Below are 57,671 nucleotides of genomic sequence, written 5' to 3' on the forward strand. Positions count from 1 at the left end.
CTGAGGAAGCATGTAATCCACCCAGCCATTTTTCATCCATAGCAAGACATCTGCATAAAGATCATCGTAGTTGGTTTGACCGGCGCGGGTAGGCGAGCCTTTCGGGTCTTTATCCTGATTTCTCCACACACCAAAAGGTGAGATTCCAAATTGCACCCAAGGCTTACTTTGCTTGATGGTCTGATTCAGTGCAAAGATCAATTGGTTCACATTATCCCTTCTCCAGTCGTCCTGAGATTGACCAGGTTTTTTGTATTTGTCGTAAGTGCTTTTGTCAGGAAATTCCTGCTTCGCGATCTTGTAAGGGTAGAAATAATCGTCAAAGTGAATGGCATCAATGTCGTAATTATCCACGATTTCTTTGATCACCGCCAAAAGATGGTCTTTAACTGCTGGCAAACCCGGATTGAAATAATATTGCGTACCGTACTTTAGCATCCAATCCCGGTGAATGTTGTAGGCATGATCAGGGCTTAAACCTTCGGTATTCAGGTTCATCGTCGCTCTGTAGGGATTTAGCCAAGCGTGAAACTCTAATCCTCGGGCATGGGATTCCTTGATCATCCAGGTGAGGGGATTTTCGTCGGTTTTTGGTGCTTGACCTTGTTTTCCCGTCAGGTATTTGGACCAGGGAGCCAAATTACTTGGGTAAAATGCGTCTCCAGCAGTTCTTACCTGAACGATTACTGCGTTGAAATTCAAGTTTTTATAGTAATCAAGAAGGTCGGTGAAATCACGCTTTTGTTTTTCGTAAGAATCATCCGGAGAAATAGGCCAGTCGATGTTGGCAACGGTAGCAATCCACACTCCACGGAATTCTCGCGGCATCTCTGGCATTTGAAAAGTCAGAGGCTTTAATGCCACGGGAGCCATGGTCAAGGGTTTGGTAGGAAGGCTAGCGCCTGGATTTGGAGTCCCCGCTGGAGAAGTGATTGGATCTGTAGGTCGGGTTCCTGGAGCTACGTTTTTTTGTGATTTACAGGCTGAAAGTAAGAGGCCGAAGGCCAGTATGATAAAGAGATACCTAGAAAGGGATTGCATAAAAGGATAATCAGAGCGTGGGTACTGGTTTTAATTTTAAATCGGACAAGTTTTCACGGAGCTTTTTCATAAAAGCATCACCTGGGTCAGTTTTAACGGTGCGATAGTCAGGATCAGCCTCTTTCCACAAGTCTGTATTCTGAAAGTTTTGATACTCATGGTGTCCGATCACGTATTCGATCGCGTATTTTTTTTCGAGGTATCGGATCAAATCTTCGTTGGCTTTTAGCTGTTTTTTGGTCAAAGGCATGTCATCACCTCCGATGTTTTCTATCCCAATGGCTAGGTAATTTAATCCTATGGTATGCCTGGCAAAAGTGGTGTCTGGCAGTAGTCTAAAAATCATGCCGTCCCGGTCTATTAGAAACTGACTGGAAACATTGAGATTGCTTGCTCCGGTCAAATCAGCTCTTCCTGCCAGGGTAGGAGAGTTGAACACATCAAAAGTAGCTTCAATAGTGTTGATTGCAGTCCAGTGTACTACCACCATTTTGGGTACTATTGAAGCAGTTTCTTGCTTCAGGCCATGCCGATCCTTTAAGTATAGCAGAGATAATTCGGCTCGCTCTTGATTCCAAGTGATGGGTTTTTCATGGATTCTAAAGGTGGATTTTGGACTACAGGAGCTTTGAGCAAGGGAGAAGAAAGCTAGTCCTATAGCGAGAAAAGTGGCATTTAAACGATTGAACTTCATGGTCATGGGAAAATTTGATCTTCAAATTCAGAGATAGAAAGGTTATTTCTCACAGCTAAACTACCCAGAATATGGCAGGATCGAGAGGGAATCCGAGCTATTTTTTGCAAGAAATTTCAAATCCATCGTTTTTTTGCAAGTTTTTGCTGTTTTCGTTAGTTTCCCACATTCCTAAAGAAAAGACCATGCTGAAAGAAGAGAGACAGAAGTATATTTTGGATCAGGTGCACCTACATCACCGTGTGTTGCTCAATGACCTATCTGAATCGTTAAACGTGTCAATTGATACTGTAAGACGGGATGTGAAAGAGCTTGATCAGGAAAAAAAGCTTAAAAAAGTTCACGGTGGAGCGACTTCTTTCGGGTTTATGACCTTTACTAAGGACGATGGGAATATCTATCTAAAGTCAAAAAAGATATCCATCGCTGAAAAAACTGTCTCTTTGCTTTCTGATGGACAGGTGATCTTGATGAGTGGAGGGACGACAAATATGGAAGTGGCAAAACTGATTCCCAAAAGGTTGGAATTGACGGTTTTTACACCAAGTCTTCACGTAGCGATGGCTTTGCTTGATCATGAAAATGTGGAGGTAATATTTCTTGGAGGCAAACTCCTGCACGATGCCAAATTCGCTGTGGGAGGAACTGTGGTGAATGCGTTGTCTCAATTGCGTGTGGATCTATGTATTCTGGGAACCGGCTACTTAGATGCACAGTTTGGATTGACTGAGTTTGATTGGGAAGTGATCCAAGTGAAGCAGGCGATGATCAGAGCAGCGAAGAAGACTGTGATTTTGACCGTTTCTGACAAGTTACATTCCGTACAAAAATACAAAACCTGCGATATGACAGCTGTGCATACGCTGGTGACGGAATTGGAACCTTCTGATCCGCTATTGGATGCGTTCAGACCTTTTGAGCTAGTATTGGTTTAGTACAAAGCTTTTTGCTCCACCGCTTGTACTAAAAAAGCTTCCCATTTCTGAGAAGCTTATCACTAGTTTATTTGTTATCAATCTTTTTTGGTGGATCGTCATCATGCGCTCCGTCCTTGCAGCATTCGTCCAATTTTGCGTATGCTTTTGGGTCACGCTTCAGGGAGTCTGCATTATAGCCTACCATGGTGATACGCTTTCTGAGTTTGTCCGGATCTGTTTTTGAATCCAAATAAGCGATGTTTAGCACTTTGGTTTCCAAGTCCAAATTCACAGATTTTACACCTTTTTCGAAGGTGAGGTCTTTTTCCAGCGTCTCCTTGCACATCTCGCAGATGGCAGAAGTTTTTATGCCGATGGTTTTCACTTGAGCTTGTGCAGCGAATGCAAAAGCGGCGATAAAGAAGGTTACAAATAGCTTTTTCATTATTTCGTTTGTTTATTTTTTATTTAAAGTCTGTATTTGCCTTTAACCAAGTAGGCAGGAAAAGCAACATAGGATAGGTTAATTTAAGAATTGAGGACGCTTCGGTCTCCGGTCATCATTCTTTCAGCCATAAGAGCTAAGAACTCAAGGAGGCGGATATACTTGAGGACAATCAAACTAGTTAATCTTATACCTGATCCCGGTGTAGATCACTCTCCCGGCAATCGGCCCCCAAGTCATGGAAGCATCGAAATTCGAGCCAAATGGGTTTTCCGGATCTACGATAGGATTTGATTGTTTGAAATTTAAGATATTTTCTCCTCCCAGGTAAATGCTCCCCCAGCGAAATCCTCTACTTATCTGGGCATTCAACATAAAGAAGTCAGGTGATTCACTAGGCTGCTGAAACTCAACAGGACTTTCGCTGGTGTTAGGAATTCGCATCGGGCCATTCCAGTTTAAGGTCATATCGGCTTTCCATTTATCGTATTGTGTGGCATAAGCGACATTCATAAAGAATCGATCCTGACTTTGTAGCGGCATCTGCTGCAAAATTCCGTTAGTAGTCATCATCATCTGGTAATGCTTGTATGCGGCCTTAGCCTCAAATCTATCAGCGATAGGATAACTCGCTTCTATTTGGAAACTATTCGCATAGGAGCCGCTCTGGAGGTTATTGATCACCAACAATTCAGAACTTACATCCCGATCATACACCAATTGATTGATAAAATCAGTGTAGAAATAATCTGCAACGAGCGATAGAGGTCGATCATCAATTGTAAGTGTTCCAGCTACGCTCAGGCCCATATTCCAAGTTTCCTCAGGCATCAACTCAGCATTGAAGACCAGTTGCCTCGCGGATATCCAAACAGAGCTGTTTTCCATCAGTGCATTTGGAGTTCTGAATCCTTTTCCTACTGAACCTCTGAGGGTCCATTTTGGAACAAATTCCCACCTTGCGTGAACTCTGGGAGTGAAATAGGTGCCAAATAGATTGTGAAAATCTGCTCTAGCTCCACCTACTAAAGTGATGCGCTCGTTTGGAATAAAATTGTATTCGAAGAATAGTCCGGGCACTTGCTCTGTTCTGTACATCGCAGTATCCAGCCCAGTAGGCGTGTTTGAATCAAAAGTCTCTTCAAAGTCGTCGTAAAGGAAACTTACCCCGGTTTTATATTGATGAAAACTTGAGCCCAAGATATTCTGATATATAAAATTCCCATAGGCCGTTTTTTCTACGCCACGATATATTCTTCTCCCTGCTCCGCCATTGAAGTCCTGATAAGAAAGGGAGTATTGAAGTCCCCAGCTTTGGGTAGGCTTTTCAGGATAGATCATGCCTAGCTTCCCAAATACCTCTGCTTTTCTGGTGTCCATCTCGTAGCCGTACATGCTGCTAGTAGCTAGATCGCTAGTGAAGCCGAATCCTTTCTGCCCACCGGCATTGTCTGACATAAATAGATTGATACCAATCTGCGCCATGAGCCGATCTCCCTCATACTTATATCTGTTGAGAAAATTCAGCTGTCGCGCTTTAGGAAGATCCATAAATTCATCGTCGTTTCCATCGATCTCGGTGCTTAGATTACTAGCATGGAAAAGCACGCCAGAGCTCCATTTCTCAGAAATGGGAATTTGATGGTTTGCGTTGATTTCAATTCTGCCAAAAGAATTGAGGTAGCCATTCAGATACCAAGTATCCATGGATTCCGGTTTGAACAGATCCACATTGATCTGTCCTGACATGGATTCGTAGCCGTTGATGACTGAGCCAGCACCTTTGCCCACATCGATAGACTGAATCCATGTTCCCGGGACAAACATCATCCCTTGGCGAGAATTTAGACCCCGAATATTAGGTATTCCTTCTCTGCTGATCAGTACGTAGCGACCATCCAGACCCATCATTTGGATCATTTTGGTTCCAGTGACTGCATCAGCATAGGAGACATCCACGGAGGCATTTGTCTCAAAGCTCTCCGAGAGATTACAGCAGGCGGCTTTTTGCAGCTCTTTTTCACTGATAAGGATAGAAAGAAAAGGTGCCTCGTCCACCACTGACTCAGACCTCGCGCGAATGGTGACGCCTTCTAGAGCTGCACCACTTTCTTGAAGAATGATCAGCATTTCGCGGTCGAAAATGGGAGCTACAGTATCTGGTTCGAAACCGATGTATGTGACAACTAAGCGGTCATTTTTTGACACATTATCCAGTTCAAAATGTCCATCAATAGAGGTGATAGCACCCTGAGGTTTGGCCAGTACTTTGATACTGGCTCCGATAAGTGGCTCGTTGGATTCGGATTGAACCTGGCCTTTTATGCTGCCTTGAGCAAAACTAAGAGCTGGCGCAATTACGCATCCTATAAATAGAAGTTTTCGTAACATGTTGACTTGCTTGTGATTGAATAAAATTCTTTTCGCTAGTAGCGAATAAAAAAACAAGCAACTCTTATATCAGGAAGGATTGGTGAAGTATGGTTAGATCAGGAGTGGGGCGATCTGGAAAAAGATATACTGATCGTGATGGCAACAGTTCGGCAGCTTCCTGGCCAGGAATCGTCATGACATAAGCCAAGACAAAGTCTGGTGAAAGGTGAATCTGAAAATCAGCTTTGCCAAAATAATCGTCAGATTCAGCAGAAGCATATTCATCTGAGCAACAACCTGGATCGTTAGCCAAGCTCAATTCAACACCACAACAATCAGTTTTCTCTGGTGCAATGGTAAACTCAGTGCTTTTCAGTTCATCACCACAATAATGTGCTGCCAGTGTCAGATTGATCTGACCTGTCAGAAAAAAGAGGAGCATTAATGTGGAGATGATAGATTTCATGTCTGGCACAAAGGTCGGGATTTCATTTGTAAAAGAAAAACCTACCTCCATTACGCGTAGTTAGGAGGTAGGTTTTGAAATAATGAAATTATGGTTATCCGCAATAATGCCAATCACCTTATATTCCTTGCTGATCTGGTTGGAAGACCGAAGACCGATGCGGCCTCAATTCTTAGGTTTAGCATATCCTTTTAGTAGCACATTAGAAAATACACCTAGAGAAGCACCAAAGTTATTTGGAACTGCCTGGAGGATTGAACTTGACCACTTGATTTGGGATTGCCTCAATTGTTCTTAAGTAAGAGTATATTGCCTTGAGATCAGATTCTTCCATGCCAGCGTACATGACCCAGGGCATGATGGTATTGAATTCTCCAGGCGGCACTTTAGGCAGGTGATACCCGGAGTCCAAGTATTGCTTAAATTTCCCCACAAACATACCTTCAGACCAACTTCCAATCCCCGAATTTAGGTCTTGGGTTAAATTGGCAGATTTAACAACCGAGCCGTCCGGGAAAGCAAATTCTCTTCCTCCGGAGTACTCAAAGCCAGCCAAAATAGTACCTTGAGCATCTACTGGACTATGGCATTCCATGCAGGCAGCAGCATTCGTTAGGTATTTTCCATAAGCTACTTGATCATTCTTAGTTGGTTTCAGCTGAGGATCAGCATCTTTGGGGATGGTTTTCAGGATGACGCTTACAGGGAAATCAGCCTCTGATTCAGGGATTTCATTTTCAATTGGAACCAAAGTTCGGATGTAAGTGATGATGTCATAAATGTCCTCGGGATCCATTTTGCTGTAGAACTGATAAGGCATTATTGGAAACATCGCTCTGCCCTCATTCGTCACCCCAGTGGTAATAAGGCGGTACAATTCTCCGTCTGTGTAGTCCGCAATCCCAAAAGGCGTAATATTTTTTGCGTAAAAGACGCCCGGAAAGCCCATGCTTTGATCAAACCTTTCTCCTCCGGCTCCTAGTGTTCCCGACTGAATGGGGCCGGAAAGCAAAGAGAAGTCTCTTACGGAATGGCAATCTACACAAACCGTGACGTGGTTTGCGAGGTAGGCTCCTCTAGCTACCTGTTCGGGACTGTGATCAATGGTGAGGTCTGGTGCTGGGCTTACTTTGGGGAAAGTGAAATTGACGAATGCAACGCCAGAAATAATCAGTAAAACAAGGGCTCCAAACGCAAAGGCAAGTACTTTAAAAATCTTTTTCATAATAAAAATGGTTTTGGTTTATGAAAATCTACTCAATAATATAATTGATTGATTATAAATGAGTTAAGTTTAATTTTGTTTCCGTGGTATTGTTCAAAATAATCTTGGAATATTTTTAAATCTTATGCTTTGTATTCCAGATTAGTACCTTTAGGATTGGAATGGATTAGTTAATCTCCAAACTGCTCATTCTTACCTATGGCACTCTCTATCTAGCCACTATCTCTTCTAAATGCATAGAATTTCACTCCTACTTCTTTTATTCCTTCTAGGTTCAATTTCCCAGCTAGTGTCTGGCCAAAGCGTCCAGACTTCCGGGTCTAAAGAAAATAGTACTAAAATCGGCTTGGTTCTCAGTGGGGGAGGTGCTAAAGGGATAGCGCATATCGGCGTCATCAAAGCCATGGAAAGAGCTGGAATCAAACCAGATTACATCGTCGGTACGAGTATGGGAGCTGTGGTAGGTGGTCTTTATTCCTTGGGTTATAGCGCGGATGAATTGGAGGTGATTATCGGTAGGATAGATTGGGATTTGTTGATTTCCAATCGGGTTAGTTTTAAAGAAATAGCTTTTGAGGAAAAGGAATATTATAACAGATACCTGCTAGAATTTCCGATAGTGAAAGGCAAAGTTGCTTTTCCCTCTGGCTTGATTCAAGGTCAGGTACTCTCAGATGTGCTTCATTATTACACTTGGCCGGCCAATTCCTATCAGAACTTTGATGATTTCCCGATTCCCTTCAGATGCGTGGCTACAGATATCCGTTCGGGCACCCCAATTGTTTTTGATCGGGGATATTTGCAGGATGCATTGCGATCAAGTATCGCCATCCCGACCGTTTTTTCGGCTTTTGAATTAGATAGCACTTCGGTAGTAGATGGGGGAGTGGTAAATAACTTTCCGGTGAATATTGTGCGGGAGATGGGTGCGGATGTTGTTATAGGTGTGAATGTGAGTAGTGAGGATTTTGCGGAGGTGGATGATTTGGGCGGGTTTGGCGGAATTCTAATGCAGATAGCTATGGCTCCCTCACTGAGTATCATCAAGGATAATATCGAAGCCACTGATATCTATATCAAACCGGATTTGGGAGACTATACCATGGGAAGCTTTAGTGCTTTTCGGGAAATTTTGGAGCTAGGTATAGAAACTGGAGATCAATACTTTGATCAATTCAAGAAGTTAGCGGATAGCTTGGGCAGGAAAGATGTGGTAGAGGGAATTACCTTCAGGACAGATTCTATACAGATAAATAAGATTGAAATCCTTGGAAATAATCTCTTTTCTACTGATTTGATTCTTTCCAAAATGGCGATAAATGAAGGTGACTTTGTCAGCAGGGAGCAGATGGAAGCCGCAGTTCACAGTATTTATGGTATGAATGGTTTTTACAAAGTGGATTATCGGCTACTTCAGACAGCTACCAAAAAGTATGATTTGCTGGTTCGCATCAAAGAGAAACCCAGCACCCTATTAAGCACAGCCATCCATTATGATAATCAGTTTTCCGCTGGAATTGTATTGAATTTTACTGCTAGAGAAGTAATTGGGCGCAATTCTCGAGCTGTTTTTCTATCAGACATTTCTGCTAACCCTAAATTCAGGTTTGACTACTACAAATACACTGGGGTTAGGAAGAAGTTTGCTTTCAATTTGAAATTCAATTACCTGCGTCAGGAGCTTCCTGAATACATTGATGGAAAGGAAAATGATGTGGAAATTGGGAGAAATACCCGTATCGAAGCGCAGATGATCTCTACTAGCTCTTTGAAGCAGGCTTTCTATATTGGAAGTGTCTTTGATGTGTCAAGATCTAACTATAAGTTTTTGTCAAACTCCCTCGATGAAATCAAAAATGCCACTCAGACTTTCTTTGGACCAAGGTTCAAATACTATAGGAACTCGCAGAATGACAGGAACTTTCCTACTCGGGGAGCGGAGGCATTGCTAGACGCTACGCTGCATGTAAAAGACTGGATAGGAGTCAATCTGCAAGCTGGCGTGGATTCCGTTGTTTTTGATTCAGCTGGAGAAAGTAGTGTTGTTTCTAAAGAGTACCTGGATTCTTATGTGGAGTCCTTAGTCCCTAACTCGTATATGTCGCTGTATGCGAAGTACTCCAAGTTTTTTGGGCTGGGGCCTAAAGTTCAATTTCATCCAGATTTTGCAGCAGGGCTGACACTTTCATCAGAAGATCCCACCAAGATTTTTACTGAGTTCTTTGTAGGTGGTTACCAGAATATTAGGTTTAACGATACTAGGTTTTGGGGGTTGAACTATGCAGAGGTTCAAACTCCGAATTTTATAAAGCTTGGTGCGGAGTTTCAGTATAACCCTGTAAACAAAATTTACCTAAGAGTTGGAGCGAATTTCCTGGGTTTGAGCGATCAGGTTCCCTTTAGTGATTTTGATTTTTTCAATGAAATCTACCAGAACACAAGCTATTTGGGCTATGGGGTAGATATTTCTTTTCAAACAATATTTGGCCCTATCAGTGCCGGAATAGGGGGGAACTCTAAGGACAATGCACTTCGAAGCTATCTGTCTATTGGTTTTTCTTTCAATTATTCTGATCGATAGGTTGTCAGATAGAATATGAAATCCAAGCGGGTAGTTTTTATCTAAGATCTAACCTCAATTTTATCCGGACCCTGAGTTCAGCATCGGCGTGGATAATAAGATTTAGCCAATGGGCAAGCGGAGATTTACCTGTAAAAAAAATGTCCTCGCCTCCCCGTAGAGAGACAAGGACAATCCATAGTTTATTGTGTGTCTAGCAAGGAGTCCACATACGCATCAATATCGCGCAGGTGATTTTGGACGATGCCAGCCGAGTATCTTGAGCTGGCCGAGCGAGCTGAAGTTTGGATAGTTTTCAATTCCGCACGAACCGAAGCACTTACATCGGAACGGTTTTTCTCATCCTGAGTCATCAAGGAAGCTAGTTGCTCCACATGCGCACGCTGTAGATTTCTACGGAATGCATCAATGTTTTTTGAGCTAGAAAGCTCAGACCAGATGCCTTTTCTCAAATCACCCAGCATTTGTGTCAAGGTATAGGCTTCCGCTCCGTTCAGGGCTTCATTGTCAATCAATCGCTTCAATCTGTCCATTCTGAGCACATTAGCCAAAATTCTAGACTGAAGACTGCTGACCGAAGAAACCGCGCCACTTGCTCCAATGTTACTTAAGATTTCCTCCTGAAGAAGCCAGTCTGGAGTGCTGAAGACCTCTTCATTGAGAAAATTCATGGCTTTTACCTGCTCTGATTTTACGATGGGCGTGTAAGTAACGCCTTCTTGATCGGTAGTTTTCAACTGCTCATAGACTCCGCCGATGTTGGTGACCACATGGTTTGCGAAGCGGCTCCAAACGCCGAAAAGCTCTCCGTACAATTCCTCCAAATCAGTATAATCCTCACCTGGAGTTGCAGTCCATTCGTCAAGGTTCTTAGCTACGATTTTCAGATTTGCCAAAGCATAAGTACTTGCTTTTACAGGATCGTCGCCCACAGATTCCGTTTGATCACTTGGGTCAAAGGAATTTCCTCTTCCAAATAAGTACTTGGGATCCCCCGCTTTTTCTCTGATCCACTCATTAAGAATAGGCTTCTCAGCTTCGGGAGAATTTGCATTTGGGATATATCTATAGCCCCAATTGATCGCGTAATTGTCGTAAGGACCGAGCATTCTCACCCAGCGAACGCCCGTGTCTCCTGGCTGTGCTACGTAATTATAGCGGGTGTAATCCATGATGGTTGTAGCCAATCCCCATTTCTGGGTGAAGGTAGCAGAACGAAGCGAATCAGTTGGATAGGCGGCTGAGGCTTTCATGTTATGAGGCAAACCTAGCGCGTGACCGATTTCATGAGAAATTACTCTACGCATCATTTCGCCGATTTCCTCATCAGGGGTATTCAGAGTTCTGGCAGATGGATTTGCTGCGCCGGTTTCCAGCAAATAACGATTTCTGTAGGAACGAAGGTGATTGTGAAACCATACGATGTCACTTTCAATGATTTCCCCCGAGCGTGGATCAGACACACTTGGACCCATCGCGTTTCTTGTCGTTGTGGCTACGTAGCGAACGGTGGAATACCGAGCATCCTCCGCACTCCAGTCCGGATCTTCTTCTTTGGAAGGGGCGTCCTTTGCGATGATTGCATTTTTGAAACCAGCTGCTTCGAAAGCTACCTGCCAATCCTCGATTCCCTGACGGAAATACGTTCTCCATTTCTCAGGAGTAGCAGGATCTAGGTAATAAACGATAGGCTTCACTGGCTCTACCAATTCGCCTCTAGCATAAGCTGCTGGGTCCTTTGGCTCTAATCTCCATCTTCTGATGTAGGTCTTCTGATCGGATTTCAAGGCCTCAGAGCCATAGTCAATCTGACGCACTGTGAACCATCCCACGCGAGGATCATACAGTCGAGGCTGCATAGGTTGCTCAGGTAGCAGGTACATAGACTGGCTCATTTCCATAGAGATTGTTCCCGATTGAGAATTGGAAGGAGGCGAAGTGGCATTATAAGTCATGTCGTGTCTCACTTCCACATTTTCTGGGTAGCTAGCCATGCGAGTGATGAAACTTCTATCTTTATCTAAATTCCTCACTTGATATTCTCTTCTCAAACCTGAAGAAAGTCCACTCAATGCTGGGATATCTGAGAGAAAAAGATCTGTAACCTCTATCAGTGCAGCAGTTGAATCTGGATTGAAGCTTTCGATTTTGAAAGATGCTAGGATAGGATTGTAGTTATTAGCATCGACAGATAGGCGGATTGGAAGCGAGTCTGCGGCCACATTATCGAAGGAAATGGATCGAAGCAGGATAGTGTTTTGAAGCCTTGTCCAATGAATAACCTGCTCGTTGGACTTGGAGCCAGCAGTAGTATATCCGCCGCCTAGTCCATCAGCTATTTTGGAAATCCGGCTGACTAATAGCATGTCTTTTCCCAATAGCTCAAAAGGAATCTCGTAGTAATTTTTGTCACCAACTCGATGAATAGTAAATAATCCATCGTCAGAAATGGCTTCGTTGGTTACGATTTCCCCGTACTTTTTGAAGGGGCTTTTTTTGGCGGGTTTTTCTGTCTGAACTGTCGGGGCAGGTTCTGCTTTCTCATTTTTCTTGCTCTTTTTCTGCGCAAAGCCTGCAACGCTTAGCATCAACAGTGTGGCGGTTAATAGAGTAGTGGTTTTTTTCATACGTTTTTACGGGTGTTTAAAGTCTGTGAATCAAGGGAAATTCCTTGATGTTGCTAGTTCCAGACAACTGATAGTTTATGTGTCTTGTTAGTAACAGCTCTCGATTTGGTAGATCGATTAGGAAAGCTTCTTTGCAAAATACTGTAAGGAGCCAATTTTTGAAAGGAGTCGTTTTTCGTGTAGGGTATTTCCTAGGATGAAGGGTTGGTACTTGGTTTTAGGTTTCTTTTGAAGGCTTTGCTGAGGTGTGTTTATTAGGATTTGGATGGAAGATTATGGTTTTTTTCTATGGGAAAAATGAAGGTGCTTAGACGGGATCTTGCCATTGGATGAGGGTTTGGTGCTAACAATTTTTTCTAAGCATTTTACTTTTAGAGGGGCAGATGAGGTGAAAAAATCACTGGAGAACATTACTAAATAGCTTTTATCATCCACATCGAAACGCTTATATTAGCCCACCAATAACCCAATCAAACCTATGAATAGAAGAAAATCCCTCAAAATCCTCGGCGGAACCGCTGTAGGAATCGCCGGGCTGGTACTTGCTGACTGGAAGTGGAATCTGATCGGCGGCGAGACTGCTTCAGGTTTTTTCACCGCTCAGGAGCAAAAACTCATATCCAGTATCGCAGACACCATCATTCCTGCCGGACTTCCACCTAAAACTCCAAATCCAGATGCTAAGCCGATCGGTGCATTAAGTACAGGGACTGATGTGTATTTGATGCAGGTTTTTGAGCACTGCTATGAAAAAGAAGACCAGGATAAGATCAAGCTTCAGCTTGCTGCTCTGAATGAAAAAGACTTTCAGAAAGCATCCAAGGAAGCGCGTGAAGGAATGCTGGCCGCTATGAATTCATCCGAAAGTAAAGAGGAAAGCGAATTTTTTGACCTGATGAAAAGTGAAACAATCAATGGGTTTACCACGGTGAAAGAAGTCATGGTGGACTATAGAAACTACAAAGTGGCGCCAGGCTATTACCATGGCTGCGCCGATTTACCTGCCCAAACCTAACCTATCATGTTACAAGATTCAAAAGAGAAAAGAACCTACGATGCCATCGTCATCGGATCAGGTGCGAGTGGCGGCTGGGCTGCCAAAGAACTTACAGAGAAAGGCCTGAAAACGCTCGTACTTGAGCGAGGTAGAATGGTTCGGCATATCGAGGATTACCCTACTGCATCGAAGGCGCCTTATGAGTTTGAGTTTCGTGGAGCTATTCCCGTGCAGCAGCGTGCAGGACTGGCCGATTGGAGTTGGAAGCGTGAAGAAACCGTCCAATGGGCTATGTCTGAGGACGAGCAACCTGTGATTTTCGAGAAACCCTTTAGGTGGTGGAGAAGCTATCACGTAGGAGGGAAGTCGCTACTTTGGGCTAGAGCTACGCAGCGCTGGTCTGATTTTGATTTTGAAGGACCAGCTCGGGATGACTTTGCAGTGGATTGGCCGATCCGATACAAGGACCTGGAACCTTGGTATGCGCACGTAGAGAAATTTGCTGGAATTGCTGGAAATAGAGATGGTCTGGCTGAGCTACCGGATTCTGATGTGATGCCTGGCTTTGAATTGAGCTGCATAGAAAACTATTACAAGGAACAGTTGGCTGCCAATTTTGATAATCGTCATTTGATCCAAGGCCGCTGTGCTCACCTGACGGATCCCCAGGAAATCCACAAGCAGCAGGGCAGAAATAAGTGTCAGCATCAAGCGATGTGTAATCGAGGGTGCGTCTATGGAGGCTATTTCTCTGCCAATGCCTCTACTTTACCTTGGGCTGAAAAGACCGGGAATCTGACGGTTCGCCCAGATGCAGTAGTGGAATCTATACTTTATGACGATGCCAAAGGCAAAGCCACTGGTGTGAGAATCATCGATAGAAACACGAAAGAAGCAATTGAATTTTACGCTAAAATTATCTTCGTCAATGCTTCTACTATCGCTTCAAATGCCATTTTGCTCAATTCTAAATCATCCACTTTTTCCGAAGGAATAGGAAATGAAAATGGACTGATGGGGAAATTCCTGGCTTGCCACAATTACAGAGGCAAAGGAAATGCAAGCTACGAGGGCTTTTTGGACAAATTCAACGATGGACGGAATCCCGGGCATGCGTATGTGCCGAGATTCAGAAACGTGTTCAAACAAGACACGGATTTTCTTCGGGGCTATTCCATCGGAATGTCAGGAGGAAGAGGATTAGGCTCAGATACGAGTATGATCGGCGATCAGCTTAGAGATAACCTGCTCAATCAAAAATACGGTGTCTGGCACATGGCTGCATGGATGCAGGGCGAGACTGTCCCGGTGGAAGACAACCACATCCGACTGAGTACCGACCAGGTAGATAAGTACGGAATTCCTCAAATCATCCTTTCTGTAGAGTGGAAGGAAAATGACGATAAGATGGTGGCGGACTTTGTGGAGCAGCAGACACTGATGTTTGAAAAGGCAGGATTTACCAATATCCGAGTAGAAGATCAACACTCAGATCCAGGTTCGGATATTCACGAAATGGGTGGCGTACGAATGGGGCATGACCCTAAAACCTCGCTATTGAACAGCTTTAATCAGCTGCATGCCTGCAAAAATGTCTTCGTGACGGACGGTGCTTGCATGACTAGTACGAGTACTCAAAACCCAACTTTGACATTTATGGCTCTGACGGCTCGGGCTGCAAATCACGCGGTGGAGGAATTGAATCGGCAGAATTTGGGGTGAGAGATAAAAGAGATTGGAGAAGTAGAGATATAAATAAAAGAGACCAAGAAAAACCTATGAAAAAAACCAAATTGATTGTATTGCTATTTCTATGTTTTGGAATGGCGGAGCTAAGTTTTGCTCAGAAAAAGGGAGATCCACTTCTACAGGTTCCGCTGGGAGTACAAGCATATACATTTAGAAATCACTGGGCAAACGGGGTGGAATCCACTCTTGATATCATTCAGGACTTAGGGTTCACCGAACTGGAAGGTGGTGCGCCAAAGGGCATGTCGGCGGAGGAGTTTGTGAAACTTTGCGAAGCTAGAGGAATAAGTATTCCATCGACGGGAACTAGCTTTGAAGCGCTAGAAGCCGATCCACAGCAGGTGGTAGATCAGGTAAAAGCCTTGGGTGCTGATTACGTCATGGTGGCGTGGATTCCGCACAATGGAGATTTCACTAAGGCGAATGCAGACCGAGCTATCAAGGCGTTCAACGAAGGAGGAAAAGTGTTGGCTGAAAATGGAATCACGTTTATGTATCACGTTCACGGCTATGAATTCCAGCCGTATGAGAGCGGGACTTTATTTGATTATATCGTAAAGAATACCAATCCTAAGCATGTTTCTTTCCAAATGGATGTGATGTGGACGCATTTTGGCGGTGCAGATCCGGTGGCTTTGCTGAAGAAATATGGTAAAAGATGGGTGTCTCTTCATCTGAAAGATTTGCGCAAAGGAGCTCCAAAAGACATGACTGGACTTACAGGACCGGAAAATGATGTGGTGCTAGGGACTGGGGAACTGGACATTCCTGGTATCCTGAAAGAGTCAAACAAGCTTGGAATCAAGCACATGTTTATTGAGGATGAAAGCGACGAGGAACTGGAGAATCTACCTAAGAGCATCGCTTATTTGAAGAGTTTGAGGTATTAATTATTGCTTACCTCTAGCGATTTGCTAGTAAGTTTTCGCAATCTATGATTACCTGTAATCTTTTCATTAGCTAATTTTTCACCTAATGACCCCGGCTTCGCTCGGCTTCCGGGTTAGGGGCTATTGATGGGAGGGGAGGGAAATGTGGCGCAGCCGCATTTTCCTCCCCTTTCCAATTTAATACACTAACGGTCCGCGGGAGAAGTCGAGTTGAACAGTAACTGAATTTGACTATGGATGAGCAGAAGGATTTCCCTATTCTCATTAATTCTCGATACAACCCAAAACTTGCATTTGATCTTCTATTCCACGCCCTAAACTTATAAATATCAGACGCTTTGCTGCATTTAGCTCCCACCAAAGCGGTGCTTTACCTCGTTCGCTAAGTGTTTTATTTATTTTAGATTTTGAATGCTCATTACGAAGTTCAATTCAAAATCAGGTTTAAAATTCCAAGTACCAACTGAAATGTTTCCTGAGTATTTCCTCTTTTTCGGACCTGATATAGTCGAGAAAAGCGAGACTCACAGGAGACATTTTTTTGCCCTTCAGCCAAATTAATCGCCATTCTGTTTTCATCGGCAAGTCTTCTTTAGGATGAATGAATAGTTGCTCGTCCAGAAGTTCATTCTGAATTCCTATCAACGGCATAATAGAATAACCCAATCCGGCTATCACGGCTTGTTTGACAGCTTCATTAGAAGTAAGCTCCATGCGCTTTCGCTGATTTCCCTGATGCGTTTCGAAGTATTTCTCCATCGCCAGACGAGTTGCCGAGCCTTCCTCTCTGTAGATTAGTGGTTTTTTTTCGTCTCGTAGTGCTTGGTTACCTATCAGGTAGAGTTTGTTGTCTATCAGGAGCTCTTCTTCGACCTGGATTTTTTCGGGTATGACCGACACCAGAGCGAAGTCTATCTCATTGTTTTTCAGACTTTCTACAACCCGACTTTTGTTGGTGACATCGAGAACCAGATCTATCCCAGCGTTTTTTTCCAAAAACCCGGTTAGAAAAAAAGGGATTACATACTTGCCCGTGGAGGCAGAGGATATACGAAGCTTGCCACTGAGAATTCCTTGAAAAGCTTGGGTTTTGTAATTGATATTTTCTAGTTCTTGTATCACCCGCTCCGCTAGAATGGCAATTTCATTTCCGAAATCTGTGACATACAATTGCCGACTCACCACCTCTGTCAATGGTATATCAAACTGATCCTGTAGATTTTTTAACTGAATAGATACTGCAGGTTGGGTCATAAAAAGCTCCTCTGCAGCTTTAGTAATGCTCTTTGTCTGAACTACTTTGAGGAATATCTGAAGCTGGTGTATGGTGTAATTCATAAAAATATTTTATGTGATATATAACAAATATAAATAAAAATTTATGAAAAGGCTTCCCAATATTTGCAGCACAAACTAAATCTAAAACAAATGGAAACAGCTCAGTTAACTCGAAAAAGTAGAGTAATTACTAATCATCAGGATCTTATCAAAGGTGAATTTACTCCAGAGGAAGCAAAGGAAATTATCAGCCATTTATTTTCCGAGAAAATCAATTTTCATGGAATGAAAAGCTTTAGTAATAAAGTAAGATTTGGTGAGGTAGATCATGCCTCTGAGGCTAGAATCGTAGAATTGAAGCAAAGCAATTCTGAGTTGAATCAATTTATCAAAACTGCCAGATTGAAAGGTAAGAAGTTGAGAATCACATCTACAGTATCTATTAAACTTGTCTAACTAGCTCAGAACTATGAATCAATCTTTATTTGCTTACCTGGTATTAATTTCTCCGCTAGTCTTTGTATTGACAGCTATTCTATCCTGGTTTCAAAAAGGGATTCACCCATCATTGGTAAAAAAAGCAGCCTCAGTCTCCTCCATTGCAAGCATATTAATAGCCGCAGTCAGCGGCTTTTTTGTGGTTTTATATGGTGATTTGGAGTCTCCTCTTCTGGGGGTAGATGAGCTTGGACTTAGTGTAAGGTTAGATTCCTTGAGCGTATTGATGTTGCTGATGATCGCGCTTATAGCTTTTATAGTGCTGCGTTTTAGCCAGAATTACCTGGATGGAGATGCGCGGCATGGGGTTTTTATGGGAAGACTTGCAGCCACGATTGCCTCTGTGCAACTGCTGGTTTTGTCGGGGAATCTCTCGTTACTGTTCATTTCTTGGGTGCTTACCTCCATGTCTCTTCATCGCTTGCTAGTCTTCTATCAGGATAGACCTGGAGCTGTGATCGCTGCGCGAAAAAAATTCATAGTAGCTAGATTGGGAGATTTATGTTTGCTGTTGGCCTTTTTACTTCTATATGCGGAGGTGGGCTCCGGGAATCTTGAAGTGATCTTTCAAACGATTCAGACAAAAATTTCTTCTGGTACCACGCTTGTATATATAGAAGGTGCGGCCTTGTTTCTGGTTCTCGCAGCTCTTCTCAAATCAGCCCAATTCCCAACTCACGGATGGTTGATTGAGGTGATGGAGACACCTACGCCAGTTTCGGCTTTGCTTCATGCAGGTTTGCTCAATGCAGGACCTTTCCTGATTGTCAGAATGGCCTATGTGATGGAAGCGAGTACGATTGCTCCTATGATTCTCCTAGCGGTAGGTGGATTTACAGCACTTTTTGCGTCGGTAGTTTTCCTGACTCAAACATCAGTCAAAACAGCCTTGGGCTATTCTAGCGTCGCTCACATGGGATTCAGCTTATTGACTTGCGGACTGGGGCTTTACCCAGCAGCCATGCTTCACCTAGTTTCACATTCTTTTTACAAAGCGCATGCTTTTCTATCTTCAGGAAGTGTCATAGAAGTGATTAGAGCTGGAAAAGTGAAGTCCTCTACCCGAACAGGAAGCCCACTCCTAATAGGAATCGGGATACTTACAGCCTTGGTTATTTATGCTGGTTTTGCTTGGCTATGGGGTATTAATCCTCAAAATGAGCTCTCCCTGCTGGTATTGGGAGCGGTAATTGTCATGGGATTAGCGCGCTTAGCTACTTCAGCTTTTGACTCTAATGGCAGCTTCAAATTGAAGGTTCAGACTTCTATACTGCTAGTGCTGGTGACGGTTACCTTCTTCAGCTTGGAGTCTGGTTTTCACCACATGCTCTCTGCTCAGGTTCCTGAATTAGTAAACCCTAACTCGGGTGAACTAGTCCTCTTAGCGATATTGCTGCTAGCCTTTGGGATTACTGTATTTGGACAAATTCTAGCTCCAACACTCACCAAAAAGCCGGGGTATCAAGCTTTAGCCATTCATCTTAGAAATGGACTTTATGCTAATGCCCTTTTTGATAGGGTAGTCAGAGCATTGTACACACACCATCCAAAGAAAAATCCAGTATTGAAAGGTGAAGTGAATGAAACCACATCCGAAAAAGTATTTCTGACTGAAAATCAACTTGCTTAACTATCCCATTACCTACTCGAACCACAAACTTAACTTAATGACAATCAAATGATTAAATCTTTGAATTCAATGGATAATTTCTCTGAAAACCTGCAGGAAAACCAAGAGTTACTTCTCGATTCATTAAGAGCGGCTTGTAAGAAAATAGCCCCTGTTTGGCCTTTGGAAAACTTCGTTGCAGTCAATCCATACTTAGGATTTACCCACAAGAAATTTACTACTGTTGCTCAGGAACTAGCCGCTGCAGGTGCGGTGCAGATGACTCTTCCTACTTCATTCTACCTCGAAAAAATTAAATCAGGTGAACTACTGGAAAAGGATATCGCTCAGGCGCTTTTTAACCAAAGGGTAAATGTTTCTGCGACGGATTTTATCGCAAAACTAGAAAAGCTGAGTGACTCAGAAGAATTGCCGAAAACTGTCGCTACGGTAGCTGATCTGGCTTCAGAAGTGACAGGAAAAGATTGGGACAGGTTTATGATCGGTAGGATTTCGCAGTGGGCAGCGTCCTATTTTGATAAAGGTCAGGCCGTCTGGTCAGCCGCGGACCAAGATGATGAGTTGTTTCTCTCCTGGAAAAAGGAGGCGCAACTTGATCGTACGCCGGAAGTGATCGGGTTGAAAGGTTTTAGAAAATTTGTCAAGTCACTTCCTGATAATCCACTGGACGCCACTCAGGACGCACTAGAGCAATTGGGAGTATCGGCAGATCAGTCTTCCTTATACTTTCACCGCTTGCTACTCAAACTCGGCGGCTGGTCAGCTTATGCTGCTCGGCTAGACTGGGATAGCGAACTGTATGGAGGAAAAGACGGAAAGGTGATCGAGTTTTTGGCCGTTCTTATTTGCTGGGAATACTGCCTTCTTTCCAGCATTGAAGATCAAGAGCTCAGAAAGTGCTGGGATGAAGCCAAATTTAGCTTTTCTTCCGTGGCTGCACATCCAGAATTCAGTCAGAAGTTAAATCAGAATCTAATCTTACAGGATGCTTTCGATTTGGCTTCGCAAAGAAGAATTATACAAAAATTCGCCCAAGCACAACCCTCTCCAACCAAAGATACTAAGCAAGTGAAAGCACAGGCGATTTTCTGTATAGATGTACGCTCTGAGGTGTACCGAAGAAATCTTGAGTTGGTAGATGCAGAGATAGAAACCTTGGGGTTTGCTGGATTTTTTGCTTTCCCGATCAAGTACGTACCTATAGGGCACGAGCATGGAGAGGCTCAGTGTCCAGTACTTTTGAAAACTGGCCCAATTATCAACGAAAAACTTGCTGATGAAAAGGAGCATCTGAATGCCCTTTCCGGAAGACTTCTCCATCGACAGGCGCAGCAGGTTTGGAAATCCTTCAAATCCGGAGCCGTGACCTGCTTCAGTTTTGTCAGTCCCATGGGGCTCTCGTATCTCCCGAAGCTATTTACTGACTCATTTGGAATGACTAGACCAGTTCCACATCCAGACCGGGAGGGATTGTCCAAGAAGACATTCAACAAGCGGATCGTTAGCTTGGAGCCTACTCAGCATCAGGGTGAGACGAGCGGTATTCCGCTGGATCAGCAAATTCAAATGGCTAAAAATGCATTGAAAGCCATGTCTCTGACGGATGATTTTGGTCGATTTGTTCTCATCGTAGGGCATGGTTCCTCTACTGTAAATAATCCTCACGCCACTGGCTATGACTGTGGAGCTTGTGGGGGACACACAGGAGAAGCCAATGCAAGAGTAGTGGCTGAAGTACTGAACAACAAAGAGGTGAGATCGGCCCTTGTTGCTGACAATTTGCTCATCCCTACGAATACCATTTTCCTTGCCTGCTTGCATGATACGACTACAGACGAGGTAAGTATATTTAATGAATATGATGTCCCAGCAGCTAGAAAAGAAGAATTAAACTCACTGCAGCGATCCTTGGTACAGGCAAGTCAGGCAACCAGGACGGAACGATCACTCCGAATGAGCGCAGAAAAGTCCTCTTCCATAGATCAAATGATACTAGGCAGAAGTAAAGACTGGTCACAAACCCGTCCTGAATGGGGACTGGCTGGATGTTCTACCTTTGTGGTGGCTCCTCGTCAGAGAACCAAAGCAGTTAACTTGGAGGGAAAATCATTCTTACATTCCTATGAGTGGAAAAATGATCCCGGGTTCTCGATTTTGGAACTGATCATGACGGCACCTATGGTAGTCACAAGTTGGATCAATCTACAGTATTACGGCTCAACCGTGGATAATAAGACCTTCGGCTCGGGGAATAAAACCCTTCACAATGTCACTGCCGGGCTAGGAGTGCTTGAAGGTTATTCCGGGGATTTGAGAGTCGGTTTGCCGTGGCAGGCTATCCATGATGGAGAAAAATACCAGCACCAACCCGAAAAACTCACCGTCGTCATAGAAGCTCCTATAGAGGCAATCAACGTCATCCTAAGCAAGCATCAGTCGGTCAGAGATCTGGTGGACAACGGCTGGATCTACTTGATGGTGATGAACGAAGAAGGCAAAGTCACCCATAAATATTCAGGAGGACTGCAGTGGGATAGCATAGCACAGGCGGCGGCTTGATGGTAGGTCACTTTTCCAACAGGCAAAAGAAAAGCAAGTTGAAAATGGGGACATCGTGGAAGAAAGTCTCAACATGGCCTAACTTCAAAACCTAACCTTCAACTACGGGGAAGAAGCCTACATCAAATTCAGCCTTAAAAAACTGAACAAATCAGATCAGCACGGAAAAACCCACACGGTTAACGTTTACGTCTAAGAACTAGAATCGGAAGAATCTTGTATAAAAGCCCTTCGGGGCTTTTTATTTTTTCAAAAAATAATGAGTTCTACCCTTAAGTTAGTGGGGATATAGAGTTAACCCACCAAGGAAGAACAAAATTGCACTTCTAAAAATGTTAAATGTTCGGTAGCCTTTTCCAACGGTTTTAACCTCTTGGATCTCACCGTTCAGTCGTTCAGCCATAGCGTTGTTTAGTTTTGTTAGTAGCGCATTTACCCTCCTGAGATATGGAGAGATTCTTGGTATTTGGAATATTACATAGATGGGGAGTTGGATCGCACCGTTTCTTGAAAGGATATGATCCATCCCAAATTTTATACAAATGCTGAAGAGCCGGGGAGTACTACCAAGGATACCCCAACCGGGCTGAGTAAGGAAATGGAAATCATCATTAATGTGGAGGATCAAACCTGGAGATCCGGTTCTGAATCAGGTTTACAGTCAGAAACTTACACGCCTACTGATACAGAATTGGCTTATACAGAGGATCATACCTTCAGAGTGAAGTGGATAAGGGTGTATAAGCCAGTGGAAAAATAGTAGGCTATCATATTTTAGCTTTTCTTAAAATACCTCTTTCTATACTGTGCAGGGGATATCTGGTAGGATTCGTTGAATTTCTTATGGAAAAAAGGAAGGGAATCGTAGCCACAGACATAGGCGATTTGCGCTATGGGTTCCTCTGTGTCCACCAGCATCCTCGCTGCATTGTTTATTCTATATTCATTCAAAAAGGTAAAGAATGGCCTTCCCATCATTTTGGTGAAAAACCTGGAAAAGGATTGCTCGGAGAGATTTATTAAATCCGCTAATTCTTTCAGATAAATTTTCCTCCCAAAATTTCCTCCTACAAAGTCGTGAATTTTGGCCATTCGTGTGCCGTATTCGCTGGGAATATCATCTGTAAAACTCGCGGCTGAAAGTGGGGTATAGGATGCTTTACTAAGTGATGAAAGTATAGCAAGAAGTTGAATATAAAGCTCTTGCCCTGACAAATCCGGGAAGGTTTTAATCAGGGGAATTAGCTGATTCACCTGCTCCTTGTCAAAAATCAAACCTCTGGAGGCTGTCTTTAGCAATTGATGAATTGAGTTTAATTCTGGCACCTCTGGAAAAATCCCCAAATTCCATTGTACCACATATGACTTGGAGTTTGATGACTGGGAGGTATTGTTTTTCCAGCAATGGGGAAGATTTGATCGCAACAAAACCAATTCTCCTGGCTGATATCCCCCTACATAGTCCCCAATAAATTTGGTTCCCACACTTTCTTCTATGTAGGTCAGCTCATGCTGAGGATGGAAATGCCAGGGTGTTTCAAAATCCTTTTTATCAAAACAGAATCCTAAGATAGATTTCTGATTTCCTAAGGGGATGGGTTCTAAAATTGGCTTCAAAATCTTGTAGAGATAGTATGATTAAGTTTACTATTTAATCAATATTTCATCCAAAAATATCAATAGACGACATAATAGATAATTTATTGGTGAAAATAGGAAAGTTATCTGAATAGATTTTTGACAATTATTGTAACCCAAGAAACAAGGCCCTAAGCAGAAACCGAACTCCATGAAAAAAAGTGAAATACCTGATCCTTTTGCAGCGCAAAGATCTAAATGTGGCTATGAGACTATAGACGATCAAAATGATCCTGTGACCATGTTGCTGCGCCACAAAGATGTCAGGAAGACTGCACATAATTATAAGACCTTTACCTCGGAGACGGTTCCTGGAAGGATTGTGGTTCCTTCTGAAGTGAATATTCGTGATACGCGGCAAATTCCATTTGAAATGGATCCTCCAATACATGGTGCATACAGATCAGTCCTGGAAGCGTGGTTTAAGCGTCCTAATAATGCGGATTATCAGGAAGCATTGACTACGATGGTCTCAAGTATTATTGATGAGATGTTGGCTAAGGAATCTCTGGAAGTGGTCAATGAATTTGCCCTACCCTTACAGTCCCGTGCCCTGACGCTTTTGCTCAATACGCCTTTCAAAGAGTCAGAAACCTGGATATCCTGGGGGACACACGTTTTTCGTAGTGAGGGAGAAGCTTTGGATGCGGATAAAGCCAATGTGCTTTATGATTATATAGATCGTGAACTTGATCGTGCGATAGCCAATCCATCCGATGACTTGTATTCGGTGCTCATGCAGTCAGATTTTGATGGGAGAAAGCTGTCCAAAGAAGAAGCAAAAGGGGTGATGGTTTTGACCTTCGCCGGAGGTCGGGATACTGTAATTAATGCCGTCACCAATGCAATCGCCTATTTTGCAGATCATCCTGAGTCTCTGAAAAGGCTGAGAAAGGAGCCTGAAATCATTACCAATGCAGTGGAAGAAATGATCCGGTACTTTTCGCCTTTGACCCACATGGGCAGAGTAGTGACCGAAGATGCGCAGGTCTGTGAGCATGCTGCGAAAGCAGATAGTCGGGTTTCCCTTTGCTGGGCCTCTGCCAATAGGGATGAAAATGTTTTTGAAAACCCGGATGAAATCGTCCTAGACCGAAAAATCAATCCTCATGTGGGATTTGGTTTCAGTCATCATAACTGTCTTGGAGCTACGCATGCCCGACAGATTATGAGAATTCTATTAAAAGAACTTTCAGAGAAAATAGGATCAATAGAAATTCTTGATTTGAAAGAAAATATAGAGCAATGGGGCAGATTCCAGCGTAAGGTAGGCTACCATAAAATCAATGTGAAATTCAATGCAATAACCCCATAAAGAAATGGCAAAAATTACTTTTATAACTAGCGATGAGCAAAGAATTACTGTGGAAGGATTTTCAGGTTCTGTGATGGCATTGGCCGTGGAAAATGGAATAAAGGGGATCGATGGTGATTGTGGGGGCGTATGTTCATGTGCCACTTGCCATGTTCACGTGGCACCTGAGGATGTCTCGAAAACCCGTGAGGCGAGCGAAATCGAAACGGATATGCTGGAATTGGATGATCATACGGATCAGTACAGTCGGCTTTCCTGTCAACTGCAGATTAGCGAGGACCTGGACGGAGTAGTTTTACGAGTTGCCAAATGAGCGATGTGAGCCTGGTAGAAAACCTAGCAGAAAATCAGATCTGTGTGATAATCGGGGCTAGTCATGCGGGTGTAAATTGTGCATTTGCGTTGCGCAAAGAAGGGTGGGAAGGGAAAATAATGCTTATTGACTCAGACCCGGAGTTGCCTTATCATCGTCCTCCTCTTTCCAAAACTTACCTCCATAGCTCAGAAGCATTGGGACAAAATCTCCTGAAGTCTTCTGAAAGCTATGGCAAGGAAAACATACAATTACTCCTTGGAATCAAAGCGCTAAGCATAGATCGAAAAACTCAAAACGTACAGCTGGATAATGGTACATGGCAGGCTTACGATAAACTAGTTCTTGCCACAGGTGCTCGGGCGATGATCCCATCGATCAGGGGTTTATCCGAAGCTAAACATGTTTATCCATTACGAACTGCAGCTGATGTCAACGGAATTCGGGATAAAATTTCTAAGAACCCAGGTCAAGATGTAGTCATCATCGGAGGTGGATATATTGGGCTGGAGACAGCTGCTTCCTTAAGGAAATTAGGAGCAAAAGTCACAGTGCTGGAGCGGGAATCCAGAGTGCTGGCACGCGTGACTGCGCCGGAGATGTCTTCGTTTTTTGAAAGTCTTCATGCGGCAAATGGAGTAAGCATCCACTGCAATAAACAGGTGATTTCCATAGCAGAAGATGGTGAGAAAGTTCAGGTAATTTGCGAGGATGGTTCAAGCTTTCCTGCCGATTTGTTGGTACTTGGGGTAGGTATTCAAGTGAATTCAGAATTGGCATCAGCTGCTGGATTACAAATAGAAAATGGAATTCGAGTTGATGAGACCTCATGTACCAACGATCCGAATGTTTATGCGATCGGGGATTGTACAGATCATTTCAACCCTCATTACAAGCGATATCTCAGACTGGAATGTGTGCAGAATGCGGTGGATCAGGCCAAAATCGCTGCTGGGGCAATCTGTGGTAAAGATGTTTTCTATGACGCCATTCCTTGGTTTTGGTCTGATCAATATGAAGTAAAACTGCAACTAGTTGGATTGTCTGCTGGATATGATGAGGCAGTTTTGCGAAAAGAATCAGAGCTGGTTTTTTCCATCTGGTACTTTCGGGGAAATGAGCTGCTCGCCGTTGACGCGGTGAATTCAGCCAAAGCTTATGTTTGGGGCACTAAATTTATCAAAAGTGGAGAGCCTATAGACAAAGAAAAACTGAAGAATCCTGAAATTGAACTTAAATCTATTGGGAAATAGAACAACGGGATCAGGGTAAATAAAAAGTAATTCAACTTACCCAAACTTAGATAGGCTAATATTCCATTTAGCTCTAAGCTGAAGGAGTAAGTAAAAAAAACTTTTGACCACAATGTTCATGGTGGTTTTAAAATAAACACAAACTATGTCAAAACTTTCCAAATCAGCCGTAGCCAAAGGTGATGGCACTTTTAGCATTTGTGAGGTCAGTATTTCTGATCCGGAACCGGATGAAGTGCTGGTGAAAATGAAAGCTGCCGGACTTTGCCATACTGATTATGACTCATTAAGCTGGGGCAAACCTATAGTAATGGGGCATGAAGGTGCAGGAGTAGTTGAGCAAGTTGGAGCTGCGGTGACAAGCGTAAAACCTGGTGATCAGGTGATTTTGAATTGGGCTACGCCATGCATGCATTGCTTTCAATGTCAGGAAGGCAATCAGCACATTTGCGAAAATAATTCTCCAGTAGTTGCCGGGGGAAATGGACATACACCTGGTCAGGCCACTTTGGGAAGTACCAAGTGGGAGGGCAATCCTATAGAGCGATCTTTCAATCTGGGGACGCTGAGTGAATATACCCTGGTCAAGGAGTCCGCAGTGGTGAAAGTAGAGGAGTCAAATCTGAATTTTTCTGCTGCCAGCATTATCAGCTGTGGCGTGATGACTGGCTATGGGTCCGTAGTAAATGCTGCCAAACTCAAAGCTGGTAGTTCTGTGGTAGTTCTAGGCTGTGGAGGGGTTGGCTTGAATGTAATCAATGCCTGTCAAATCGCCGGGGCAAGCAGGATTATCGCCGTGGATATTAATCCGGTAAAATTGGAAATGGCGAAGATGTTTGGAGCAACTGAGGTTATTTTGGCTGAAAAGGATGATGTAGGACTGATCAGGGCTTCAGCTAAAGTCAAAGAGATGCTAGGTGGAAGAGGAGCTGATTATGCCTTTGAATGTACAGCTATTCCTGCTTTGGGAGCTGCGCCCCTGGCCATGATCCGAAATGCAGGCACGGCGGTTCAGGTGAGTGGAATCGAGGAGGAGATTACTATAGATATGCGGCTTTTTGAATGGGATAAAATCTATATCAATCCACTCTATGGCAAGTGCCGACCGCAGATTGATTTTCCTATCCTGATGCAATTGTATAAAAATGGGCAGCTTAAATTAGATCAAATGATCAGTAAGGAATACAGCTTGGATGAGCTGCAACATGCATTTGATGATATGCTAGCTGGAGTAAATGCCAAAGGAGTAATCATTTTTTCCTAAAGCCATAAATTATGAGCAGTTTTAGATCCATAGAATTGTCAGACGAGATGTTTGAGCATTCAGGCCTACGTTTTTTGACAGTCAAGACGCCCAACTTAAAAGGCAGGGGAGATATCTGCCTCTATGTGCCCAAGGTGATAGACAATCAAACGGATCTTCCCATCTACATTTTGCTGCATGGAGTTTATGGATCTGCTTGGGTTTGGGCGATGAAAGGAGGTGCACATGTGACAGCCAAGCGACTGATGGAATCTGGTAAAATACGGCCAGCTATTATTGCCATGCCTTCTGACGGACTTTGGGGAGATGGTTCAGGATATTTAGCACATCAAGAACAGGATTTTGCGCAGTGGATTGTTTCGGATGTGCCCAAAGCTATCCGCGAGAATATTCCCTGCGCCAGTGAAAAATCACCAATCTGCATTGGTGGTCTTTCCATGGGAGGTTATGGAGCCTTGAAATTAGGAGCTCAATATCCAGAGGTTTTTTCTGCTATTTCAGCTCATAGTGCCATCACCAGGTTTTCTGAAATGTCCTTATTTGTTGAAGAATCTCTTGAATCCTACAGGCTACGGGATGCTGACAATGATGTAATTGACTTGATCAAAAGGAACGTACATTCTTTGCCAGCCATTCGCTTTGATTGCGGAAAAGAAGATGAATTGCTTGCAGGCAATAGACTTTTGCATGAGCAATTATCAGAATTAGGAGTGGAGCATTCCTATGAAGAATTTGATGGAGGACATCAGTGGGCATACTGGCAAAAGCATCTGGAGAGTACGCTTAGGTTTTTTGAGGAGAAAATATGTTAGGTTTATTGATACTGATGAAAATTTTAATAATGTCGAAAGTTTTAAAATTACTCCAAGCTGACTCTAGACTGCATTGGTAATTGTAAAAGAGGAAAAATAATATTCGAAGAATATTTCAATGGATACACCTCAGACAGCCTACATGATATTAGGTCTGCTGGGAAAAGCATTACTTTAGCTTTAATTGGAATTGCTATCGAGGAAGGATATGTTACTAGCGAAAGCCAAACAATCATAGACGATTTTAAGGCCGACTATGGTATGGAACACCTTAGCTCTGAAAAAGAGAAAATCCAAATCAAACACTTACTGACAATGTCTGCTGGTTGGGCATGTGATGATTGGGACGAAGATTCACCTGGCAACACGATGCATTTTCCTGGGCTTCCAGATGATTTTGGTTTTATTCTCCATCTCCCTATGGTCAGATCTAATGGCGAGACATTTTCCTACTGTTCAGGCGGTGCCAATCTACTGGGTGAGATCATCAGAAGAAAGTCCTAAATGAGTTTAAAGGTCTTTGCGACAAATATTTATTTACCAAGTTAGGTATCACAAAGAACGAATGGTTTATTGTTCCTGACCCTCAAAATTATGAGTTTGCTGGTGGAGGGAATTTTTTAAGGCCCCGTGACCATGCGCGTTTTGGTATGTTATACCTCAACGATGGCAAATGGCAAGGCGAGCAAATTATCTCGCAAGAATGGGTCAAGAAAAGCACTACAAAGCAAATAGAGACGAGTAAGGATGATGATTATGGGTACTTATGGTCGATAAAAAAATACAAATTCAAAAACAGGATGGTAAGTGGGTTTGAGGCTTCTGGAAACGGAGGAAACAAAATTACTATTAATCCTGAATTGAACATGATAATTGTTCTTACAGGAAGCGCATACGGCAGTGAATATGTAGAAGGTCAGCAAGCCAAAGCAATCATAGAAGATTATGTGTTGGCTTCATTTGGAAATTAATGTCTAAAACCATTATTTGATTTAGGTCTGTTCACGTCTTTCGAGCCAATTTGAGATAACACTTTTTCATTGAACTCTGAAAGCGAGCCGCAATGACTAAACAATGAGAAGTCCCTCCGGATATTTCAACTAATCCAAAAACAAAACCAATTCGCTACTGAACCTAAAAACAAAACCCTAACTATCAATATTTTAGACGGTTAGGGTTTTAAGCTGTAGAGAGTGGGGGATTCGAACCCCCGGTACGCTTTGACACGTACGACAGTTTAGCAAACTGCTGGTTTAAGCCACTCACCCAACTCTCTAGATACTTTTTGGCTTATTGATTTGCTTTTACAAAGGCATCCATTTGATGATTTTGAATGAAAATACCTGATTGCTCCGTTACCTTCACCCTGTAAAGCGATGCAAATATAAGCCAATTGATAACACTTTCACAAATCATCAGCGGATAGGATTTTTCTAGGCAACTCTTTTTGTATAATCGTCTGAAAATCAAATAAAATATTTTGTCAGTTTCATTCCAGGAATATGAAAAATACCCTGTACAGGGTATAGATTTTCAATAGTGCCATGGTAATTTTGACTTTCTAATAACCCAATCCATTATGAAAATCCAAACTACTACAGCTGATTTCTTGATTGAAAAGTGTGAATTTGATACGGGATGTGTTTGTATTCGTTCTAATTCGCAGGATGAACTTTTTAGATTTTTTGGTTCATTGGAAATAAACCTGACCCAAGACACTCACTTTACATATGAAGTGCGGGCCTGCAAACAGGAGTTTGCCAATGCGTTAATCGTCATGGTAAAGGAGATTGACTATTCTGAATTTTCTGAGTTTAGCCTTGGTATGTCGCTCGTTTGATACGGGCTGTCTGCCAGGAAAATTTTTTCATTCGAGATCCTTATCTGATCCAAAGCAAGCTGCTGTCACCATAACTTAGAAATCTGTAGTCGTTTTCTAATGCCTCGCCATACACACGCTTCCAATCTTCCCCGAGAATGGTCGCTATCAGCAAAATAAGTGTAGAACCAGGTTGATGGAAGTTGGTGATTAGCCCTTTTACGATCTTGAATTCATACCCAGGGAAAATGAAGATCTCCGTGGTTCCCATTATCGTATCCAATTCCATTTCCTTCATATAAGAAAGAATGGCACCGTAGGATGCTTTGGCACTCGGTAAAATTTCACGCACTTCGTAGGGGAAAAGCTTATCTATTTTCAGCTCCGTTCCTTTTTTCTCAAGTAATTTCACACCGTACCAATACAGGCTTTCCAGCGTTCTTACGGAGGTAGTTCCTACTGCCACCACATGTTCCAGGTCTAAAAGGATCTTTTCTACTGTCTCCCTATTAACATGAATTTGTTCACTGTGCATCGGGTGATCAGTGACTTGACTTGCTTTGATAGGTTGGAAAGTACCTGCGCTGACATGAAGCGTCACTTGTGCTTCTTTGATACCTTTGTTTCTCAAGCGTTCAAATACCTCGGAAGTGAAATGCAATCCCGCAGTTGGGGCAGCCACTGCACCTTCTTTAGATGAGTAAACAGTTTGATACCGTGATTTGTCCTCCTCGATTGGTTTTCTGTTCAAATAGGGCGGAAGAGGAACTTCACCGCTAGCTTCTACCACATCTACAAATGCCACGTCTGTATTGTCCCAGGTGAACTCCACTTTTCTTGTTTCTCTATCAATTAGTTTGGCTTGGAGAGTAATCGTACTCCCTTCAAATGGTATTTGCCCATATAAGACTTCACCATCCTTCCACTTTTTGGCATTCCCTATCATGGTTTCCCAGACCACTGGATGTTTCGCAAGCATGATTTCGGGGATCACTGTAGTAGGAGAGGTTGGTTGAAGTAAAAAGATCTCGATGCGAGCTCCCGTTTCTCGCTGAAAAATTAATCGTGCAGGAATAACCTTGGTGTCGTTATAGACCAAAAGCGTATCTGCAGGAAGTAAATCCGGAATAGCGCCAAAGTTCAAATGAGAAATCTGCCCATCCTTGTAGTGCAAAAGCTTCGATGCATCACGCTTTGCCAAGGGGTGTTTGGCGATTTTTTCCTCAGGTAATGTATATTCGTAATCTCTTAAATCTATAGCGGGGATTTGCATAAGTAGGCGTTAATTTCTGCGTGCAAATATAGCCCAACTCATTGCAAGTACCTCCCAAATCTTTTCCAATTCCATGTCCGATTCTTCCCAAATCACCTTCGAATATTGTAAGAGAACCTTGATTTTTAATTTTGATGCTGGGACTTCCAGAGGTGTTTTGAAGACGAAAGAGGTGTTCTGGATAAAAGCTTTTTATGCAGATCAGCCGGAGCGAGTAGGTTGGGGAGAGGCTGCACCGTTAATCAAATTGAGTGTAGATGACAGAGAGGACTTCGAAGAGATTCTGGCAAAAACCTTGGCGGAGATGTCAGGGAAAAGCTTTGGCAACACGGAACTTGAAGTTCTGAATGAGCTAAAAATGACGGTTCCTTTCGAATTGCCAAGTATTCGTTTTGCTTTGGAGACAGCTATTCTGGATCTATTAAATGGAGGGAAAAAGAAAATCCTTGGCCATGATTTTTTCGAATCTAGAAAAACTATCCCTATCAATGGATTGATCTGGATGGGGGACAGGGATTTTATGCTGCAGCAAATCAATGAAAAGCTAGCGCAAGGATTTGATTGCATCAAAATGAAAATCGGAGCGATCGACTTTCAGCAGGAATTGCAACTTCTGGATTACATCAGGTCTCGTTTTCGCAAAGAGCAAATCACTTTGCGCGTAGATGCCAACGGGGCATTTGCTCCGGAAGATGCGCTTCACAAACTTGAACAATTAGCTGAGTTTGACTTGCATAGTATTGAGCAACCTATCGCGGCAGGGAATTGGGATGCGATGAGACAGCTTTGCGAAGCTACACCACTTCCAATCGCACTAGATGAGGAATTGATAGGGGTAAGTGCGAAAGCCAAACTGCTGGATACAATTCAGCCTCAACACATCATTTTGAAACCCACCTTACTTGGTGGGATTTTGGAGACTAGAGATTGGATTAAGTTAGCAGAAGAGCGGAAAATAGGCTGGTGGATGACTTCTGCGCTGGAGAGTAATATTGGGCTGAACGCAATCACCCAGTTGGCGGATAGTTTGGAAGTGACTATTCCGCAAGGATTGGGCACAGGTAAGCTGTACGAAAATAACTTAGACTCTCCTCTAGAAATCCATCAGGGTCAAATTCGCTACAGCTCAAATCTCCAGTGGCAGCAACCCTCCTAATCGGCTAATCTGAATAGATAGACCGGCTTGTTCACTTCTACTTTCCAAGAAGTCTGAGTTAGTTTGCCAGTGTCCTTGTCTCGCTCAAAAACGACAACGTCATTACTGGCTTGATTAGCAGAAAGCAAGTATTTGCCATCAGCGGTAAGATTGAAATTTCGTGGCATGAGGCCTCCAGAGGTGCTTTGCTGGATCAAATCATACGTCCCGTCATCTTTTTTTGCGAATACAGATAGGGTATTGGCATCACCTCGATTGGAGACATATATGTTTTTTCCGTCAGGCGAAAGCCTAACTTCCGCAGCCCCAACATTTCCTTCAAAATCCTCAGCGACTAGAGAAATTTGTTGTTTGGAAGTGATTTTACCTTCATCAAAACTAAGAACTTCCAGAGCAGGCTTCATTTCTTGGACAAGCAGGATTTCTTTGCCGTCGGCAGAAAAAACCAAGTGCCTCGGTCCATCTCCAGGTGTAACTTTGTATTTATTATTCAGGGAAAAAGGCTCCTTAGCTTCAGGGTTGAACTCATACACATTCAATTCGTCTGTTCCCAGATCAGCTACCACTAGGAATTTACCATCAGGACTGAAGGTGGTGCTGTGTACATGAGGTGAATTTTGACGGTCTTTATTGACGCTACTTCCTTCGTGACGAATCGTTTGTAGATGAGTTAGGTCGCCTTGCTCATCTACGCGATAGGCACTGAAACTCCCACCGCTATAATTCGAAACAGTCAAAAACTCTTCATTGGGAGAGAGGGCGAGATGGCAAGGGTGATCTCCGAAACTCGGCAATTCAGACCTTTTAGTGAGTTGGTCGTTTTCCAAGGAACGAGCAAAGCTGATCACATTTCCACCAGGTACGTTGTCAATCTCTTCCAAGGAAAACACCAAGTCTCCCTTTGAGTTGCCTAGAACAAAAGAGGGGTTCTGAAGGCCAGGCAGAATGGTCTGAACTTCTATTTTGTTTTCCTCCGGAGTGAAATCCAATTGATTTATTCCCTGACTGGGGTCATCGGTGTATGTTCCGATCAAAAAAGAATAAGTGGTAGGGGTGATGGTCATTTCCGTGGTTTTCTCTGAGGTGCAGGACAGGGCAGTAGCGATAAATCCTGCCCTCAAAATTGCTTTTTTCATTGGAGTCGTATAGAATCGTTCTTGAGTAACTTGTGGTTGTCAAAATGCAAGTGATATCGAAGATAAATAAACAATGAACTGATAGTCACCTTTTAAATCAAACTCAGTTTCACGTCTGAAATATATCGAAATATCCTAGATAATTATTTTGTCGTTTTATTGATAGATTGGTTATTTTTTTGATAAAAATGCTAAAAAGAAGAATAATAGTTAATGAATATTCAGTAATAATTTCATTTTTTAGAATTTTTGCTAATTTGCTAAACCATTAAAAAGGAAGGAGAATAATGTATAAAACTTATGATACCCAAGTAGCCAAGCGCTTCACAATTTACAACAGCTTATTTTTAGATCTTCCCTTCAATCACATTTATCGAACTGGCACCTTGCTTCCCATTTTGGGTACTGCATGTCAGGATGGTTTTCAAAAAGGTTTGACTCCTAAGGAAATCATCGCTGGATTTTTCGATGAATTAATGCCTGATTCGACCCCCACACAGCAATCTGACCTGTTATTTCAAATGATTCAGTACGTGGAGCGTCAGGTAGTTTTGTTTGATTCGATCGAAGATGCTGCCTACGAAAAAATCCATGACCTGAAGGGGAAAGGAACTATCAAAGCACTGATTGATCGCACCGACAACGATAATAAGCGCGAGGAGCTAATCGAAAAGTTGAAGACTTTCTCGGTTCGACTTACGCTCACGGCTCATCCCACGCAGTTTTACCCTGGAAATGTGCTAGCCATCATCACTGATCTGGAAAATGCCATTCGTACGGATGATATCGGAACAATCAATTCTCTCCTACAGCAGCTAGGCAAAACTGGCTTCACCAAACGAGAAAAACCAACTCCCTATGATGAAGCGGTGAGCTTGATATGGTTTCTCGAGAATGTGTTTTATCAGAGTATTTCTGACATTATGATTCGACTGCTGGGATCGCTTAATATTCCCCTGCATGACTGGGAAAACCCAGGTTTATTGAAAATTGGGTTTTGGCCGGGCGGAGATAGAGACGGTAATCCTTTTGTCACCCATACAACTACCAAGCAGGTAGCTGAGCGGTTGAAAAAGTGGGTGATCAAATGCTATTACAGAGATGTTAGGAAAGTTCGTAGAAGACTCACATTCAAGTATGTAGAGGAGATTTTGATCAAAATAGAGCGAGGCTTGTACTCTACTTTATTTGAAAATAATCCAGTTTATCAAACCAAGGATCAATTGCTTGCGGATTTGATGGATGCCAGAGCAGGCTTGATCGAGCATCATGAGGGGCTATTTTTAGATGTCCTGGATCAGTTTATTCTCAAAGTTAAAATCTTCGGCTTCCACTTTGCCTGCATGGATATGCGTCAGGATAGCCGGAAGCATGATACACTGATTGAGGAGATTTTCCAGCTTCAAGGCAAGGAGCTTCAAGGCACAGAAGATGAGCAAATCGCTCAAATCATGAGCCTGAACGAACTGCCTGAGCTAGCTGCCTTCCAAGATCCATTTAACCAAGAGATGCTCGAGTCTATGCGTGTCATTGACTCTATCCAACAGGAAGGCGGCGAGGAGATCTTGAATAGGTATATTATTTCCAATTGCCAATCCAGAAAGCATCTGCTTGAGGTATTCAAGCTTAATCAGCTGTGTCTAGGAAAGGATAAGGATAACATGCCGTTGGATATTGTGCCCTTGTTTGAGACAATCGATGATTTGGCGGAAGCACCAGAGATTATGGCTTGGTTATATACTATGCCTGAGTATAAAAAGCATTTGGCTTTCAGAGGCAATAAGCAAACTATTATGCTTGGCTTTTCTGACGGCACAAAGGATGGAGGTTACCTGCAGGCCAACTGGTCTATCCTGAGAGCGAAGGAAGAAATGACGCGAGTGTCTAGAGAGAATGGGATAAAAGTCGTTTTCTTTGACGGTAGAGGTGGACCTCCTGCCCGTGGAGGAGGAAACATGCATAATTTCTATGCATCACTTGGGGAAAAAGTGGAAAATGCTGAGATCCAGGTGACTATTCAGGGTCAGACGATTTCTTCCAATTATGGCAAGCAGGCATCCTGTACCTATAACTTTGAGCAATTGCTAAGTGCGGGGCTTGAAAATCATCTTTACATCGGGGCCGACAAAAATCTAAATGTCGATCAAAGGGCCCTGATTGACGAGCTAGCAGGAGAAGCTTACGAGTCGTATAAGCAATTCAAAAGTCACCCGATGTTTGTGCCTTATTTGGAGCACGTGACCCCATTAAAGTATTTTGGAATGACGAATATTGGCTCCCGACCTTTAAAACGAGGTAAAGGTGGGGGACTGAAATTTGAGGATCTTCGAGCTATACCCTTTGTAGGTTCCTGGGCTCAGATGAAGCAGAATATTCCAGGGTTTTACGGAGTAGGGGCTGCGGTATCGGTGTTGGAAAAGAAAGGGAAATTGGGTGAGTTGAAAGCTTTGTACAACGACAGTCTTTTCTTCAGAGCACTTCTTGGGAATTCGATGCAGTCGCTTACCAAATGTTTTTACCCAGCCACAGCTTATTTGAAGCAGGATAAAAACTATGGGGAATTCTGGGAAATCATGTATGATGAATACCTCAGGTCTATCGAGAAGCTTAAAGAGGTTTCCTCCATGGATGAACTGATGGGAGATAATAAAGTCATTAAAAAGTCTATTGAGATCAGAGAGCGAATTGTATTGCCTTTGATCACTGTGCAGCAATATGCGATTCAGAAAATCCTCGAAACAGGTGAGACCACGGAGTTACTTCAAAAGTTGATTTTGAGAAGTATGTTTGGGATCATCAATGCGGCTAGAAACGCAGCATAAGCTACACGTTGCATACTGTGAAAACCCGATTGAATTTGATTTCAATCGGGTTTTTTTGTTTAAACTACAGAGTTCACAGAGGTTTACGCAGAGTGCGCGGTTTATTTTTCAACCTTTGAGATTTTCCAAATCTCGAAGGATTTGTTCTATGTGATTAATTATTTTCGTCTTTCTAGGAAGTTCAAACAAAAAAAACCGAAGACTTTATCAGCCTCCGGTTTTGCAATTATTGTTTTATTCTTCAGTTTACCCTTTGCGCCGTAGCGCCTTAGCGGGGATATTATCACTTTACCCTAGCTTCGCCAAACTCTCCTCCAGCGCCTTGATCTTACCTTCAGCATCAGCTTGCTTTTTGCGTTCTGTTTCGATCACCTGTGCTGGCGCTCCTGCCACAAATCGCTCGTTGCTGAGCTTTTTCAAGACAGAATTCAGAAAGCCTTTGGTATAGTCGATCTCTTTCTGGATATTCTCTTTTTCCTCCTCTACGTTGATGGAATCGCCCATCGGGATGAAGCATTCGTCAGACTTTACTACAAAGCTGATGGCATTCTCGACCTTCTCGCCGAAGTTTAGCGAAGACAAATTTGCCAGCTTATTCAGTACTGCTGAGAATCTTCCATACAATTCTTCATTTTTAGCATTGATGGTCAGATCCAACGATTCTTTTGGAGACATGCCTTTGGAAGCGCGAAGATTTCTCACCTGAGAAACTACTTCAAATACCTGATTGGCTTCCTCGATGATTTTGCTGTCAAAACCTTTCTCAGTAGGCCAAGATGCTAAGATCAAGGATTCTTCCACAGATCTTTCCTTGATCTGTTGCCAAAGTTCCTCAGAAATAAACGGCATGAAAGGATGTAAAATCTTCAGGATATCTTCGAAAAGAGCGATCGTTTTATCGTACGTTTCCTGATCAATAGGATGCTGATATTCCGGCTTGATCATCTCTAGATACCACGAGCAGAAATCCCCCCAAACCAACTTGTACGTAGTCATCAGCGCATCGGAAATTCTAAATTTCTCATAATGCTCGTTAATTTCTATCAAAGCCTGATTGAATCTGCTTTCAAACCATGCGATGCTGGAAGCATTTGCAGAGCCGTCCAAATTCTGATCGATTTCCCAGCCTTTGACCAGTCGGAAAGCATTCCAGATCTTATTGGCAAAGTTTCTTCCCTGTTCCACCAGTTTGTCATCGTAGGGCAAATCATTTCCAGCAGGGGAAGAGAATAGCATTCCTGTACGGACGCCATCTGCACCGTTTTGTGCTATCAAATCCAAAGGATCAGGAGAGTTGCCAAGCGATTTGGACATCTTTCTTCCCAATTTATCGCGAACGATCCCAGTCAGGTACACATTTTTGAAAGGCTTCTCGCCCATGTATTCGTATCCTGCAATGATCATACGTGCTACCCAGAAGAATAGAATCTCCGGTGCAGTTACCAAGTCATTAGTAGGATAGTAGTATTTCAATTCCTCGTTCGGCTTGCCAGTAGTAAATACTTCCGAATCAAAAACCGAAATCGGCCAGAGCCATGAGCTAAACCAAGTGTCCAATACATCTTCGTCCTGCTTCAAATCAGCTAGTGTAAACGTGCCATCAAACTGCTCATTGGCAAGTTGCAAAGCTTCCTCGGCGGTTTTAGCAACTACAAATTCCCCATTAGGAAGATGGTAAGCTGGGATTCTATGTCCCCACCAAAGTTGGCGGGAGATGCACCAGTCACGCACGTTATCCATCCAAGCTCTGTACATGTTTTTGAACTTTGGTGGATACAGCTGGATGATGTCTTCCATCACCGCTTTCTGAGCTGGCTTGGTGATCTCGTCCATTTTCAGGAACCACTGCAAAGAAAGCTTTGGCTCGATTACCGCATCTGTTCTTTCGGAGTGACCTACGTTGGATTTATAATCCTCTATTTTCTCCAGCTGATCTACTTCCTTCAGTTTCTTGGCGATCATTTTTCTAGCAACAAAACGATCTTCGCCAATGAGGATTTGAGCTTTTTCATTCAGCGTCCCATCATCATTTAAGATGTCGATCACTTCAAGTTTGTGCTTCAGTCCAAGTTCGTAGTCATTGATATCGTGCGCAGGAGTTACCTTCAGGCAACCTGTACCAAATTCCATGTCCACATATTCATCTTCGATGATTGGAATAGCTTTGTTGATCAAAGGAACGATGGCTTTCTTGCCTTTCAGATGTATGAATCTCGGATCATTTGGATTGATACAGATCGCAGAATCCGCCATGATCGTCTCAGGGCGAGTAGTGGCGATGGTCAAATAATCATTCTCCGAACCTTCGATTTGATATTTTACATAGTACAGCTTGGAAGCAATTTCCTTCGTGATCACTTCGTCATCAGATAGTGCCGTCTTTCCCTTTGGATCCCAGTTCACCATGCGAATACCACGGTAGATTTTCCCTTTTTTATGCAAATCCACAAAAACAGAAATCACTGCATCGCTCAGTCCTGCATCCATGGTGAATGCGGTACGATCCCAGTCACAGGAAGCCCCCAGTTTTTTCAACTGATCTAGGATAATTCCCCCGTATTTTTCCTTCCATTCCCATGCATGCTCGAGGAATTTCTCGCGGGTGAGGGATTTTTTATCTATTCCTTGCTCTTTTAGCAAGTTTACAACTTTGGTTTCTGTCGCGATCGAAGCATGATCAGTTCCAGGCACCCAAAGCGCATTTTTGCCTTGCATTCTAGCCCGACGGATCAATACATCCTGAATGGTATTGTTCAGCATATGCCCCATGTGCAGGACGCCCGTGACATTGGGTGGAGGCATGGTGATCACATAAGGTTCCTTGTTTGGATCTACTTTTGATGAAAAAAGCTTGTGCTCCATCCAGTAGGCATACCACTTGGCTTCGGTAGCTGCTGGATCGTATTTGCTGGCAATAGACATATTCGGATAATTATTTAGAGGGGCAAAAATAGGGAAAAAGCCCTTTTCAGAGGCATGATTGGGTGATCAATTGTTTGGAATAGATTATTAAACCACAAAGTGCACGAGGGCAACGCAAAGAGGCCACGGGGATTACTGGTCCTGCTTCTCCAGAAAATGGATTTGTTTATATAGGTGTAGGGTAGAATCTGTTTTGACTTTGATAGTTTTCTCAATATCACCAATTGAATCAGTTTTGTCTCTCAGAACATCTGCCAGGTAGTGAGGAATGGATAATTGTTTTTTCACAACTCCCTAAAATTACTAATTTGAATACCATCTCGTTCTTGACTTAGATTACCTGCATAAATTAGTTTTACATGGCTTTCAGGAGCGATTTTTTGAAAGTATTTCAATCCTTTCAGGAAATCAGAATGATAGGTTTCTGAAGATTTAATTTCTATTGCAGTCAATTTCCCATCTTTTTCTTGCAACAGATCTTTTCCGTAATAGTAATTCGCAGATGCAATTAAATTTCAGAGTAATTCAATTCTGTCAAGTTAACTACAGCTCATGCCCTTACCTTAATTACCAACTTCCCCGTATGCCTGCCTTCCCCAAAATATTGGATTAGCCTAGCCGTATCTTCAAGTGGATACGGCCCGTCTATTTTGGGTGTGATTTTGTTATCGATCACTAATTGAGAGATTTCATCCAATCCTTCGTTAGGTTTTAGGCTAAGAATTTGAAGACTTTTTTTAGTGAAAAGGGAAAGAATTTTTCCCCAAAAAAATATTGAGATTAAAGTGCTTAGACTACCACCTATGGTCACATAGATACCAGTTGGGTTTAGAGCTCGCAAATACAAAAATGGGGATTTATTGCTTTTGCAATCCAGGATTAGGTCATAGCGTTCATTCGTTTTTGTGAAATCAGTCTTTTTATAATCAATCACCTCATCGTATCCGAGCGATTTCATCATCGTCAACTTTTCGCCTGAGTCCACACCTGTTACATGACAGTTGCTGAGCTTGGCTAATTGAAGGCCGATCGTTCCTACACCGCCACCACCGCCATTGATGAGTACTTTTTGGTTCTGCTTTATCTTGCCAATAGTTCGGAGTGCTTGTAGAGCCAGAGTAGAAGCATGCGGAATTGCAGCAGCTTTTTCAAAGCTTAATTTCTCAGGCTTGATGATGACGGCATCCTCACGGATACTGATGTATTCAGCAAAGGTCCCGAAACCAAACTCTGATATATCACCAAACACCGTATCCCCAACTTTCAGCTTTGATACTTTTGACCCAATAAGCTGAACAGTACCTGCTAATTCCATCCCGGCGATTGGATTCTTCGGCTTAACTAGTCCGAACATAAGTCTGTACACTAGAGGCTTACCTGTAACGAAACTCCAATCGTAATCATTGACGGCAGTGAAATCGATTTTAATCAAAACCTCATTTTCCTGAGGGACAGGCATTGCTACTTCTTTCAATGCCAGTACTTCTTCCGGTTTTCCGTACTTCTCAAAAAATATAGCTTTCATAGGGTTTTACTTGATGGCAAATTGAAATGAAGGTATTTAAGTCTTCCGAAAAATCATAGTTGCTTAGTAGCCTTTGTCGATTCATCAAACAATTTATCAACCTATGAATATCCGTTTTTCTACCTATGAAGAAGTAAAAGTATCCTAGGAATTGTCAAACTTAATACCTGTGGCCACTTCGGTTCTTTGATACCTCGGGAGGTCTTCCGACCTGATTAGCAAAGATTTTAATGCGACTGCCATCCTTGCGGATAATCAGCTGTTTGAATATCTGATCTCCATTACCTCAAAAACTCTGTCCTCTTTGGCCAACTTTAATATTGCTTTTTCGCCAACTTTTTTACCGATCAGAATTTTAGCAATTGGGGAGATAAAAGAGATTTTCATTTTAGAAATGTCTGCCTCGTCCACACCTACAATTTGGTAAGTTTGAGATTTCGCAGTTTTACCAATTTTGAGAGTCACTGTTGCGCCAAAGCGAATTTCAGTGCTAGGCTGTTCGCTTAGGTTTACAATTTTGGCAGTAGCGATGCGCTCATCGAGCAAATGAATTTTGGCATTGATGAAATTTGAAGTTACCCGTTTCTCTTGTTCTGTAGATGCTTGAATTGAAGCTTTCTCATCAATCAGGGCTTGTTTTTCAGCCAACAATTCAGCCATTCCGTTTTCAGTCATGAAATTGGTGACACCATCTGGTAAATCTGCTCTTGGTGGTACAAGTGGCGTTTCTTCCTGATCATCTTCTTTTACAAACCCTCTGCTCATGTGCTATTTCTTTTGTTTAAAAAGTGATAAGGAGTGAAACAGGCAGAAAGTTTCATGCTACCTAATCTCAAGACTACTCCTCAGGTTAAAATTGCTGATTTGATTTCAATTTCCAGATTGATTTGAGCTGATTTTTGCTGGTTAGTTTTGTGTGATTTTTAAAAGTAAAAAAGGGAAGCCGTTGCCAGCTTCCCTTCCTCATGATTGATTAGGATTGTTAATTTCCTACATACTCATCCCAGCTTAGTTCTGCTTGTGGATGAGGGAATTGAGTGAAGATAGTTCCTCCATCATAGGACGTAGGAATTTCGCTCAAGCGATCGTAGCGTCTAGCATCTATCCATCGATGTCCCCAAGGCTCCGCCCATAGAGAATATCTTCTTTGGTACAAGATCTCATTAATCAACGCTGCGGTGGTCGTGGCACCAGTGTAAGGGCCGATTCCAGCTGCTGTACGGATAATGTTGATAGCAGCCACCGCGTCAGTTCCTTGGTTGAGATTGGCATGAGCTTCAGCTTTCAGTAGAATTAGCTCTTCATTTCTGATAAAAGGAATAGGCGCGGTGTTATTTGGCCATCTCGCATCTTGATGTGTTCCTACCAATGCTCCCGCATCTGTAGTCACGGTGACCGGGTTGGTTCTTTTTAGGAATTTGTTTTGAACTCGAAGGTCTCCAGGAGTGGCATCGTCCAGAACAGAGGGATGCACTACGATGATAGTATTTACGGCTGCATTTGGAAGGTAAAAGAGCGGGTTGAAAATATCCGGGGCTGCTCCATAAGGGTGAGCTGGTCCTGCATTTAGGTTCCCATTCAGATTCATAAATGAGCCATCCAGCGCGGTCAGCACTCCTTGCCAGTCTTCTCTGTAGGCATTGAGTCTGGCAGCTATGGCTCTATTGACTTGCTGAAGTCCTGTGATGGTGTTGAATCCATTGAAACCACTGGTTAGTCTGAAAGGGAAATTCCCAGAGCCAGAGCTTCCTAATGCTTGGAATCCTTCATCTAGAATAGTGCTGATCTGATCCAATGCCTGCTCATAAGGTACAAATGGCCCCGGATTAAGAGGATCTTCTACGTCCATTCGGATACCATTTTGATAGACAAAATTAGCCGGAATCATAAATTGGTATCCTTGAATAGTTTTTGAGAATCCTATTACTGCATTTTTTTGCGAAGCAGAGATATTATTTGTGTTCTCAGCTGCCAATTGTAAAACATCTGCCTGCTTGATAGCCTGGTATGGAGTGGCCCAGGAGCCGCCACCAGTATTTCCAAATCCAAAGTAGGATCTATCTGGAACTCTACCATTCTGTCCCAACCAGTCTGTTTGAAATCTAGGGTCAGAGGCATTGAGGTACCATATTTCCCTTCCGAATGTATTCCAGGCTTGGGAAATGTTAGTGACATAACCTCTATGTCTGGATTCTAATCCAGTGATTAGAAATTGTATTTGTTCGGAGGTGGCATTGTTGGCAATACTTCCGACTGATGGATTATTAGGATCTTGGATGTCATCAAACTCCAAGGGATTACATCCAGCGATCATTGTGGCTGCAATCAGTGCAAATCCTATGTTTCTTGTTTTATTTTTCATAGTGGGTCGGATTAAAAGTCAATAGTTACGTGAAAGAAAATCCTTCTAGAGGTAGGGTATGGAGCAATATCCACGTTGTTGGCTACGGCTTGAGCTCCAAAAGTGGAAGTCTCAGGATCATATCCTTCATAATCTGTGAATAAGAATGCGTTGTTGACAGAAGAGCCTACTCGGATGTTCTGAACGGTATTTCCAAACCAATTATTGAGCGTTTCTTTTGGAAGAGTGTAATACAAGCCTATCTCACGGACTTTTACAAATGAGGCATCCTGAACCCATCGTCCCGCATTATTATATGGCTCTGGTTCTCTCTGTCTTCCATTTGGGATTCCGTCTCCATTGTCATCATCAAACCACCCATTTGTGGTTCCTCCTCCATCAGACAGGAACGAAGTTAGGTTTATGTTTTCTCCTCCGCTTCTCCAGTCAATGAGGAATGAGAATTCAAATCCTTTGTAGATGTTGAAAGAGTTAGAGAAGGATAGATTGAAATCTGGCTGAGCATTTCCCCAGATGGTAAACCCTCCTGGAATTGAAGGGTCTGCAGGCGTACCCACTATAGTAGTTGGAGAATAGCCTTCAGCATATAAGAACGTACCAAGTCCTGATCCAAAACCACCTGAAATGTAGGTTGGAATACCGAGTCTAGTCATTTCAATGTCATTTTGCCAGTAGAGAATTCTGGAGAACCATCTGAAATTTGGCTTTTCTACAACTGTACCGGATAAGCTGAGTTCAAATCCTTTGTTTTGGAGTTCTGCCTCATTACTTGGTGTAGTGTTTACGCCAGTAGATGGAGCCAGATTTAGATTTTGAAGGTTGTTTTGTGTGTTCTTTATGTAATAAGTCGCTTCAAGGCTAAGTCGGTTGTTGAAGAAACCAGCATCAACACCGAATTCTAACTCTGAGGCTGTCTCAGGTTCAATCTGTGTGTTACCTATCGAAGTAGATACTGTGGAGCCTAATAGTCCGCCGATGTTAGTTCCTCCTAGTGGCGTAAACGTTGCACCAAATGGAACTGGTCCCGCTGTCTCGCCATAGGCAATTCTAGGCTTCAATTGACTAATTACTCCACTATTCCAAAAACCGAAGTTTCCGAGATTGAAGGCCACACTAGCTCTAGGGAATGCATAGTACTCATTAGGATCTCCATTCAGGGTAGATTTATCCCATCTGATTCCGAGTGTTCCTATGATTTTATCTTCCCAATTGGCTTCCTGTTGAAGAAAAATTCCAGCTTCTTGAATTTTGCTGTTGAATTGTTCATTGATCTCCTGAATATTAGCTTGCTTTAGGTTTCTTTGGCCAGGAACCAATCCTCTGCCTCTATTGAACAAAGAGCTATTTTCAAAATCCAAGCGGACCAAGCCTACTTGGGAGTTCATATTTACAGTTCCTAAGTTCCAGTTATAAACTAATGCTGCTTGGAAATTGGTGTTAAAGCTTTCTTGTCTTCCGACAAATAGATCCCCAGGATTAGCCTGTGCTCTCTGAAACTGTAAAAACTCAGGAAGATAGATTTGAGTGGAATTTTGTAAATAATCCAATCCTCCTGCTATTGTTGCTTTCAAATAGCTGTTCTGATTTTTGATAATGTCAAAATCCAATGTGAAAGCTTGGATGAAACGGTTCACAACAGAATTGTTTTGAGCATTGTCTGTCACTGACACAGGATTCTCAGAGAAATAAGGGTTGATAGGGTAGGTTCCGTCTTCATTTCTTCGCAAATCATAATAATTTGGCACATAAGCTATGCTGTATCCAATACTTGCACCGGTATTATTTTGGTTTCCAGTAAATCCTCTATCTGTGTTGGATTTGATGTAATTGGAAGAAACACCTAGTCTGATTCTGTCAGAGATCTTTTGGTCAATATTTGCCCGGATGGAATAGCGCTCAAAACCCGTATTTTTAACTGTTCCGTCCTCGTTAGTGATGTTTCCAGATACAAAGAACTTAGTTTTGTCAGTACCTCCAGAAACATTTATTCTGGTATTTAGTAGAAGTGCGGTATTGTTATAAAAGTAATCTTCATAATCTACGAAAGTACCAGAAGCTTGAGCTGCTCTGAATCGCTCGAGTTCTATTGGTCTTCTGGATTCAGGGAAAAAGAAGTTGATTTTTTCTTCGCTCCAATCATCTACTCCCAATAATCTAAGCGGATTTGCAAAACCGACGTCCTGAGAAAGAGAAACGGTAGTTTTGCCTTCTGCTCCTCGCTTGGTGGTGATGATGATTACACCGGCGTTGGCACGAGTTCCATAGATTGCAGCCGCTGATGGTCCTTTTAGCACCTCTATGTTTTCAATGTCAGCTGGGTTGATATCTGCTAGTCTATTCGCTCCATCATCTTGGCTGGATGCACCAGCTCCGGATACTGTAGCTCTACCGGTACGTTGCGATGCATTGTTGATATATACACCATCTACGATGATTAGCGGTTGAGATGCTCCCTGCAAACTTGAAATTCCTCGAAGCTGTATGGAGATACCTCCACCCGGAGCACCACCATTTGATCTGATGGTTGCGCCTGGTACTTTACCGTAGAGGGCACCATCTGTGGTCTGTATAGTGGTGGTCCCTGTAAGGTCTCTTGCAGATACTGAAGTGACAGCATTGGCAAGATTACTACGCTTCACGGAGGAAGCAAGTCCCGTGACCACGACTTCTTCCAAGTTTGTAGCATCCTCATTTAATTGGATGTTTACTACAGATTGATTTTGACTTACTGTTATGGTTTTTTTCAAATATCCTATGGACGAAACCACCAGCTCTACGCTTCCTGTGTTGTTGATATCCAGAGTATAATTACCATCTAGGTCGGTGACTGCTCCTGAAGTAGTGCCTTTGATAAGGATACTGGCTCCAATGAGTGGCTCGCCTGTTCGTTCATCGGACACAGTACCCCTTATGGTGTATTGTGCCCATGATATTCCTATCGTACAGAATAGGAGGATCATAGTGAGTAAAGGTTTGTTCATCATAGTTTGTAGGTTAAAGTTTATTTCTTGTTAAAATCCAAAAAAATATCCTTACTCTCTACTTTTTGAGATGATTATTTCTTCTTTTTATACAAAAGGATGAAAAACTGTTTAGTTATAACAATACTTCCTCTACTCTTCAAAGTACGAAATAAAAAAAGGAGAAACGCAGGTCTCTCCTTCTAATAGGGCTATATGTCGGCCTAAGGCAAAATTATTTCACAATAGGTAAAATGATTCTACTTAGATGCTTTCCACCATGATGAATTGAGTTAGTTGCGATGATTCCTTCAGTCTCATCGTAGGTGTTTCCGCCAGTATTCATGTTTCTGTCAAATCGTGGAAAGTTGGAGCTACTTACTTCTATTCGGATTCTATGCCCCTTAGCAAAGTAGTTGGAGGTGCTCATAGGAGTCATCTTGACTTCATAGACCTCGCCATCTTCCATCCAAACTTCCTTTTCGTAGCCTTCCCGGTAGCGAACACGCTGAATTGTTTCATCTAGGTTGTAGGCTTTTCCATCAGGGTAAACGTCAATCAATTTGATCGTGACATCAGTGTCTTTTGCATCAGAAGAGAGGTATAGGTAGGATTCAATGAAGCCTGAAACTTCGATTCCTTCTTCTAGTACATCTGTAGTGTAAACCAAAATGTCTTCTCTTTTCTCCATCTCAGACTGATCTTTAGATCCCCCGCCACCATTAATGGCGTTACCTGTACAGCAAACGTTGCCTCCATAAGAGTCCACAGGATTCATTGGGTCGTATTTGAATGTATCAGGATTGTCTTTCTTAGGCTTTTTGGTGGTTAAAGTTCCATTGCCATTCAGGGTATTTGCCTTGCCTTCTGAGTCTAAGTACATCGTAGTCATCACAGCCTCAGCTGGTGGCCACACATCGGAAGTTTGCCATTTATTTGATCCCATCGTATAGTACTGAACGCGTGGCATATTCTCCATCACTTCAGATTTTTCGCCTTTTAACCACACATCAAACCACGCCGTGATGATCTCGTCATAGTTCAGTCGTGCATCGCCGACATTTAGGTCACCTACCATGGTGTTTTCTGATGCTCTGGTGAATGAGCAATGCATCACAGGTGCGATCACCAAGTATTGATTGTCTCTCGCTAGCTGAGAGACTGCATTTTGTCTGGCATGATTGAACAGCGCGATGTTTGGTCCGGCAGATACATCAAACCAAGAGACGAACCAAAAGCTTGGCTTGTCAAAGGGTTGCTTGTCATGATACAAGCCACCATTGAACCACTTCGGATCATTAGGCTTGCGAGTAATCATTTCTTCGTAAATCCCCATCGGACCATTTTGATTTCTGATGATATCCTGAATAGGTAGATGTGCTAAAGCCTCTTTGGAGTCAATTCTAGGGTATTCTGGAGACATGTCGTAGAAGCGCTGAAGTCTAAGCAAGTCTTTCTGGCTGATGTCTGGGGATAACTTTGGAGCCATTGGGTCATGTTGAACACCGTAAAGCCAGTTCGTGAAAAGCATCTGACCGGCACCACCTCTGTACCAATTGCCTTGCTCCCAGAAGTCACCGATTTTACCTACACCTGCACCATACCCCTGAGGAACTAAAGCGCCCAAAGCCGGATGATCCAGAGATGCCACTGCCATTTGCCACTCCGCAGTAGAGGAGCAACCCAAGGTTCCTATTTTTCCATTACTCCATGACTGCTTGGCCATCCAATCAAAAGCGTCATACCCATCCGTCAACGGAACGCCTAAAATGTCCCAGTCTCCTTCAGAGAAATACCGGCCTCTTTCATTTTGAACCACGTAGGCATAGCCTTTTTTTACCCAGTCGAGTGCAGTTTGCATGGTACGGGTGTTCATTTCACCATTTCCCCAAGTGTTGAAATTATAGGGAGTTCTGGAAAAAACGATCGGGTATTTTCCATCGCCTTTTGGGCGATAAATATCCGTAGCCAGTCGCACGCCATCACGCATGGGCATCATGACTTTTTGGTCAACGATCGCAACTTCATCCAGCTGGTCGATGATGCTTTTTTCCTGTGAATAGGAAAAAGAAACGACCATGACCAGGAGGAGAGTCAGGTAGTATGTGTAAAGATTTTTCATAGGATAGAAGATTTCAATTCGATTCTAAGTTAACAAACAGAATCAATGCAAGTGGATAAAAATGATGATTGGTTGATATTGTGGTTGAGATAAAGAGCGAGAGCATAAATAGGAGTATTTGCAATTGTTAGGATAAAAAAGGGCATTTCTTGAAGATTTGAAAGGCTGCTTAGATGAAATCATGCCTGGTAGAATTGAAATTTAGATCTCCTGCCCCAAAAAGCAAGTAGCCAAAGACTTATGTGCTGGGAGGGAGGTTGAAATCAAAATCCTTCGCTTTTTACCCTTTTCATTTCGTACATAAAAGCTAAATTTGCGGTCACATCGATTTTTACTCATGAGTAACACCACAGCCAACACCCTGACTACCTGGGTGGAAGTATCAAAAAATTCAGATTTTACAATTTATAATCTGCCCTTCGGGATTTTTCAGAATAAAAAACTGAGTCCACGTGTGGGAATTGCGATAGGAGATAAGATCGTAGATTTGAGTATTCTGGATCAAGAAGGATTCTTTTCGGATATGTTTTTGCCGGAGGGAGTATTTCTCAACGAATCGCTTAATGAGTTGATTGGTCTTGGTAAAGTCACCACCAAAAAAATCAGAGAGCGAGTTCAAGACCTACTTTTGGCCGATAATGAAAAGCTTAGAGACCATTCAGCCAGAGGAAAAGTGATGCTGAACAGAAAAGAAGCTACTATGCTAATGCCGGTGAAAATCGGTGATTACACAGACTTCTACAGCAGCAAGGAACATGCTACTAACGTGGGCAAAATGTTCCGTGATCCTGAGAATGCCTTGCTTCCCAACTGGAAACATTTGCCGGTGGGATACCATGGCAGAGCCTCTTCGATTATACCATCTGGTGTACCGATCACCCGGCCAAAAGGCCAAATGAAAGATCCAGAGACAGGTTCACCGGTTTTTGGACCAAGTAAAAAGCTGGATTTTGAATTGGAGCTTGCCTTTATCACAGGCAAATCCACCAAGCTAGGAGATTCTGTTTCTACTGCAGATGCTGAAGATTATATTTTTGGTTTTGTGTTGTTCAACGATTGGTCAGCACGGGATATTCAGGCCTGGGAGTACGTTCCCCTAGGTCCGTTTTTGGGGAAAAGCTTTGCTTCATCCATCTCTCCATGGGTGGTGACGCTGGAAGCTTTGGAGCAATTCAAAGTAGAAAGCCCAGTCCAAGACCCGGAAGTATTGAGTTATTTGAAATGTGATAAATCCCACAGTTTTGATATTCAACTAGAGACCTACATTCAACCTGAGGATGGCAAGAGCAGCAAAGTCTGTACTTCCAACTTTAAGAATATGTACTGGAACGTGGCACAGCAGCTCGCTCATCATACGGTGAATGGATGTAATATAAACGTAGGGGATATGATGGCTTCGGGTACGATCTCAGGTCAAGAGCCTGATTCATTTGGGTCCATGTTGGAGCTATCATGGAATGGGAAAAATTCTGTAAAACTTGATTCTGGCGTAGAACGAACTTTTATCGAGGATGGAGATACAGTGATTATGAAGGGATTTGCTGAGAAAGATGGAGTGAGAGTAGGCTTTGGAGAGGTTAGAGCCAAAGTGCTTCCAGCTAAATAATTTGCAATAAATACTAATATAAAACCCTGACTTAGTGCAAGTCAGGGTTTTTTTGTGCTTTTTTTTCTCGCATTATTAATTGCTTTTAGTAATTTTATTATGCGTTGAATATCAATTGGTTAGATTGTTTTTTTTGGCTTGGGATATTCATGGGTTCCCGATAGTTTATGATCCGTTTCACAAATGGACCGGGATGTTGATTTTCAATTAGGTCTCATTTTTTAGGAGGCCAATTTTCCTTTTTCCTAAACCTTAATTCTTAAAAAAAGATGGCGAAGCTTAGAAATTTATCCATTACTAGTCCTATCATTTTTGCCCTTCCACTCCGAAGCGAATGGGCAGTAAATCCTGTGGACATTAACAAACCAGTGACAGAGGGAGACTGGGAGGGAGCAGGCAGTCTCAAATTCTCCCGAGGCTATGTTTTGGCCAAAAACGATGCAAGGTACCTCTACCTCATGCTCGATGTGGTCGCTGATACGGGCAACGATTCCGAGACCAATGATTACTTCTGGTTGACATTTGACAATACCCGAGATCGAGCGATTACTTCTGGAGTAGATGTCAACTATGGGCTCTATCCAGGTCAGCCAAATAAATTGGGTAGGCAAAAGTACCTGGGACCTGGCTCTTGGACTGGTTTACTCTCCGATCCATCCACTTCAGGGGTAGTTCAGGAGTTTGGTACTAGCCCAAATTCAGATGTATCTCATCGAATGTGGAAATTTAGGATAGAACTCAGTGAGATCAATGTAGCTCTTTATTGGCCTCTAAGTACAGCATTCACTTACTTTGGCTTCAGAGTTAAATCTAGTAACCCAGGATTTACTACCGACTTTCCTGGTGATTTCTATAAGGATTTCACCAAACTGAGACAACTGATCTTAAGTAGAAAACCAACTATCCCTGCGAAAGATCTCGGACCTCTGGTCGGCAGTGTGGGCTTGATCCCAACTACCAAAATTTCTAATTCCTCTGGCCGTGCTACGACTGATGCCGGTTATTATCATTTTGTACAAAATGCTGCGTTTGGAGGGACCTTGAATTTGATTGGTAACCGGACAAAAATGCAGGAATTGTGGAATGCAGGGAACAGGAAATATAAGGTGGAAATAGCAGGTCCCGATGGAGGATCTTTTGTTAAACTGTTCAGCAATTGGTCGAATTACCGATGGAATGGCTCAACGTATGCTTTGGAGTCATTTGCTCCTAATTCTTACGGATACTATCAGTTGGCGGATCTGGCAGTAGATTACTCTATTGATGATTTGCTGATTCAATTTCCTACTTCAGGTTTATTACCTGGCATGTATAGCGTGAAAGTCACCTTTTTCATAGGTACAAGCTACACGGAACTCGACTCGCAAGTAATTACACTTTTCATAGATAATCACGTTCCTTCCGCCATCATAGAAAGTGTGAAGCATGGAAGAAGTGAGGTGTCTGCCTGTGCAATAGAGACAATTGGAGCTGCTCCTGATGGGTTGAATTTCCGAATTACTGCTAATGACCCAGAAGGGAATCTTCGGGATGTTAACTTCTATGCCACCTATGGGGATGGGTTGTCCTCACGTATTCATTATGAAGAGTACAGTACTGATAAGGCGAATTGGGCGGGATTTGTCAATAAACTGATCCCTGCATCTGGAAACTGGCGACCAGCCCAATCCTGTGCTTACAGTTTTATCGTGGCGGTATCCGCCCGCACCACCAATGGCTATTCCTGGGTGGGACGCAATAGTACGCATCGAAATGTGACGCTCTTAATTGGATAAAAGTAAATGGTCTATCTCTGAAAGCCACTTCTAGTTAGGAGTGGTTTTTTTGTTTATATGCTTATCCTCAATCTTGCCAGTGCCTGAAAGTCGGCATGTTAGAAATAGGTTGAGGCTTGGTGATCTTACTTCTAGTGATCTCAGTGACGTCTGCTATTCAAATTTGGAAAGTGATGAAGGTAAACCCAGCTTCAATTTTGAAAGCGGAGTAGGTTAGATTAAAATGGTTATACGGAAGTATGACAGTATCCCTATTTTCTATAATCATCAGGTTGGAAAACCGATGACCGAAGCGACATCAATTTTAGAGTTTGCCAATTCATCTATTGAATATGACTTCTTACTGGAAAAAAAGCGAATAGTCATCTTGATCAATTTTGAGAATCTAATTCCTGTAATTGAAATCAAAACCACCAGATTTGATGTTGATTCCCTGCATGGAAATAAACTATTCTAAAGATAAAGGCCTGATAACCTATGTGATCGATGGTAAAATCACGAGCAACGATATGCGTCAGTTGCAAGCAGCAAGAAACCAGCTTTCTTCATCATCAACTTTTAAAGTATTGGCTATAGTGACTGCTTTCAAAGGTTATAGCAGTCTCGAAGCGTTGAAAAATGCGCTACTAGGAGATCTGAAAATGCTACCTAAGCTAGCCAAGTACGCGATAGTCACGGATATTTTTTGGTTGAGAAAAGTGGTTTCCTCGTTGAATTATGTAGTGCCTAAAAGTGAGCTGAGAGCATTCACACTAAAAGATCAAAAACAAGCAGAAAAATGGTTGGGGTCTTAATTCGTCCTTGTCCAGCTACTAGAGTGCAGGAAAACGGGAAGATTTTATTCTCTTCTAAGTCCAGCTTCTGGAGAAGCAGGACAACCAGCGAAGCAGGACAACGAGCGAAGCAGGACAACGGGAAATACAAGTTGTGACCTCTGCGTGTCCTCCCTGCGCTCTGCGGTTAAATCGCTTTCACCTAAAATTCATCGTGAAAACCGTGCGCTCATTCGGGATGGATATCACCTGAAGACTTCCATTGTGCAGATTCATAATCTGTCGGGAGATAGCCAGCCCTATTCCACTGCCGGTCTTTTTGGTAGTATAAAAAGGAACAAAAATCCGCTCCAATGCTTCAGGAATAATTCCCGGACCTGAATCTTCCACTTGTATCATCAAACCCAAATCACCCTGTCCCATGGACGAAAGCCCAATGACGCGATCCGCTTGATTTTGTAGAGATTCTGAAGCGTTTTTCACCAAATTGATCAGGATCATCGTGATCTGATCCGGGTCGCAGTGAATCTGTAAATCTGCTGGATGAATCTTCGTTTCTATCTTCACCTCTGCTACTTTCAAGTCCTCCTTCATCAAGTTAAGGACATTCTCGAAGAGCTGGCTTACGGGTAGAGTTACCTTTTTCGGAGCTGGAATATTCGTGTAATCACGGTAAGCATTTACAAAATTCACTAACCCCTTGCTACGATTGGCGATGGTGTCCAAGCCTTCCTGCATGTCCATGAAGCCGTCTTTTTTGATCAAAAAACCCTCCTGCTGCACGTAGCTGTCTTCATCGAGAATGGTGCGAAGTGACTCCACCAAACTGGAAATAGGCGTGATGGAATTCATGATTTCATGGCGAAGTACTTTTGTCAGATTTTGCCAGGCCTCCAGTTCGTTGGATTGAAGTTCTGCGTTGATGTTTTGCAGAGAAAGTAAGGTCCAGCTTTGTCCACCCATTTTGAGAGAAGTGGATTGTATGATCAAATGAAGCGATGGATTTACCCTTTTGGAAATTCTCTGGCCGGGTTTCATTTCTAGTACATCCTCCAGAAGTTTTGGTGAAAGCCTCCCCAGATCCGTGATGTCCCGGAACTGTGGGATCTGAAGCAAATGCTTGGCGGCATTGTTGATCACCCCGATTTTTCCGGCGTCATTGAAGGAAATAATCCCTGTATTGATGTGCTGAATGATGACTTGGAGAAAAAGCATTTGCTCTTCCTTTTCCGCGCGGGTTTGTTTAAACACTTCCATCACTTCGTTGAAAGAGGTATTTACTTCCCGAAAGGAGTTGCCCATTTTACTATCCGAGGTGAACGAGCTTGAAAAATCAGCATAGCGGATAGAGTCTAGAAATCTCGCCAGCTTGTGGTTGATCGAATTGACATAATAAATCATCTCACCAACCTGAAGTAGGGCGACCAAACCCAAAATCCCCGGCGCGAGCCAAAGGTCCTGGCTGTAATATAGCCAGAGGGCAAGGTAGATATTCAAGATGATCCCAAAAATCCTCAGGCCAACGCCGAAGGAGAACCGCTTATAAACCATATTTTTCCAGTCTGCGGTAAAGTGAAGATCGAGTCAGCCCAAGTTCCTCCGCTGCTCGGGTGATGTGTCCATTGTGCTTTTGGAGGGCTTTCCTGATCAAAATACGCTCCACATCCTCGATGTTCAGATGCTCCAAACTTACAGATTCATCCTGACGCTCGGGCTGAGTCATTTTCTGCAAGAAGAGATCCTCAGGTTGCAGTACATTATGATTTGACATGATCACGGCTCGCTCGATGCTGTGCTGAAGTTCACGGATATTACCAGGCCAGTGGTATTTGGTCATGCGCTTCACGAGTGGATCAGATGCTTTTCGAATGTCTTTGTTGTATTTTTTGGAATAAAAAGAAATGAAGTGATCAGCCAAAAGTGGAATATCCTCTACTCGCTCCCGAAGTGGGGGCAGTTGAATTTCTATGGTGTTGATACGATATAGCAAATCCTGGCGGAAGCCATTTTCATACACCATGGAATGAATAGGCATGTTGGTCGCGGAGATCAGGCGGATATTCACATCCACTGGCTTGTTTGCTCCGACTCGCGTGACTTGGCGGTTTTGTAGTGCTGCCAAAAGCTTGGATTGAAGCGTCATAGGCACATTTCCGATTTCGTCCAAAAATAGAGTTCCCTTGTTCGCCTGCTCAAATCGCCCGGCCCGATCTTCTTTGGCATCGGTGAAGGCTCCTTTTTTGTGTCCAAAAAGCTCTGATTCAAAAAGCGTTTGGGTAATAGAACCTAGATCCACTCCTACAAAAGCCTCTCGATTTCTTCGTGAATTTCTATGAATCGCCCGAGCAATCAATTCTTTCCCCGTACCATTTTCCCCCAAAATCAACACATTCGCATCGGTGACCGCCACGCGCTCGATGGTTTCAAACACCTTTTGCATGGACTCGCTTTGCCCTATAATATCTTTAAACTTGCTGTCAATGTCCTGCTGCAAAGTTTGCTTTTGATCCCGGAGCAGATCCACTTCCATTTTCTTTTTGCGAAGCTGCAAGGCAGAATTCAGCGTAGCCAGCAAGCGTTCGTTTTCCCAAGGCTTCAGCACAAAGTCAGTTGCCCCTTCCTTGATCGCTTTCACCGCCAGATTCACATCGCCATAAGCCGTGATCAAAACGACCACTGCCGAAGGATCAAGTTCCAAAATACGATCAAGCCAATAGAAACCTTCCTGTCCCGAACTTACATCTTTGGTAAAGTTCATATCCAGCAAGATCACGTCGTACGATTCATTGTGCGTAAGGATGGGGAGTAGGTCAGGATTGGTCTCTGTATCGACCTGGGAAAAATGCCGCTTTAGGAAAATTTTGGCTGCCTTTAGTAGGTCTTCGTTGTCATCTACAATTAGAATTTTGCCTGATCGCTGCTCGCTCATAGTGAATAGGTGTTAGTAAAAGCTTGGAAAAATATCCTGCTTGCTCCGGCCTCTTGTTCCAAAAGCATACCGAAATAAATACGAGTGGGAATTTGCTAGAAAACGTTTGATTTCGGACGGTATGGGCATGTTTTTGAAGCTAGGATATGGGTTTTAAGGTAGGGAAAAATTATTCGACTTTGAATCCTTTTGTTCGCTTGCGGACGAAAATGTTCGCGAGGTTGACTTCCATATTTTCCCAAATCAACGAAACTAGCCTCTACAGGTGATTTTTTGCATGGCATACCATTTGGCATACTGGGGATAGCCCGAAAATGGCATTTACACACAATGGATAGAAAAATAGCTAAGAAAACCTGGACCCCTAAACGAATCGCGTGGATAGTCGGCGGAGTGATTTTGGTCGCAGGGATTGTTTACCAAATCGGATTTGCAGATCATCGCTCCACGATGAATGTGGAGAAAGACAGGTTGAGTATCGCGACAGTTTCAAAGGGAGAATTTACCGATTATATATTGGTCTCAGGGCAGATCGAACCTGCACAGACTTTTTTCCTCGATGCGGTAGAAGGCGGGATGGTTGCTGAGATCGTGCGTGAATCCGGGGCTGTGGTGGAAGTGGGTGATACGATCCTGATTATGGCCAATTCCAACCTGCAACTCGACGTGATGCAGCGCGAAACGATGCTTTACGAGCAGATCAACAATCTTCGTCAGACACGACTTTTCCTGGACCAAAATGACTTGAGTCAGCAGGGACAACTCGCTGAGATAGATTATCAGATCAGTTTGCTGGAGCCTCAGTACAAAAGATTCAAGGAGCTTCATGAGAAGAAACTCGTTTCTGACCGTGAATTCGAGGAAGTAGCCGAGCAGTACGAATACAACCTGAAAAGAAAGGAATTGACTTATAAGTCTTATAAAAGTGATTCCATCGCCAGATCCTACCAGTTAGCGCAGCTTCGCCAGTCAGAAAGTAGAATGAATGCTTCGCTAAATGGCGTAGGGCAGATCTTGAATAATCTGGTAATCAAAGCGCCGATAGCGGGCCAGTTGGCGATGGAACAAATCGAAGTGGGGCAGGCGATCAACTCAGGCGAGCGCTATGGGCAGATCGATGTGCAGGATGAATTCAAGGTGCGTGTGCCAATCGACGAATTGTATCTCCCGAGAATCGGGCGCGGACTGCGAGGCAAGTTCACCTTGAGTGGCGTGGATCACGAACTGGAAATTACGAAAATCTATCCTACGATCACCAGTGGACGATTTGAGGTAGATATGAGGTTTACTGGTGAAAGTCCTCAGGGAATCCGAAGAGGTCAAAGTGTGAGGATCAGATTGCAGTTGAGTGACAGTGAGCAGAGTTTGCTTTTGCCAACAGGCGGATTCTTCAAGGATACCGGAGGAAACTGGGTATTTGTACTCAACTCTTCCGGTAATGCCGAAAAGCGAACTATCAGACTGGGCAACAAGAATCCTGAATACTACGAAGTGCTCGAAGGACTAGTCGAAGGTGAAAAAGTCATCATCTCAGGGTACGAGAACTTTGGGAAGAATGAGGTGCTGGAGTTGAGGTGATTTAAGACGGAAGAGAGTTTAATGAAGTTCGTCATTGCGAGTGAGGAACGAGCGAAGCAATCTCTTTGTCTTCAAGAACAGATTGCTTCGGGGTTGAATAGATATACTTTAATTTAACCTTAGAAAACCCCTCGCAATGACGTGAAAAGACATTTATCTGTAAATATGATTATCAAATATCAAGAAATTATAAATCATTAAGATTAAGCGCTGAGCATCATCTTACATCCGACAACAAAAAAATGAACGTAATCAAAACAGTCAATCTCCGCAAAATGTACGCTACCGAAGAGGTAGAGACAACAGCTTTGGATAGCATCCAGATCGAGATCAAAAAAGGTGAATTTG

At 43.0% G+C, this 57,671-nt stretch carries 44 protein-coding genes and 1 tRNA gene (2 of these 45 cut by a window edge); 24 read left to right on the plus strand and 21 right to left on the minus strand.

Annotated elements, in window-relative coordinates; all coding sequences use genetic code 11:
- Positions 1 to 1,041 carry the 5' portion of a family 10 glycosylhydrolase gene (locus ABJH64_RS16895; protein ID WP_348275611.1) on the minus strand. It extends 594 nt beyond the left edge of the window, so the window shows 1,041 of its 1,635 coding nt (coding positions 1-1,041); it begins with the start codon at positions 1,039 to 1,041; its stop codon lies off the left edge, out of view.
- A gap of 10 nt (positions 1,042 to 1,051) precedes the next feature.
- Positions 1,052 to 1,735, minus strand: a complete 684-nt coding sequence (locus ABJH64_RS16900; RefSeq protein WP_348275610.1) for a peptidoglycan recognition family protein — start codon at positions 1,733 to 1,735, stop codon at positions 1,052 to 1,054.
- Between the two features lie 71 nt (positions 1,736 to 1,806).
- On the opposite strand from ABJH64_RS16900, the gene ABJH64_RS16905 reads away from it, so the two are divergent.
- Positions 1,807 to 2,670: a DeoR/GlpR family DNA-binding transcription regulator gene (locus tag ABJH64_RS16905; protein ID WP_348299053.1), complete on the plus strand. Its 864-nt coding sequence runs from the start codon at positions 1,807 to 1,809 to the stop codon at positions 2,668 to 2,670.
- A gap of 67 nt (positions 2,671 to 2,737) precedes the next feature.
- On the opposite strand, the gene ABJH64_RS16910 is transcribed toward ABJH64_RS16905, so the two are convergent.
- The 4 genes from ABJH64_RS16910 to ABJH64_RS16925 all read right to left on the minus strand — a co-directional run bounded on the left by ABJH64_RS16910 (position 2,738) and on the right by ABJH64_RS16925 (position 7,161).
- Positions 2,738 to 3,097 carry a heavy metal-associated domain-containing protein gene (locus tag ABJH64_RS16910; protein WP_348275608.1) on the minus strand — a complete coding sequence of 120 codons (360 nt, stop codon included), beginning with the start codon at positions 3,095 to 3,097 and terminating at the stop codon, positions 2,738 to 2,740.
- 177 nt (positions 3,098 to 3,274) lie between these two features.
- Complete coding sequence (locus ABJH64_RS16915; protein ID WP_348299051.1) at positions 3,275 to 5,488, minus strand: TonB-dependent receptor; 2,214 nt, start codon at positions 5,486 to 5,488, stop codon at positions 3,275 to 3,277.
- A gap of 64 nt (positions 5,489 to 5,552) precedes the next feature.
- Positions 5,553 to 5,987, minus strand: coding sequence for a hypothetical protein (locus ABJH64_RS16920; RefSeq protein WP_348275345.1), 435 nt, complete (start codon positions 5,985 to 5,987; stop codon positions 5,553 to 5,555).
- 181 nt (positions 5,988 to 6,168) lie between these two features.
- The gene (locus ABJH64_RS16925; RefSeq protein ID WP_348275344.1) at positions 6,169 to 7,161 is read right to left on the minus strand and encodes a cytochrome c; all 993 of its coding nucleotides are present in this window, start codon (positions 7,159 to 7,161) and stop codon (positions 6,169 to 6,171) included.
- Positions 7,162 to 7,393: 232 nt separating this feature from the next.
- On the opposite strand from ABJH64_RS16925, the gene ABJH64_RS16930 reads away from it, so the two are divergent.
- Complete coding sequence (locus tag ABJH64_RS16930) at positions 7,394 to 9,742, plus strand: patatin-like phospholipase family protein (RefSeq protein ID WP_348275343.1); 2,349 nt, start codon at positions 7,394 to 7,396, stop codon at positions 9,740 to 9,742.
- Between the two features lie 182 nt (positions 9,743 to 9,924).
- Here ABJH64_RS16930 and ABJH64_RS16935 read toward each other — a convergent pair whose 3' ends face one another.
- The gene (locus ABJH64_RS16935; protein ID WP_348299050.1) at positions 9,925 to 12,369 is read right to left on the minus strand and encodes a zinc-dependent metalloprotease; all 2,445 of its coding nucleotides are present in this window, start codon (positions 12,367 to 12,369) and stop codon (positions 9,925 to 9,927) included.
- Positions 12,370 to 12,847: 478 nt separating this feature from the next.
- Between ABJH64_RS16935 and ABJH64_RS16940 the strand changes: the two genes are divergently transcribed.
- From ABJH64_RS16940 to ABJH64_RS16950, 3 genes are read left to right on the plus strand one after another with little or no spacing between them, the layout of a single operon-like run.
- Complete coding sequence (locus ABJH64_RS16940; RefSeq protein ID WP_348275601.1) at positions 12,848 to 13,384, plus strand: gluconate 2-dehydrogenase subunit 3 family protein; 537 nt, start codon at positions 12,848 to 12,850, stop codon at positions 13,382 to 13,384.
- A gap of 6 nt (positions 13,385 to 13,390) precedes the next feature.
- Positions 13,391 to 15,088, plus strand: coding sequence for a GMC family oxidoreductase (locus ABJH64_RS16945; RefSeq protein WP_348275600.1), 1,698 nt, complete (start codon positions 13,391 to 13,393; stop codon positions 15,086 to 15,088).
- 56 nt (positions 15,089 to 15,144) lie between these two features.
- On the plus strand, positions 15,145 to 16,005 hold the full coding sequence (locus ABJH64_RS16950) for a TIM barrel protein (RefSeq protein ID WP_348275599.1): 861 nt from the start codon (positions 15,145 to 15,147) through the stop codon (positions 16,003 to 16,005).
- A 444-nt stretch (positions 16,006 to 16,449) separates the two neighbouring features.
- Here the strand turns inward: ABJH64_RS16950 and ABJH64_RS16955 are convergent, their stop codons facing one another.
- Positions 16,450 to 17,343 (minus strand): LysR family transcriptional regulator, encoded by an 894-nt coding sequence (locus tag ABJH64_RS16955; RefSeq protein WP_348275598.1) that lies wholly within the window; start codon positions 17,341 to 17,343, stop codon positions 16,450 to 16,452.
- Positions 17,344 to 17,433: 90 nt separating this feature from the next.
- On the opposite strand from ABJH64_RS16955, the gene ABJH64_RS16960 reads away from it, so the two are divergent.
- From ABJH64_RS16960 to ABJH64_RS16975, 4 genes are all read left to right on the plus strand, one after another.
- The gene (locus tag ABJH64_RS16960) at positions 17,434 to 17,739 is read left to right on the plus strand and encodes a hypothetical protein (RefSeq protein WP_348275597.1); all 306 of its coding nucleotides are present in this window, start codon (positions 17,434 to 17,436) and stop codon (positions 17,737 to 17,739) included.
- A gap of 13 nt (positions 17,740 to 17,752) precedes the next feature.
- Positions 17,753 to 19,411, plus strand: a complete 1,659-nt coding sequence (locus tag ABJH64_RS16965) for a proton-conducting transporter membrane subunit (protein WP_348275596.1) — start codon at positions 17,753 to 17,755, stop codon at positions 19,409 to 19,411.
- 69 nt (positions 19,412 to 19,480) lie between these two features.
- Positions 19,481 to 21,970 carry a DUF2309 domain-containing protein gene (locus ABJH64_RS16970; protein ID WP_348299049.1) on the plus strand — a complete coding sequence of 830 codons (2,490 nt, stop codon included), beginning with the start codon at positions 19,481 to 19,483 and terminating at the stop codon, positions 21,968 to 21,970.
- Between the two features lie 517 nt (positions 21,971 to 22,487).
- The gene (locus ABJH64_RS16975) at positions 22,488 to 22,730 is read left to right on the plus strand and encodes a hypothetical protein (RefSeq protein WP_348275072.1); all 243 of its coding nucleotides are present in this window, start codon (positions 22,488 to 22,490) and stop codon (positions 22,728 to 22,730) included.
- Positions 22,731 to 22,744: 14 nt separating this feature from the next.
- Here ABJH64_RS16975 and ABJH64_RS16980 read toward each other — a convergent pair whose 3' ends face one another.
- Positions 22,745 to 23,587 carry an AraC family transcriptional regulator gene (locus ABJH64_RS16980; protein WP_348275071.1) on the minus strand — a complete coding sequence of 281 codons (843 nt, stop codon included), beginning with the start codon at positions 23,585 to 23,587 and terminating at the stop codon, positions 22,745 to 22,747.
- Between the two features lie 172 nt (positions 23,588 to 23,759).
- Here ABJH64_RS16980 and ABJH64_RS16985 point away from each other — a divergent pair, with 172 nt between their 5' ends.
- From ABJH64_RS16985 to ABJH64_RS17015, 7 genes are all read left to right on the plus strand, one after another.
- On the plus strand, positions 23,760 to 24,923 hold the full coding sequence (locus ABJH64_RS16985; protein WP_348275070.1) for a cytochrome P450: 1,164 nt from the start codon (positions 23,760 to 23,762) through the stop codon (positions 24,921 to 24,923).
- 4 nt (positions 24,924 to 24,927) lie between these two features.
- Positions 24,928 to 25,236, plus strand: coding sequence for a 2Fe-2S iron-sulfur cluster-binding protein (locus ABJH64_RS16990; protein ID WP_348275069.1), 309 nt, complete (start codon positions 24,928 to 24,930; stop codon positions 25,234 to 25,236).
- Positions 25,233 to 26,489: an FAD-dependent oxidoreductase gene (locus tag ABJH64_RS16995; RefSeq protein ID WP_348275068.1), complete on the plus strand. Its 1,257-nt coding sequence runs from the start codon at positions 25,233 to 25,235 to the stop codon at positions 26,487 to 26,489. Before ABJH64_RS16990 ends, ABJH64_RS16995 begins: the two co-directional genes overlap by 4 nt.
- 145 nt (positions 26,490 to 26,634) lie before the next feature.
- Positions 26,635 to 27,753: a Zn-dependent alcohol dehydrogenase gene (locus ABJH64_RS17000; RefSeq protein WP_348299047.1), complete on the plus strand. Its 1,119-nt coding sequence runs from the start codon at positions 26,635 to 26,637 to the stop codon at positions 27,751 to 27,753.
- 11 nt (positions 27,754 to 27,764) lie between these two features.
- A complete protein-coding gene (locus ABJH64_RS17005) occupies positions 27,765 to 28,565 on the plus strand; it encodes an alpha/beta hydrolase-fold protein (protein WP_348277164.1) in 801 nt (266 codons plus the stop codon).
- Positions 28,566 to 28,637: 72 nt separating this feature from the next.
- Positions 28,638 to 29,069 carry a serine hydrolase domain-containing protein gene (locus tag ABJH64_RS17010; RefSeq protein ID WP_348335309.1) on the plus strand — a complete coding sequence of 144 codons (432 nt, stop codon included), beginning with the start codon at positions 28,638 to 28,640 and terminating at the stop codon, positions 29,067 to 29,069.
- Between the two features lie 146 nt (positions 29,070 to 29,215).
- Positions 29,216 to 29,536: a hypothetical protein gene (locus ABJH64_RS17015; protein ID WP_348277163.1), complete on the plus strand. Its 321-nt coding sequence runs from the start codon at positions 29,216 to 29,218 to the stop codon at positions 29,534 to 29,536.
- Positions 29,537 to 29,752: 216 nt separating this feature from the next.
- Here the strand turns inward: ABJH64_RS17015 and ABJH64_RS17020 are convergent.
- A tRNA-Ser gene (locus tag ABJH64_RS17020) sits at positions 29,753 to 29,841 on the minus strand.
- A gap of 303 nt (positions 29,842 to 30,144) precedes the next feature.
- Here ABJH64_RS17020 and ABJH64_RS17025 point away from each other — a divergent pair.
- On the plus strand, positions 30,145 to 30,405 hold the full coding sequence (locus ABJH64_RS17025; protein ID WP_348277162.1) for a hypothetical protein: 261 nt from the start codon (positions 30,145 to 30,147) through the stop codon (positions 30,403 to 30,405).
- A gap of 40 nt (positions 30,406 to 30,445) precedes the next feature.
- Here ABJH64_RS17025 and ABJH64_RS17030 read toward each other — a convergent pair whose 3' ends face one another.
- Positions 30,446 to 31,657, minus strand: a complete 1,212-nt coding sequence (locus ABJH64_RS17030) for an S-adenosylmethionine:tRNA ribosyltransferase-isomerase (RefSeq protein WP_348277161.1) — start codon at positions 31,655 to 31,657, stop codon at positions 30,446 to 30,448.
- Between the two features lie 73 nt (positions 31,658 to 31,730).
- Between ABJH64_RS17030 and ABJH64_RS17035 the strand changes: the two genes are divergently transcribed.
- On the plus strand, positions 31,731 to 32,813 hold the full coding sequence (locus ABJH64_RS17035; protein ID WP_348277160.1) for an o-succinylbenzoate synthase: 1,083 nt from the start codon (positions 31,731 to 31,733) through the stop codon (positions 32,811 to 32,813).
- Here ABJH64_RS17035 and ABJH64_RS17040 read toward each other — a convergent pair.
- Positions 32,810 to 33,949 (minus strand): lactonase family protein, encoded by a 1,140-nt coding sequence (locus tag ABJH64_RS17040; protein WP_348277159.1) that lies wholly within the window; start codon positions 33,947 to 33,949, stop codon positions 32,810 to 32,812. The two genes, ABJH64_RS17035 and ABJH64_RS17040, sit on opposite strands and share 4 nt — an antisense overlap.
- Positions 33,950 to 34,236: 287 nt before the next feature.
- Between ABJH64_RS17040 and ABJH64_RS17045 the strand changes: the two genes are divergently transcribed.
- The gene (locus ABJH64_RS17045) at positions 34,237 to 36,771 is read left to right on the plus strand and encodes a phosphoenolpyruvate carboxylase (protein ID WP_348277158.1); all 2,535 of its coding nucleotides are present in this window, start codon (positions 34,237 to 34,239) and stop codon (positions 36,769 to 36,771) included.
- Positions 36,772 to 37,059: 288 nt separating this feature from the next.
- Here the strand turns inward: ABJH64_RS17045 and ABJH64_RS17050 are convergent, their stop codons facing one another.
- The 7 genes from ABJH64_RS17050 to ABJH64_RS17080 form a co-directional block, all read right to left on the minus strand.
- Positions 37,060 to 39,693 carry a valine--tRNA ligase gene (locus tag ABJH64_RS17050; protein WP_348299045.1) on the minus strand — a complete coding sequence of 878 codons (2,634 nt, stop codon included), beginning with the start codon at positions 39,691 to 39,693 and terminating at the stop codon, positions 37,060 to 37,062.
- Between the two features lie 132 nt (positions 39,694 to 39,825).
- On the minus strand, positions 39,826 to 39,981 hold the full coding sequence (locus tag ABJH64_RS17055; protein ID WP_348277156.1) for a hypothetical protein: 156 nt from the start codon (positions 39,979 to 39,981) through the stop codon (positions 39,826 to 39,828).
- A gap of 262 nt (positions 39,982 to 40,243) precedes the next feature.
- On the minus strand, positions 40,244 to 41,218 hold the full coding sequence (locus ABJH64_RS17060; protein WP_348277155.1) for an NAD(P)-dependent alcohol dehydrogenase: 975 nt from the start codon (positions 41,216 to 41,218) through the stop codon (positions 40,244 to 40,246).
- 255 nt (positions 41,219 to 41,473) lie between these two features.
- A complete protein-coding gene (locus tag ABJH64_RS17065; protein WP_348277154.1) occupies positions 41,474 to 41,983 on the minus strand; it encodes a GreA/GreB family elongation factor in 510 nt (169 codons plus the stop codon).
- Between the two features lie 217 nt (positions 41,984 to 42,200).
- Positions 42,201 to 43,580 carry a RagB/SusD family nutrient uptake outer membrane protein gene (locus ABJH64_RS17070; RefSeq protein WP_348277153.1) on the minus strand — a complete coding sequence of 460 codons (1,380 nt, stop codon included), beginning with the start codon at positions 43,578 to 43,580 and terminating at the stop codon, positions 42,201 to 42,203.
- 11 nt (positions 43,581 to 43,591) lie between these two features.
- On the minus strand, positions 43,592 to 46,561 hold the full coding sequence (locus ABJH64_RS17075; protein ID WP_348277166.1) for a SusC/RagA family TonB-linked outer membrane protein: 2,970 nt from the start codon (positions 46,559 to 46,561) through the stop codon (positions 43,592 to 43,594).
- Positions 46,562 to 46,775: 214 nt separating this feature from the next.
- Positions 46,776 to 48,662, minus strand: a complete 1,887-nt coding sequence (locus tag ABJH64_RS17080) for a CocE/NonD family hydrolase (RefSeq protein ID WP_348277152.1) — start codon at positions 48,660 to 48,662, stop codon at positions 46,776 to 46,778.
- A 337-nt stretch (positions 48,663 to 48,999) separates the two neighbouring features.
- Between ABJH64_RS17080 and fahA the strand changes: the two genes are divergently transcribed.
- The 3 genes from fahA to ABJH64_RS17095 all read left to right on the plus strand — a co-directional run bounded on the left by fahA (position 49,000) and on the right by ABJH64_RS17095 (position 52,837).
- Complete coding sequence (gene fahA, locus ABJH64_RS17085; RefSeq protein WP_348277151.1) at positions 49,000 to 50,268, plus strand: fumarylacetoacetase; 1,269 nt, start codon at positions 49,000 to 49,002, stop codon at positions 50,266 to 50,268.
- A gap of 269 nt (positions 50,269 to 50,537) precedes the next feature.
- Entirely contained in the window at positions 50,538 to 52,043 is a 1,506-nt protein-coding gene (locus tag ABJH64_RS17090) for a hypothetical protein (RefSeq protein WP_348277150.1), read from the plus strand.
- 398 nt (positions 52,044 to 52,441) lie between these two features.
- Positions 52,442 to 52,837 (plus strand): STAS/SEC14 domain-containing protein, encoded by a 396-nt coding sequence (locus ABJH64_RS17095; RefSeq protein WP_348277149.1) that lies wholly within the window; start codon positions 52,442 to 52,444, stop codon positions 52,835 to 52,837.
- A 177-nt stretch (positions 52,838 to 53,014) separates the two neighbouring features.
- On the opposite strand, the gene ABJH64_RS17100 is transcribed toward ABJH64_RS17095, so the two are convergent.
- Together ABJH64_RS17100 and ABJH64_RS17105 are read right to left on the minus strand one after the other, a co-directional pair.
- Positions 53,015 to 54,367, minus strand: coding sequence for an ATP-binding protein (locus tag ABJH64_RS17100; protein ID WP_348277147.1), 1,353 nt, complete (start codon positions 54,365 to 54,367; stop codon positions 53,015 to 53,017).
- A complete protein-coding gene (locus ABJH64_RS17105; RefSeq protein ID WP_348277146.1) occupies positions 54,357 to 55,745 on the minus strand; it encodes a sigma-54 dependent transcriptional regulator in 1,389 nt (462 codons plus the stop codon). Before ABJH64_RS17105 ends, ABJH64_RS17100 begins: the two co-directional genes overlap by 11 nt.
- A 330-nt stretch (positions 55,746 to 56,075) precedes the next feature.
- On the opposite strand from ABJH64_RS17105, the gene ABJH64_RS17110 reads away from it, so the two are divergent.
- Positions 56,076 to 57,323: an efflux RND transporter periplasmic adaptor subunit gene (locus ABJH64_RS17110; protein ID WP_348299041.1), complete on the plus strand. Its 1,248-nt coding sequence runs from the start codon at positions 56,076 to 56,078 to the stop codon at positions 57,321 to 57,323.
- 242 nt (positions 57,324 to 57,565) lie between these two features.
- Positions 57,566 to 57,671, plus strand: the 5' portion of a protein-coding gene (locus ABJH64_RS17115) for an ABC transporter ATP-binding protein (RefSeq protein WP_348299039.1). It continues 590 nt past the right edge of the window; only the first 106 of its 696 coding nucleotides appear in the window; the start codon lies at positions 57,566 to 57,568; the stop codon falls past the right edge of the window.

The organism is Algoriphagus sp., from assembly GCF_039969895.1.
Lineage (GTDB): Bacteria > Bacteroidota > Bacteroidia > Cytophagales > Cyclobacteriaceae > Algoriphagus.

Bases quoted from the DNA above. Each gene is read 5' to 3' on its own strand.
- ABJH64_RS16900 (WP_348275610.1), bottom strand. From the start codon at position 1,735: ATGAAGTTCAATCGTTTAAATGCCACTTTTCTCGCTATAGGACTAGCT.
- ABJH64_RS16905 (WP_348299053.1), top strand. From the start codon at position 1,807: ATGGCAGGATCGAGAGGGAATCCGAGCTATTTTTTGCAAGAAATTTCA.
- ABJH64_RS16910 (WP_348275608.1), bottom strand. From the start codon at position 3,097: ATGAAAAAGCTATTTGTAACCTTCTTTATCGCCGCTTTTGCATTCGCT.
- ABJH64_RS16915 (WP_348299051.1), bottom strand. From the start codon at position 5,488: ATGTTACGAAAACTTCTATTTATAGGATGCGTAATTGCGCCAGCTCTT.
- ABJH64_RS16920 (WP_348275345.1), bottom strand. From the start codon at position 5,987: ATGGAGGTAGGTTTTTCTTTTACAAATGAAATCCCGACCTTTGTGCCA.
- ABJH64_RS16925 (WP_348275344.1), bottom strand. From the start codon at position 7,161: ATGAAAAAGATTTTTAAAGTACTTGCCTTTGCGTTTGGAGCCCTTGTT.
- ABJH64_RS16930 (WP_348275343.1), top strand. From the start codon at position 7,394: ATGCATAGAATTTCACTCCTACTTCTTTTATTCCTTCTAGGTTCAATT.
- ABJH64_RS16935 (WP_348299050.1), bottom strand. From the start codon at position 12,369: ATGAAAAAAACCACTACTCTATTAACCGCCACACTGTTGATGCTAAGC.
- ABJH64_RS16940 (WP_348275601.1), top strand. From the start codon at position 12,848: ATGAATAGAAGAAAATCCCTCAAAATCCTCGGCGGAACCGCTGTAGGA.
- ABJH64_RS16945 (WP_348275600.1), top strand. From the start codon at position 13,391: ATGTTACAAGATTCAAAAGAGAAAAGAACCTACGATGCCATCGTCATC.
- ABJH64_RS16950 (WP_348275599.1), top strand. From the start codon at position 15,145: ATGAAAAAAACCAAATTGATTGTATTGCTATTTCTATGTTTTGGAATG.
- ABJH64_RS16955 (WP_348275598.1), bottom strand. From the start codon at position 17,343: ATGAATTACACCATACACCAGCTTCAGATATTCCTCAAAGTAGTTCAG.
- ABJH64_RS16960 (WP_348275597.1), top strand. From the start codon at position 17,434: ATGGAAACAGCTCAGTTAACTCGAAAAAGTAGAGTAATTACTAATCAT.
- ABJH64_RS16965 (WP_348275596.1), top strand. From the start codon at position 17,753: ATGAATCAATCTTTATTTGCTTACCTGGTATTAATTTCTCCGCTAGTC.
- ABJH64_RS16970 (WP_348299049.1), top strand. From the start codon at position 19,481: ATGGATAATTTCTCTGAAAACCTGCAGGAAAACCAAGAGTTACTTCTC.
- ABJH64_RS16975 (WP_348275072.1), top strand. From the start codon at position 22,488: ATGATCCATCCCAAATTTTATACAAATGCTGAAGAGCCGGGGAGTACT.
- ABJH64_RS16985 (WP_348275070.1), top strand. From the start codon at position 23,760: ATGAAAAAAAGTGAAATACCTGATCCTTTTGCAGCGCAAAGATCTAAA.
- ABJH64_RS16990 (WP_348275069.1), top strand. From the start codon at position 24,928: ATGGCAAAAATTACTTTTATAACTAGCGATGAGCAAAGAATTACTGTG.
- ABJH64_RS16995 (WP_348275068.1), top strand. From the start codon at position 25,233: ATGAGCGATGTGAGCCTGGTAGAAAACCTAGCAGAAAATCAGATCTGT.
- ABJH64_RS17000 (WP_348299047.1), top strand. From the start codon at position 26,635: ATGTCAAAACTTTCCAAATCAGCCGTAGCCAAAGGTGATGGCACTTTT.
- ABJH64_RS17005 (WP_348277164.1), top strand. From the start codon at position 27,765: ATGAGCAGTTTTAGATCCATAGAATTGTCAGACGAGATGTTTGAGCAT.
- ABJH64_RS17015 (WP_348277163.1), top strand. From the start codon at position 29,216: ATGTTATACCTCAACGATGGCAAATGGCAAGGCGAGCAAATTATCTCG.
- ABJH64_RS17025 (WP_348277162.1), top strand. From the start codon at position 30,145: ATGAAAATCCAAACTACTACAGCTGATTTCTTGATTGAAAAGTGTGAA.
- ABJH64_RS17030 (WP_348277161.1), bottom strand. From the start codon at position 31,657: ATGCAAATCCCCGCTATAGATTTAAGAGATTACGAATATACATTACCT.
- ABJH64_RS17035 (WP_348277160.1), top strand. From the start codon at position 31,731: ATGTCCGATTCTTCCCAAATCACCTTCGAATATTGTAAGAGAACCTTG.
- ABJH64_RS17040 (WP_348277159.1), bottom strand. From the start codon at position 33,949: ATGAAAAAAGCAATTTTGAGGGCAGGATTTATCGCTACTGCCCTGTCC.
- ABJH64_RS17045 (WP_348277158.1), top strand. From the start codon at position 34,237: ATGTATAAAACTTATGATACCCAAGTAGCCAAGCGCTTCACAATTTAC.
- ABJH64_RS17050 (WP_348299045.1), bottom strand. From the start codon at position 39,693: ATGTCTATTGCCAGCAAATACGATCCAGCAGCTACCGAAGCCAAGTGG.
- ABJH64_RS17060 (WP_348277155.1), bottom strand. From the start codon at position 41,218: ATGAAAGCTATATTTTTTGAGAAGTACGGAAAACCGGAAGAAGTACTG.
- ABJH64_RS17065 (WP_348277154.1), bottom strand. From the start codon at position 41,983: ATGAGCAGAGGGTTTGTAAAAGAAGATGATCAGGAAGAAACGCCACTT.
- ABJH64_RS17070 (WP_348277153.1), bottom strand. From the start codon at position 43,580: ATGAAAAATAAAACAAGAAACATAGGATTTGCACTGATTGCAGCCACA.
- ABJH64_RS17075 (WP_348277166.1), bottom strand. From the start codon at position 46,561: ATGAACAAACCTTTACTCACTATGATCCTCCTATTCTGTACGATAGGA.
- ABJH64_RS17080 (WP_348277152.1), bottom strand. From the start codon at position 48,662: ATGAAAAATCTTTACACATACTACCTGACTCTCCTCCTGGTCATGGTC.
- fahA (WP_348277151.1), top strand. From the start codon at position 49,000: ATGAGTAACACCACAGCCAACACCCTGACTACCTGGGTGGAAGTATCA.
- ABJH64_RS17090 (WP_348277150.1), top strand. From the start codon at position 50,538: ATGGCGAAGCTTAGAAATTTATCCATTACTAGTCCTATCATTTTTGCC.
- ABJH64_RS17100 (WP_348277147.1), bottom strand. From the start codon at position 54,367: ATGGTTTATAAGCGGTTCTCCTTCGGCGTTGGCCTGAGGATTTTTGGG.
- ABJH64_RS17105 (WP_348277146.1), bottom strand. From the start codon at position 55,745: ATGAGCGAGCAGCGATCAGGCAAAATTCTAATTGTAGATGACAACGAA.
- ABJH64_RS17110 (WP_348299041.1), top strand. From the start codon at position 56,076: ATGGATAGAAAAATAGCTAAGAAAACCTGGACCCCTAAACGAATCGCG.